The organism is Bacteroides sp. MSK.20.12, assembly GCF_019052435.1.
In the GTDB taxonomy this organism is placed as follows: domain Bacteria; phylum Bacteroidota; class Bacteroidia; order Bacteroidales; family Bacteroidaceae; genus Bacteroides; species Bacteroides xylanisolvens.
Genome location: NZ_JAHQVH010000014.1, coordinates 1 through 57,671, shown reverse-complemented (window position 1 = coordinate 57,671; position 57,671 = coordinate 1). Strand labels below are relative to the sequence as shown.

Here is a 57,671-nt window from a genome sequence, read left to right as displayed (position 1 = left end):
CAGGCTTAAACTTGCGGTCAGTACCAGTGCAGGGAGTATATGATTGTTTTTTTTCTTCATCTCTCGTATATTTTTTTAGGTTGATTCTCTGATTCTTTACTTATAGTCCCAGGCGCAGGGTGAGGGTGAACTGGCGGGGTACGGGCGATGCTACACCGCCGGTATTCACAAATTCCGGGTCCTGCCCGTTTAGTTTCTTGTCGGCATAAATCAGGAAGAGGTTGGTGGCCTGCAACTTGAGCGACAAGTTGGAGATTTTGGCAGGAGCAATCCAGCTTTTCGGGAACTCATACATCAGTGATATTTCCTTCATACGGATGAAATCGCCTTTGGCAATACGCTCCGTAGAGTAGTTGTAAGCATTGTAAGCAAGATAGAGCGAGGTATTCGCCTGATATTGCGGGTCGCTTATAATCACTGGTATATTGGTTTTCGCCTCATCGCCGGAGACCGTCCAACGATTCTTAAACTCACGCGGCATGGCGGTGAGGTCGGAGTATTTATAGTTGAACACAGGGTCCAGTCGAACTACGTTGCCGAAAGAATAGGTCATAAAGACATTCAGTTTGAAGCCTTTGTAAGTGAATACGTTACCGAAACTTCCTGTGACAGTAGGGTCGGTAGGACCTTCATATTTCAGATAATCAAGTTTCTCCCGTTCCTGAAAGTTGACACCGGTAGTGGTCAGTTTTCCGTCAATCAGATACTGTGGAATACCGTCCGCGTCGAGCCCTGCAAAAGGGATGGAAAACAGTCCGCGCACGGGATAGCCTTCACGGGCGAAACCGTTGCCGGATACCAGTTCCATCATGCTGGTGAGTCCTTTCAGTTGGGTCACTTCATTTTTGGCGTAGGAGAAGATAAAGTCCGTATTCCACGAAAAATCTTTCGTGCGAATGTTGCGGGTGGAAAGGGTGAACTCCACACCGTGGGATTTCATCGTGGCTACGTTGGCGTATTTGTTGATGAAACCGCCTACTCCCTGCGTGGGAACTACACCGATCAGGTCATAGTTGTTGCGCTGATACCAGTCGGCAGAGAAGTTGATCCGGTTTTCGAGCAGACCGAGGTCGATGCCGATGTTCAGTTCATGCTTTTTCTCGTAGGTGAGTTCGCTGTTCTCGATGTCCTCGATGTAAAGTCCCGTTTCCTGGATATCGGTAAAAGGACGATAGGGAGAGAAACTGCGGATGATGGCTTGCGAATTGGTTACTTCCGCCGGACCGCGATCGGCGGTAAGAGAGTAAGAAGCTTTCAGAGTCAGGTTGGAAAGAGTGGGTTGGAGCACTTTGAAAAAAGCTTCCTCATGCACGTTCCACGCACCGGACAAGTTCCACGTGGGCAGCCAGCGTGACGAACGGCTGCGCCCCATGCGGTTGGTTCCTTCATAACGAAAAGTTCCGTTGAGCGTGTAACGGCCGTCATAAGAATAGGTGGCGTTGAGAAAGCTCGCAATGCTACGGGTTTCGGAGTGCCCCAGACTGTAATAACGCGAACCGGACTCTATTCCGTTCTTGAAAAACTGATAGACGTAGGAAGGAATTTCCCCCATCGAATATTGCATTCCCCAGCCCTGAAAGGAAGAATATGCCTTTTTAAGACTGTTCACTTCCATACCGGCAAAGAAGTTAGTGATGTGTTTTTCGGCAAAAAGGTGATTCCATGAGAGGGTTCCGCGGAAATCGAGCCCCAACATACGGCGGTCCTGGCGCTGGTAGATTCCCCCCTCGGGCAGCAGGGTGATAGGCAGGGCGTATGGATTGTCGGGGTCTTTATAAAGCAATCCGTTTTGTTCGCGGATGGTGGCGTCGTCCATACCGGTACGGTAGGCAACGGCTTGGTTGGCATCGTCGAGCACGTTGTGTTCCTGCGACGAGGTCTGGTATCTCACAGCTCCGAGGGCACTTAATTCAAGTCCTTGAATCACTTTCCATTTCAGCTCGCCTTGAAATTTCACATCTACCATGTTGATTTCGATGTAGTTATTATCCAGTTCGTGAAGAATGTTGAATGGAGCGTAGTTGCTGATATAATCCGCAGACGGGTCGAGCGTACGGCTCGTATTGAGCGCGTAAGAATAAGGGTTGATATCGAATCCGCGTGACATCTTTCCGGAAGCGATGTCGAGGGTAGAGCTCATCGTTCCCGGTGCGTTTTGCTGACGGTAGGAAGCGTTAGAAATCAGGTTGATCGACAGGTTTTTATAAAGATTATAGGTGGTGTTTACATTGGCTGTGTAACGCTTCACTTTGCTCTGCTTGTACCAGCCCGGATCGAGCATAGCGCTCAACGAGGCATAGAAGGATGATTTTTCCGTTCCGGCGGTGACGCTGACGGAATGATTCTGCGAAATGGCATTGGTGAAAAGCACGTCGAACCAGTCGGTGTTACGCATTTCCGCTTCACGGAGATAAGCATTGCGGGATTCGGGGGTGTTGAGAAGTCCGCGCTGGCCGTTGCTGTTATTATACTCGTCGATGAGACGATACATACGACCGTACACTCCCGTGTCTTTGGTACGGAAAAGGTCGGCACTGTTCAGCCAGCCTTTCTGCTCCATCTCTTTATAGATACCCATCTGTTCCTGCGAATTCATGATATTGAATTCTTTGTAACTGGGTATGGCACGGGTGGTAAACTCACCGGTATAACTGATTTTGCTGACTCCGGCACGGCCTTTTTTGGTGGTGACCACAATCACGCCTGCCATCGCACGTGCACCGTAAATGGAAGTCGCCGATCCGTCTTTCAATATCTGAAAGCTCTCGATGTCGTCGGAATTCAGCCCGGCTATGGCGGAACTGATTAATGTCTCCGCATCACCGGAGGAAAGATCGTCGGGACCTACGTCGATGGCATCTTCAAGAATCACTCCGTCTACTACCCAAAGGGGCTTGGAACTTCCGTAAATGGAAGTAGCACCGCGCACACGAATCTTAGGAGCGGTACCGAAAGTACCCGAAACGTTCTGAACGGAAACTCCTGCCGCACGACCTTCCAAGCCGCGACTGATGTCGGGCAGACCGTCCAGTTTCACATTATCGGCATCCAATTGTTTGGTGGCTCCCGTAAACAGGCGTTTGTCCATCTTTTGCATACCGGTCACCACCACTTCCTGCAATACTTCGGAGTCGGATTTCATCATCACCTTGATTGTCCCCGGCTTAATAGGAACATCCTGCGGCTTCATGCCGACATAGGTGATTCGCAAAGTTCTTGATGAACTTATACGTTTCATAGCCCATTCCTCCGCAAATATCTAAATATAAAGTCTTTAATAAACATAAAAAAGAAGATACCTAAAGAGAATACAAGCAAACAAATGCGGAACTATAAGATAAAAATAATCTTCTTTTTTTGCCTTTAATCTACTTTTTTCGTCTTTTACCGGTTTACTGAAGAGGTAGAAAATATCTTTTATATAATGACCTTTCCAGTTCCCAAATAGCTTTTATCCTGAACTCCAAGTGACAATATAAAAGATAACGGTCACGAAATTCATAATCTTCCCGAAAACTATCCTTTTTCTACCGATAGATGCTAATTAATGATTTTTCATGTGTTATTAAACATCTTATCAGGCTATTTTATCACATTTAAATATCAAAAAGAAACTTCTTTTGAATTATCAACCATCACAAAGGCATAGAAATTCACTTTTACACACTCGTTTCATCTGCATTTCTTTTTCATCAATAGTATTTTGTCTATACAGTTCAATTTCGCATTTTTTTTCATATTTTTCTTTGTTTTTCTAAAAATGTGCTTACTTTTGCAAATAATTAAATAACAAAACAGACTATTCTACTATATAAAAACTATATGAAAAGAAAACTAACGCTGTTATTAACTTGCTTATTAGCAAGCATTAGCCTGACAATTGCCCAAACCTCTAAAAAGGTAACAGGCGTTGTCTTCTCCGAGGAAGACAATCAACCTGTCATAGGGGCATCTGTTGTAATTAAAGGTACATCTATCGGAACTACCACTGACCTTGATGGAAAGTTCGTGATTAGTAATGTACCAAGTTCATCAAGAACTTGGTAATCATTAGTCCATTCCTTCTATTTTCGTCTTTAATTCTACTTTTTATTGTTCCTCTTTCTCCCTATCTCCTTCCTTTTCCATAGGATCCTTAACCAGTTTTTTGGAGGTATGAAATCGAATTTCAATGTCTATATGGCAGTCATTATCCACCGTGCAGTCTATATCTGCCGAATCGTCAACAATTAGATTTAAAACATGACACAACACTTCGGGAAATCCGGGAATAAATTCAGACTTTCCAATGATACAAGCAGAATAATTATGAATAGTTGTCCAATCGGGGATAGGACTCTGACCGTCAAATTTACATTTACACATACGTCCTATTGAAGAGCGCGAACAATTCGAATGGTTCGCCACATATCTTTCCGGAATATTATTCAACTGTTCTATCTTAAAAATACGATCCACCACCGCTTTCTTCACATCGTCGTCACTATGACGGACACCGGTTGTTTTACTCTGTTTATCTCTACTTTTTACTTTAAATTTCTTGCTTTCCTTTTTCATAATTTATTTTTATATTATTCCACAAAAGTCCGATATTTCTTTTAACATTTGTGTTCAAGCATGACACATTCGTTCTTATTCCATGAATAAATTTAAATATGGATAGATTTGGAGGTACCCATTTTCTACCCAACTGCCATAATCAAAAAAAAAAGGTCGAATCTTTTAATGCATCGACTCATTCAAGCATGACACATTCGTATCCATTCTTTTTTTATGCGTCAAGCTTGGACAACCTTTACGCAACTCATCTTCTACCTTTGCCACCGTAATCAAAAATAAACCGAATAAAAAAAATGACTGAAATCAAAAAGAATCATTCACTTCAACGGATACGGCTTATGAAGCAGGCCGCTGTCATCCGGCAAAGTAATGGCATGAGCCGACACGATGCACTCGTCACGGCTCACCGGATAGGAAAGCTTATCCGACAAATGCATCACGGAAACGTCTGTTTCCGATATACCAAGCAGGATGGAACCATCCGTCGTGCCACCGGCACACTCATCGGCTACGAACATAGTTTCCGCCGCCCGTACACACCGAAACCGGAGAACACATTTGTCGTCTATTACGACATCGATGCCAAAGGCTGGCGCACCTTTCATGCTGAAAATTTTCTGGATATCGAAGTGGAATGAACCTACAAGAAAAAGGAATGAATCAGCAAGAACGAAAAGAGTGGGAAGCTCTTTGCAGACAGTATAATGTAGACTCCCTGCAAGAAGCGATTCAAGGCTGCCGGGAAGAATTAGAATTTCTCATTCACTGTGCCGAACGGCTCGAACCTCCTACAGAGCAAGATGAAGACAGCAAGAAACGCCGTTTAACACATACAAGAAACGCCGCTTTTCCACACTAGGAAGCGCCGTTTAACAGATGCAGGAAACGCCGTTTCTCCTTGCTAAATTCAGAGAAGCGACTATTTTTTAACAGAGTATAATTTTATTAACATTTATCAGTATCAAGTATGGAAAATTGGAGATTTATTGAAGAAAACCCCGACTATATGATTTCAGATCATGGGCGGGTATTGAGTTTCAAGGGCAAATCGAAGTTAATTCTTTGCACTAAAATCATCGGAACCGGTTATGAAACGGTATCACTCCTGAATAAAGGAATTTGTACCGATTACAACGTCCACCGCTTAATTGCCAAAGCATTTATTCCGAACCCGAAACATCTGCCGCAAATAAACCACCTTGACGGAAACACAATGAACAACCACGTGTCAAACCTTGAATGGTGCGATGCATACACCAACACGATGCACGCCATCCGCACAGGATTACGCCCCACCGGAACAGGTTCCCGCAAAACTCCCTGCGCCGTAACGGATGCGAAAGGAATCATTTTACGTGCCTATCCGTCTATGAAAGAAATGGGCAGAGAGGAACGCCTGAAACCGTCACACCAACACTGGCTCATCCTGCAACTGAAACATCCGGATCGTGTATGGCTACATAACCTACGTGCAAGGCAACATCGGGGAAACGATTTCATGAAGGTTCCCTTTGCCAATTCATCGGCTTTATCCAAACTGCCTGTCTTTTTAAACTCATTGGCAATAACGGATACGGCTGTACCACCGATTCACGCTCCCTTCACTCCGGTGCACCACTCGGTGACAAAGCAATATTACCGTCAACTGTCTGCAGAGGAGGCTGCCGCCTTCGGATTCACCTCCCCTACTATACGCAAACAAGAAAGGAGGATTTCACAATGAGAGACACCATCATCATCCATTGTTCCGCCACTCGTGCGGGACAGGATTTTACCGCTGCCGACATCGACCGCTGGCATCGTCAACGCGGCTTCCGTTCTATCGGTTATCACTTCGTCGTCCGTCTCGACGGCACGGTTGAACCGGGAAGGGATGTTGCCCTCGACGGAGCACATTGCACGGGATGGAATCATCGGTCTATCGGTATCTGCTACATTGGCGGACTGGACAGGAACGGTCGGCCTGCCGACACACGAACGGAAGCGCAGCGTGAAGCACTTGTCCGGCTGGTAGAAGATTTGCGCCTTGTCTTCCCTTCTCTGCAACAGGTGATAGGACATCGGGACACCAGTCCCGACCTTAATGGAGACGGTATTATCTCACCGAACGAGTATATAAAATCCTGCCCCTGCTTCGATGTAAAAGCGGAGTTTATTCAATAATTATCAGTTATTTATTATCAATTATTTACAATCAGTAATTTATCATCATGGCCCGCATTTCCAAACCCGGATTAGATTATTTTCCCCTCGATGTCAATTTTCTGCAAGACAGAAAAGTACGCCGCATCTCCTGTCGCCACCATGCGGCAGGGATTGCTGCGCTCACTTCACTGCTTTGCCTCATTTATAAAGAGAAAGGTTATTATATTTCGTGGAACAAAGACACGCTCTTCGACATCGCCCAGGAAGCGTGTTGCGAGGAGGAGGAAATGCAGGCCATTATTGATGATTGCCTGGCGGTGGGGCTGTTCGACGATCTTATATATAAGGAGTACGGTGTATTGACTTCACAGGCCATTCAGGAACAATATCATAAAATCATCACCGACAGCCGGAGAAAATACAAATTACCTCTGGAACATTTCTGGCTTATCAAGGAAGATTTTAAAGATGTAACAGAATCCCATGATTTTGCTACAACAATGCCACAAACAAAAGAGGAAACGGATACAGATATCAAAGGTAAACAGGAAATGGATATGGAAAATGAGATCAAATCTGAAATCAAAAAAGACAAAGAGACAGAGAGACAAGGAAAATGCGAAAAAAAGAATGAGAGGATAATGCCGCCCGTTCCGTCAAACAGCGTTTTTCAGGCTTCGCCTGTCGTTGTAGAGGGTTTGTCTTTGGATAAATCGATTGGAAGAGAAAAAACGGAATCTATTGCGGAGACGGTTTCTGAAACAATTTCTGAAACAGCTCCGGGAACAGTCTTAGAAACAGCTCCGAAAACGATTTCGGAAGGGATGCAAACGGGAGGGGGATCGGAAGCTATACTTCTACTAAATATGCAAACAATCGGTATCCGGAACGAACAGACAGTGAAAGCGATTGCCGCCCTTGCCCGACGTAAAGAACTGGGAGGTCCCGGCGGGATTTTATGGAAAATCCTTAGTTCCCAATACCGCCCTACCCTACTCAAAAAGAACGAACCGGGTGATTACATTCTTTGGGCGCTCAATCATCCGACGGAATTTGAAAACACATACAACGGGACACTGAAAAAGCTAATCAGGGGAAGATAAACCGGGAAAAAGTCTGAATATAAAAACGAAACATGCCATCATCATTCGTTTATATCATAAATTCAGGCAAAGAAAGATAGAAAACCAAGAACTATCGCTTCTTATCATACAAGGAAAAGGCCTCGACTTGTAGAGCCAGTATTTGTAACTCGAGAAACCAAAGAATAAAGTAAATCATAAAAAAGGAAGAAAAAGAACCTATCAATTTGTTATTCTAAAAAAGATTTGTACCTTTGTGGTACAAATTACCCCCCTTAGTTGAGAAATACTAAGGCTGACCCATCAATTAAAGATGGGTTTTTTTTATATATAACGCTATGGAAGACAAAAAGAAAGTAATAGTCTATGTAGACGGTTTTAATTTCTATTACGGGCTGAAGTCTAAAAAATGGAAAATGTGTTATTGGCTGGATTTAGTCAGCTTCTTTAATAGTTTTCTAAAGTCCTATCAAGAATTGGTAGAAGTCAATTATTTTTCAGCTCGTCCAACAGATGCAGGCAAACACGATAGGCAAGATAAACTATTTCAAGCAAACAAATGTAACCCTAAATTTAACTTGATATTGGGTAAATACCTCAAAAAAGAGATTAAATGCCGTTATTGTGGTGGTATCATTCATTCTTTTGAAGAAAAAGAGACAGATGTACGAATAGCTACAAAGATTCTGTCGGACGCCTATAAAAAGCGCTGTGACATTGCTATCATTGTATCAGCAGACAGCGATTTAATACCACCTGTAGAGCTGATAAGAGAATTTAACCCGTTACAAAAGGTCTATGTATATTTTCCTCCTAACAGATATTCATCTAATTTATCGAACCTAAGTGATGGCACACGTAAACTTGATGGCGCTTTTAATATATTCAAGAAACATATATTGCCCCAAAAAGTGCAGCTACCAAACGGATATGTAATAGAACGCCCGGATGAGTGGAAATAAGATTTTAGATCGACCTATCTTGCCGTTGAAGGCACGAAAAGCTGTCTTCGAGAAATTGGAAGATATCGCCGATGTGGCTTCCATGTCTCCGGAAGACAGGGAGCGATACGACAATAGCGTCAAGGTGTACCGCGATTATTTGGTGACAATGGATGCAGCTGAACAAAAAGGGATGAAAGAAGGCGCCCAAAAAGCCCAACTACAAATAGCCCGGAACATGAAAGCCAAAGGGATAGACAACCAATCTATTGCCGAATGTACTGATTTACCTTTAAGCATGATCGAAGAGTTATAGAGTAATTAGACAAAAGAAGTTAAAAGCACTCATCAATCCACAATCAGCCACCCTCTCTTGCAAATATATTTGTTATTTTTGCGGAGTAATAACATTATTACGTTCCAAAACAGATATTTGGGGCATAGCTCTAAAGGAGACATTAATTATGGGAAACAGTTTAAAAAAACAGAAAGAAGCTTCATTGGCTGCTAACAACACCAAAAAGAGCAAAGGTGAGAGACTTGGATGGAAATCAATAAGCGAATATAAAACTGTGTCTCTCAAAGAAATTGTCGGAAACGGGAATCGTGTAAACGAAACAAATATTCCTGTAAATACAAGTATAAGACTTGTACCGTAATGCTGGATAATATAAGGCCTTATAAGATGATATTTATTCAAAAAGCGTCACCAAATGTTGGTGACGCTTTTGATTTTGCATATATTTATAAATTCTACTCAAACAGAAAAGATATCTGTCAAAGACTAAAATACATTGTCAGGGTTGAAGTTACCAATGATATTTTTGCCATCAAGTTTTATGCTGCCAGAGACAAAAAGCTCGATAATAAATATAACCGAATTCTCAAAATGCACAACTATACAGAAACTCTACGTATATTTATGACTTGTGCCAGCATTGTCCCTCTCATTTTACAAAAATTCCCACTAGCTTCATTTGTGATAAATGGTGCTCAAAGTTTAGATTTAGAATCTAACAAAATAGAAGGAAGAGCCAACAATCAAAGGTTCAGATTATACAAAAACATGGCTACCCAATTATTTGGTAAAGAACGTTTTGAACATTACGAATTTATAGAAATCAGTTCTTACCTGATGGTAAACAAAAAAGAGTGTTCTGATATAGAGAGAAAAAAAGACAGAATTAAAGAAACCCTTCTTAACCTATATGACATAGACAGCTAAAACAAAAGAGGTGAGTTCCCCTTCACAGGGTAGCCCACCTCTTTCTCTTCATACACAAACATTCAAATGATCAGGTACCAGATGTTAGTCAATGTAACGGATGCCATCCATTTTAAACATACCTCCCTACATACGGCCACCACCCAAAGCCTGATACAACGTAATCACACCCTGAATTTCGGTAAAGCGGTTCGCCACTTGTGACAGTTGCGCGTTGAGCAACGTCTGTTGTGCCGTCAGCACTTCCAGATAAGTGGTGTTGCCATGCTTCATCAACAGGCTTGTGCTCTTGGCGGCTGTTTGCAAAGAGGCTACCTGCTTGTCATAGTAGTCGGCTTTCTCGCGGGCAGTCTGATACTGTACCAGTGCCTCGTTCACTTCCACACCTGCATTCAGCAAGGTTTGCTCAAAGCTAAGGCGGGCTTCCTCCTGTTGGGCTTTCGCTATTTTCAGTTGGGCGATGTTGGCGCCTTTATTAAATAGAGGCTGCGTCAGAGAAGCTACGGCGGAAGCCAGAAACTTACCCGGATTGACAATCATGCTACCCGCACTGTTGGTCCAGCCTGCGCTGCCACTCAACGTGATGGAAGGATAGAAAGCGGCACGGGTGGCATTTGTGGTGTAGAAAGCCTGCGCCAACGAGAATTCTGCGCTACGCACATCGGGACGGTTGGAAAGCATCTGCAAGGGAACACCTACGGAGAAGTTTTCCGGCAACTGCTGGTTTCCCAGTTTGCCACGCTGTATCTCATGGGGAGTTTCAGCCAGCAACAACGCCAGTGAATTCTCCGTCTGGTTGATTTGCTCTTTCAGGTCGAGCACGGTGGTACATATATTATAATAAGTGGCCTCCGTCTGCGCCAGTCCCGCCTCGTTCACCATACCGGCTTTTTTCATGGCACGGGTGGCGTTCACGCTTTCCTTCCACGCAGCTTCGGTGGCAACAGCTATCTCATATTGCGAATCGAGCATCAACAAAGTGTAATAGGTGTTGGCAACGGATGCCACCAATTGTGTCTTTACGGCTTGTTCATATTCCTTGCTCTGCTCGTAAGCGGCTTTCGCACGACGTTTTGCGGTGGTCACTTTTCCGAAAATATCCAGTTCCCACGAAGCGGTCACGGGCAGAGAGTAAGTCTGCGTCGCCTTTCCACGGTCGAAGCTGCTGGCAGCTCCTTCCGGCGCAAGGAATAAAGAAGGCAGATAAGACAGTTTGGACGTCAACAAGGTAGCTTCCGCTTCTTTCACACGCAAGTGGGCAGTCTGCATATCGGTGTTGCGCACGAGTGCCGAATCAATCAGGTTTTGCAAAGACGGATCGGTAAAGACCTCCCGCCACGAGAGGTTGCCGAAGTTTGCCGTATCGGCGGCGGCAACTGATTCGCTACCGTAAAGTCCTTCGGGGACTTCCGATACCGGTTTGTATTTATTATAGATACCGCAACTGCTCAAAACGAGTGTTGCTGCGGACAGAATTATTATTTTTCTCATTCAACTATAAATTTATGATATAAACTAATGAGGAGGACAGATTCACTGTATCCTAATTAAATGCTTATTTTATCTTTCAGACAGAAGAACAAAAGAACAAATATTGAAGTCATTGTCAACGTTCTATTACAATGATTGTATTCATTATATCAACTAAGTATTCTTGCATACTCATCTTATATTATCAGGCACGGATTACGCGGATTACATGGTTCCTCGAATGATGGCTGTTATTAAGCAACTGTCTAATCTGTACCTGAATTTATGATATAAACTAATGATGGTGATATACTTACATTAATTACATCGATTATATGATTACATTAATTATATGACTACACCGACTTTATCTTTTGTACTTATGTTCTTCTGTCTAAAAATCAGAATTACTCTTTTCCAGCCCTGGACTTTTCTTCCTCGCTCACTTTGATTTCCTCTTCAATCTGCCAATCATGCGTAGGGGCACTCTGTACGGGACGGAGACGTTCCTGCAACCATTGAAAAGCAATGAACAAAGTCGGCACGATAAAGAGCAGTGCCAGCGTACCGATAGTCATACCGCCAACTACTCCCGTGCCCAATGAGCGGTTACCGTTAGCTCCTACTCCACTGGACATCATCAGTGGGAACAGACCGAAAATCATCGTCAAAGCCGTCATCAGAATCGGGCGCAAACGGGCTTTGGCCGCACTGACAGCAGAAGCAATCAGTCCCATACCGGCCTTACGGCGTTCGGCAGCATATTCCGTCAGCAAGATAGCCGTTTTTGCCAGCAGACCGATCAACATAATCAGCCCCGTTTGCAGGTAAATATTATTCTCCAGTCCGAACATCCGGGCGAAAAGGAAGCTACCCATCAATCCGCAAGGCACACTCAAAAGAACGGCGAACGGAATAATGAAGCTTTCGTAGAGCGCACTTAGAATGAGGTAAATCATCAGGAAGCAAATACCGAAAATAATCATCGTCGTGCCGCTTTGCTGGTTTTCCTCACGGGTGATACCTCCGTAGTCATAGCCGTAACCTTTCGGAAGAGACTGTTCCGCCGTTTCCTGCACAGCTTTGATCGCGTCTCCCGTACTGTATCCATCGGCCGGCATCGCGTTCACCGCAATGGAGTTATACATATTGAAACGGCTCAACGACTCCGCACCATAGCTGCGGGTCAGCGTAACGAACTGGCTTAACGGAGCCATCTCACCATTGGACATACGCACAAAAGCGTTGTCGAGCGAAGTCTCGTCCAGACGGAACATCGGATCGGCCTGAATCATAACGCGGTACACTTTAGAGAAACGGTTGAAGTTGGACACATACTGACCACCGTAGTAGCCGGACAGCGTACTCAACACAGCGTCGGGCGTGATACCTGCACGCTTGCATTTAGCCGCATCCACCTCTACCGTCCATTGCGGATAGCGCACGTCGAACGTCGAATAAGCCATTGCTATTTCAGGCCGTTGGTTCAACGCTCCCAAATATTGCTGGGTAGTGGTGAAGAACTCATTGATATCACCGCCCATCTTGTCCTGCATGTGAAGCTCAAGCGCATTACCCATACCGTAGCCCGGAATCATACCCGGTGAGATGGCGAACACACTGGCATCTTTAATATCGGCCGTAAGGGCATACACCTGTCCGATCACCGACTGCACATTATCCGCGTCATCCGGTCGTTCGTCCCACGGCTTCAACTTGAGAATCAACATACCGAACGAACTTCCCTGTCCGGCCAGCAAACTGTAACCGGCCACTTTCTGCACGTGCTTCAGTTGGGGGATTTCCATCAGGCGTTTTTCGATACGTTCCATCACCTCATCCGTCGTAGTGAGCGAACTGCCTGCCGCCGTACTTACATTGACGAAAATCACCCCCTGATCCTCATCGGGCACCAGACTGGTCTTTGTCGTATTCATCAGGAACACAAGCAACACTACGGAACAAGCCAGCAACGACCATGTGAGCCATCTGCGCTTGATAAAGAGCAATACAATCGTCTTATATTTATCCACCATCACATCGAAAGCCGAATTGAAAGACTTACGGAAACGTGCTGCAAAGTTGTTTTTCTGCGTTCCGTCTTCATTGATGTAAGGCTTGAGCAGCAATGCGCACAAAGCCGGACTCAAGGTCAACGCATTGATGGCCGAGATACCTACTGCCACCGCCATCGTCAACCCGAACTGTGTATAAAACGTACCGGAAGTGCCGCCCATAAAGGACACCGGAATAAATACCGCCATAAACACCAGTGAAGAAGTGATAACGGCATTACTGATACCTTTCATCGCGTCGATACTTGCCATATAGGACGACCTGTACCCCACATCGAACCGCGCCTGCACCGCCTCGACGACAATAATGGCATCATCCACCACCGTACCGATCACCAGCACGAGCGCAAACAGTGTCAACAGATTGATACTGAATCCCGCTATCGCCATAAAAGCGAACGTACCTACCAGAGACACAACGATTCCGACCAAAGGAATCAATGTGGAACGGAAGTCCTGCAAGAAAACGTACACCACAAGGATCACGAGGATAATTGCCTCGATCAACGTCTTCACCACCTCATGAATGGAAGCAAACAGGAAGTCGTTAGAGCTCATCATCTGTGTCAGCTCCACTCCTTTCGGAAGATCCTTGCGTGCCTCATCGAGAAATTTGTCGATGTTCTGGTTTACTTCCGTCGCATTGGAACCTGCCGTCTGAAACACCATACAAGACACACCCGGATGGCCGTCCATACCACCGTGGTAAGCGTAGCTGTCCTGTCCCAGTTGTATGTCGGCAATATCTTTCAGTTTCAACACCTCGCCAGTATCGCTAGAACGGATGACGATGTCGCCAAATTCTTCGGGAGTAATCAGACGTCCCTTATACTTCATCGTATATTGGTACGTTTCATTCGAGTTCTCGCCAAACGAACCGGTTGCCGATTCGATATTCTGCTCGGCAAGCACGCCGGTGATGTCGGACGGAATCAGTTTGTACTGTGCCATCACATCCGGCTTCATCCATACACGCATACTATATTCACCACCCATAATCATCATATCGCCCACACCGGAGATGCGGAGAATCTGTGGTTTCAGGTTGATACTGATATAGTTGGACAGGAAGTTCTCGTCATAACTCTCGTCCGGACTGGACAAGGAGAACATCTGCAAGATACTCGTCTGCCGCTTGGAAGTGGTCACACCGACTTGGGTTACTTCCGCCGGAAGCTGTCCCGTAGCACGCGACACACGGTTTTGCACGTTGACAGCCGCCATATCAGGATCAGTGCCCTGCTTAAAATAGACGGTGATGCTCACCGAACCGGCATTGGTGGCGGAAGATGTCATGTAGGTCATGTCCTCCACCCCATTGATCGCCTCTTCCAAAGGCGCGATTACACTCTTCTGCAACGTTTCCGCACTGGCGCCATAATAGGTAGTACTCACCATAATGGTAGGCGGAGCAATATCGGGGTACTGCTCAACAGGCAGACTGAACAGCCCGATGATACCCACTACAACAATCGTAATAGAAATGACTGCCGATAATACGGGGCGTTCTATAAAGGTTCTTAAATTCATGAATGATTCCTCCTTGGTTTAATTTTCAGTAGTTGTTGCCGGAGACGTCGTGGCTGTCTCTGCCGACAGAGATTGAGCGGTCGTCTCCGCTAATGAGGATTGGTTGATTGCCTCTGTCACTCCTGCCACTGGAGTTTGAGCAGCCTTCGCCTTGACCGGAGTACCTTCACGAAGCAATCCTACGCCTTCGGCCACAATCACATCTCCCGGTACCAGCCCTTCATCTACAATAAATTCCCGACCGCCGTTGACGCGAGTCACCTGTACCGGGTTTGATTGAGCTTTACCGTCCACTACTTTATATACATATCTCTTATCCTGTATTTCGAAAGTGGCAGCCTGTGGAATGGTCAATGCTCCCGTTTTCTGCACAGGAACAATCACGTTGCCCGCACCACCGCTATGCAACAATCCTTCCTTATTCGGAAAAACAGCACGCAGACTGACCGTACCCGTCGAACGATCGATCACTCCACTAATCGACTCGATCTGTCCTTGTTCGGAATAAGCCGATTTATCGTTCAGTTGCAGATTGATGGCAGGCATATTTTTCAGCGCCTCTTCTTTGGAACCGTATTGGCGGATGAGTCCCAGCAACTGGTTTTCCGTCATGGAGAAGTAAACATACATATCCGAATTGTCGGAAACCGTTGTCAGCGGTTGGGCAAGAGCGGAACTTACCAAAGCACCTACGCGGTAAGGCAATGTACCCACCACACCGTCTGCCGGACTTTTCACAACCGTATAAGAAAGATTGTTGCGGGCACTCACTTCCTGTGCTTTTGCCTGCGCCAACTGTGCCTTGGCAGCCAGTAGGGAGTTTTTCGCGGTACTCAAATCGAAAGAGGAAACTACGTTCGCTTTATACAGTTCCTCTTTACTGTCATACGTCAGTTGTGCCGTAGCCAGAGAGGCTTTTGCCGATTCAACGTTTGCCACTGCCGTTTGCAAAGCAGCTTCATACGGCACCTGATCGATGATGAACAACGTCTGTCCGTTCTTCACGCGTTGACCTTCCGTCACACAGACTTTAGTCAGGGTACCACTCACCTGGGGATAAATATCAATATCTTGGCGTCCGCGGATGGTTGCCGAGTAGGCGCTTGAAATCATCCGGTCGACCGGAACAACGGTCATCACTTCGTATTCTGTTTCCATTTGTGCCGGGGGAGCCTGTTTACAGCCTGTCGCAGCAATCATACAGCAGAGCAACAATAATCCCTGCTTCATTTTACATACCTTTCTACTCATTTTCTGTTACCTATTAAATATTTTTGAACGCGGCAAAGGTAGACTGTTTTCTTCATTGAAAACTGAACTTAGCATCTTCAGTTTTGTTCATTTTAGGAACATTAAAACCGATATTTAGTGAAAAAGTGCTATTTTTGTACCCAAAATAAGAATAACAATGGAATCAAAAAACTCTAGCCTGGCCATATTTCGTGAACCGTTCGTAGCCGGAATGGACGAAAACCTGTCTCCAATTATGCAACGCCTATGGAAACTGGAAGGGGGTGCCATCTATTTTTGCCGTAGCGGATGGGCACACGTCACGATCGACTTGAAAGACTATGAAATTGTCGAAAATACTCAAATCGTGCTCTTGCCGGGAACGATTATCCGCGTCAACGGCAGCAGCAGTGATTTCACAGCTTCTTTCTTCGGATTCCCCAAAGAAATGTTTCGTGAAGCCTGCCTGCGTTTCGAGCCGATCTTCTTCCGGTTCATCAAAGAAAAGCCGTGTTACGTACTTCCGGAAGAAAATACCGGAGCTATCAATGGGTTAATACGTGCCACGACCGCTATATACAACGACCGCGAAAATCGTTTCCGCAACCAAATTGCTAAAAATCACCTCCAGTCGTTTATGTTGGATATCTATGACAAGTGTTACCGCTACTTCGACCGGCAGGAAATAGAAGGAGGAAGTCGGCAGGATGAAATCTTCAAGAAATTCATCGCACTGGTGCACGAAAACTGCATCGCTGAAAGGGAAGTAACCTTCTACGCCAACAAGCTCTGTATCTCCACCAAATACCTGACAGGTATCTGCAAAAGCGTGACGGGTGAAGCTGCCAAAAAGCTTATTGACGACTTCTCCATCCTGGAGATAAAAGTGCTGCTTCAATCCACCGAACTGACGATTCAGGAAATAGCCGACCGGCTCGGTTTTCCCGATCAGTCGTATCTAGGCAGGTATTTCAAACGGCATGAGGGAATGTCGCCGAAGGAGTATCAGAGCAAATATTCTATCTAATAACCAAAATAGCAAGCTTTCAGGTCTTTTACCCATTGTATTAAAGCGATGTTCTATGACCAACTTTGCTGTTTTACCGGCAATACTATGGAAGCTTCCTGCAAATGCGCAACCGCTGGTTGCACATTTGTAAGTTGCTGATTATATTCATTATAGAAATGAACCATTACGGATGCACTATCCGATAAATTTGCCTGCCTTTTCCGTCATACCACCACTTTGTCACGAGTGCAAACTGATTCTTTAATTAGTGTTTACAATATAACACAATTTGTTAACAGATCTGTAATACTATCTTAATCTGCCTTGTCTTCCTTTGCACCGTGAAACAAAAACACTGGTGTTAACGACTTTATTGCATTTAATAAATTAAAAGAAGCAAGGTAAAAAGATTATGAAAAGTAACAAATGGCTGCTTTCTCTGGCAGTTGGATTTCTGTGTTGTGGTTCTGCATACGCACAGACAACAGTGAAAGGGAAAATAACGAGTGAAAGCGGAGAACCGTTAATCGGGGCTACCATCGCTGTAAAAAACTCGACAGACGGTACGGTGACCGACATTGACGGTAACTACTCCCTGAAAACTAAGAAAACATTAAGTTCCAAAGATTTGCTCCTATTTAGTTATGTAGGATATAAAACGCTACAAAAAAACTATACGGGCAATACGATGAACGTAAAACTGGCGGAAGAGTCGCAACAACTGAATGATGTGGTAGTGACCGCCCTGGGCATCAAACGTGAAGAAAAAGGGCTGGGATACGCCACGGAAACCGTGAAAGGAGACAAAATTACCAGCGCTCTGCCTTCCAACTGGTCGACGGCACTCAACGGTAAGGTAGCCGGATTGAGCGTTATCTCTTCCGGCGGTCCGCTCAATTCGAGCCGCATCTCCCTGCGGGGCGACGTCTCGCTGAATCAGAACGGGAACGATGCATTAGTGGTAGTGGACGGTGTACCGATGAGTAGCCCGATGACCAATCCGGGAGTCGCCTACGGTGCAGGTTCCAACAGTGAGCTTTCCGTGGACTACGGTAACGGATTTTCCGACATCAATCCGGATGATATCGAAAGCATACAAGTATTGAAAGGAGCCAGCGCGACGGCTCTGTACGGTACGCGTGCAGCCAACGGCGTGATTATGGTGACTACGAAATCGGGAGCCGGCGCACCCAAAGGTATCGGCGTATCTTATAGCGGTAACTTCAGCATAGACGATGTGATGAGGTGGCCGGATTATCAGTATGAATTCGGACAAGGACTGCCGAGTAACATCGGTCCGGCAGGGTCCATCTATGAGGGCGAACCATACTACTCCTACGGAAAAGCGGAAGACGGCAGCTACGCAAGCACCAGCGGAACGAGTAGCGCATACGGAGCACGTTTCGATGCCAACAGGAAATTCTACCAATATGATCCGGTGACACAGGGACGTGCCTCCGAAGCGACTCCCTGGGTAGCGTATAAAAACAACCGCAAGGATTTGTTCCAGACGGGCTACACAATTACCAACTCCGTAGCCCTGACCGGAAAATCCGACCGGGGCAGCGTGCGGGCTTCCATCACCCACACCAAAAACGAATGGATTCTTCCCAATACAGGTTTCCAGCGCATCACTGCCATGATTTCCGCCCAACAACAGATTTCGCGGGCGTTGCGCATCAATTTTAAATCGAGCTATACCTACCGCAAACTCAACAATACGCCTGCCCTGGGGTATAACAGCAACTCCATCTCTTACTTCCTCATCTTCCAGAATCCGAATGTCAACCTCGACTGGCTGCGCCCGATGTGGCGTACCGGACAGGAAAATGTGAAACAGCTCCAGCCTTACAGTTCCTTCATCGGAAACCCGTATGTCATTCTATACGAATCTGAAAATCCGTCAGAGAAACATAGTAACGTCTCCTCCGTTTCCGCCAACCTGCGTATCAACAGCAAGTTCGATTTCATGATCCGGTCCGGTATCCAACTGTCCACCGACCAGCGCGAACAACACCGTCCTATCAGCGATGTGGTATTTGGCAACGGATTCTTCAAAAAACAGAATGTGTTCGATTATGAATTAAACAGCGACGCTTTATTTACGTACCATGATTCCTTCGCTAACGGATTGCACGTCAATGCTTCGGCGGGAGGAAACATGATGCAACAAAGCTATGATATGCTCGCCGCCTCGGTGGTGGGACTAATTACGCCGGGAGTCTACAAACTGGCAAACGGTGTCTCCAACCCGAACGTGCAGACTGTCATCAAAAAGAAAGCATTGAACAGTCTCTATTTCACAGCCAACTTCGCATATAAGGATAAACTGTTTCTCGACGTCACCGGACGTAACGACTGGTCGTCTACCCTACCGAAGAGCAACCGTTCCTTCTTCTATCCGTCGGTCAGCGTCAGCGCAGTGATGAACGAACTGTTCCTAATGCCGGAACCAATCAATTTGTTGAAAGTAAGAGGTTCTTTCGCCCAGGTGGGTAACGACACAGACCCTTACAAAACATCGCCCTACTACGGCACGAGCGATTTCCCCGGATCGGCTGTCGTTGCTTCCACACTGTACAATCAGGACTTCAAACCGGAAATTTCAACCAACTACGAAGCCGGTTTCGACCTGCGTATGTTCCAAAACCGCATCGGACTCGATTTCACATTCTATTACAACCGCACCAAAAACCAAATTCTGGATGCTCCGATGGACCCGACTACAGGTTACAGCAAAGCGACTATCAATTCGGGATGTGTCCGCAACCGTGGTTATGAAATCCAATTGGACGTTACCCCGGTAGTCAGCAGAGATTTCCGCTGGAACGCCACTTTTACCTGGTCTAAAAACGAAAACAAGATTATTTCGCTGGCGGAAGGAGCAGACGAGAATCAGTTAATCAGCAGTATCGGCAACGTCTCCATCATCGGACGCGTGGGAGGTACGACAGGCGACCTCTGGGGCTACAAACTGGTGCGCGACCCGGAAGGAAACGTTGTCATCAATGACAACGGACTGCCCGAACGTTCGGGAGAGATTGAATACATAGCCACAGCCTATCCGAAATGGAAAGCCGGACTGTATAACGAATTTTCCTACAAAAACTTTACTCTTAGCGTCCTGCTCGACGGACAGGTGGGAGGAAAAATGTATTCGCACTCTCACCACAAAATGACGGAACAGGGAAAACTGGCACATACCCTGAACGGACGTCTGCCGGGAACGGAATTTTATATGTCGAAAGATGATCCGCGCATTGCCACCGCCGGACTTTCACCGCAGGACGGAATGTATATGATTGCCCCGGGTGTAGTGAAAAACGACGACGGTAGCTTCTCGAAAAACACTAAAGTGGTGACCGTGGAAAGCTATTATAAAGAGTACTATCGGATGGCAAACGTGGAGACGAACACTTTCAGCACCGATTTCCTCAAACTGCGTGAAATGAGACTGGAATATAAATTACCGGGCAGCACACTGAAGAAAACTCCTTTCAGCAAAGCATCGATAGCGTTTTATGCACGCAACTTGTTCTGCATCACGGATTATCCTTTATTTGACCCCGAATCTGCCGCCCTCAACGGAAGTTCGATGGTAACGGGTGTAGAAACGGGGTCACTGCCTACGGCACGTACTTTCGGATTGAATATTAACTTATCTTTTTAAACACTGACTCATGAAAACCTGTAATTTTTTAAAGAATATAGCAGGAGGAATAATAGTGTGCGGAACACTCTGTACAACCTCCTGTACCAGCTTCGACGAACTGAATACGGACCCCACCCGCATGGACGAGGTGAATCCCGGCACGCTGCTCAACCCGATTCTCTACGAAACGTCTGTCTACAACTGGAAACTCTACAACAACTACACCTACGACCTGATGCAATGCGCTGTATCTACTTCCAGCACTAACGGTGTCGGATGGTGGTATATGACGGACAGCCAGGGAGACGGCACATGGACTACCTTTTATAAATGGATCAATAACGCCAAAGAGATGACGCGTCTCACCGAAAAACTCCCGGAGGCTTCCAAACAACCCAATTATGACGCCATCTCACTCACACTGCAAAGTTGGCTGTACCAGATTCTAACCGATGCTTTCGGTGACGTCCCGATGAGTGAAGCCTGCTCTGCCGATGAAGGAATACTCGCGCCGAAGTTCGACACCCAACAACAAGTGTACCGACAAATTATCGACAACCTGAAAACGGCAAACGAACTGTTTGACGAAGCTAACGGACTGATCTACAACCAATCGGGCGAAATGTTATACAACACGTCTAAAGGAGATGCAACCGGTATAAAGAAATGGAAGAAGTTCTGCAACTCGCTCCGCCTGCGTGCATTACTCCGCGTGATCGACGTTCCGGAGTTCAACGCGAAACAGGAATTGCGCACGATGCTAACCGATCCCGCCACCTATCCGGTATTCGAATCGAACGATGACGCCGCCCTGCTTGCCATCAGCGGAACTTATCCGCAGGAAGCTCCGCTCACCCGGCCGCAGGATTTCACTTCATACGTTCAGATTTCCGAGTTCTTTGTCGACCTGCTAAAAGGATGGAACGACCCTCGTCTGCAAGTGTATGCAACGCAGGTCACTCTGCCCGACCAGACAAAGGATTATGTAGGCTTGCCCAGCGGTTATCAGACGTTGCCCTCCATCACGGCTTCGGGACTGAATCAAGAAATGGCGAAAGCTCCCATGAAACTTGCCATGATGCCTTATGCCGAAGTTGAATTTATCAAAGCGGAACTACTGAAGAAAGGGGTGATCGACGGAGGAAGCAACGCTGCCAAAGAAGCGTATCAGAAAGGAGTGCAGGCAGCTATCGAACAGTGGGGACAGGTATTGCCCGACAATTACTTTGAGAATCCGGAAGCAGCTTATGACGATACTTTGGAACGTATCATGAACCAGAAATTCGTCGCACTGTTCTTCTGCGACTATCAGCAGTGGTTCGAATATAACCGTACCGGCTTTCCTGTGTTGCCCGTAGGACCCGGCATCGCGAATGCCAACAACCAAATGCCCAAACGTTTCAAATATCCGGCTGCCCTGCAACGCACCAACCTGAAAAACTATCAGGCTGCCAAGCAGAATATGGGAGGTGATGATTTTAATATTCGATTAATGTGGCAACAATAACGGAATATGGCAAATAAAGAAATGTATCAACCATAAATTTAAAATTCAATGTGTATGAAGAAAATTATCAGTATGGCTGTCATGTTATATATAACAATGACAGCAATGGCACAGAAAGGAGAACTTGCCATGAACGAAAATATCCGCGGAAAGGAAAATGTTTCAAGAAACATTGCGGAGAATACGGTAGGAAATACAGCAGGAAATAGAGCAGAGAAAGAAGCGACTCCCGTAGGGAAGAAACCCAAAGCTACATTTATATTCGATGTATATGGAGAGATTCCGACAACTAAACCGGTGTTTGAAACGGAACATTATCTAGGTAGTGACATTACCGGAAAATGGAATACTTTCATCCAGAATTACACGCACGAGTATGATGTAACGATCGGATTCACTGATTCTTCCGTTGAGATTTTGAAGCCTTCCATTTACAAGGCAGTCAACAAGGTGAACAAATATTATAAAAAGGCACTGAAAAAGGAAGAAGTGAGCCGGGAAGTTGCTACATCCAACATGGCACACATTCTGGATTGTGCCAATGTGATGTGTTTCGACGATAACAGCAAGTCTTTCGAAGAGGCTGTAAAGTCGGCAGACGAACCGGAAGAGATTATCGCATTATTCAATCAAGTCACTCTAAGAAAGTTATAAGCAATGAAAAAAGTATATAATAGAAATATGCTGTTTGTGGCAATCTTATGTCTCCAGCTAAATGTTGTTGCCGCTTTTGGTCAGACTGTTGTGAAAGGCAGTGTGAAAGATAACACAGGTAAGCCTGTCAGCGGTGTAGTAGTAACTGACGGTGCGCATTTTAAAACGACCGACGCGCAAGGAAACTATGTTTTAAACACCGATCCGGCACGTTATCCGATGGTTTACATCTCTACTCCGGCAGACTATGAGCTTCCTTCCAAAGAGGGTGTAGCCGACGGCTTCTATCAATATTTGGATGCGAAGAAAAGCGAGAATCAGTGCAACTTCGTTCTGACCAAGCGGCAGAAGCCGGCGGATGAATTTGTATATATCGCCATTTCCGATCCGCAAGTGAGGAACGAGAAACAACTGAACCGCTTCCGCACAGAGACAGTGCCCGACCTGAAACAGACTGCCGACTCGCTAAAGAACTTCGAAATCGTTGGTATGGGACTGGGCGACCTTGTGTGGGATGCCATGAACTTATATGCTCCTTACCGGCAAGCCGTCTCTAATTTAGGTATCACAATGTTCCAACTAATGGGAAACCATGATTTCAACCTGCTCTACAAATCCATGGCACAGACGGACCATCCGGCAGACGGATATGGGGAACAGAATTATTACCAGTCGTTCGGTCCGGCCAACTATTCATTCAACATTGGAAAAATCCATGTAATCGCAATGAAAGACATCGACTACGATGGTAATAAGAAATACACGGAACGATTCACGCCGGAAGATCTGGACTGGTTGAGAAAAGATTTAAGTTATGTGCCCGAAGGAAGCACCGTATTCCTGAACGTACACGCTCCGGTAGCCAACAACACGGTGTCTGCCGGTGGAAATGCACGCAACGCCAACGCGCTTTTCCAACTATTAAGACCGTATCAGGTTCATATTTTTTCGGGACACACACATTTCTATGAGAATCAGCAACCTGCGCCTACTATTTATGAACATAATATCGGAGCTGCCTGCGGTGCATGGTGGGCAGGACACGTGAACCGTTGCGGAGCGCCGAACGGTTACCTGGTGGTAGAAGTGAAAGGTGACGATGTGAAGTGGCGTTACAAAGCGACAGGCTGTTCTCCCGATTATCAGTTCCGGCTCTACAAGCCGGGAGAATTTGAAAGCCAGAAAGACTATGTGGTAGCCAACATCTGGGATTGGGACAGAACGTATACGGTAAACTGGTACGAAGACGGAGTATTGAAAGGGGCCATGCAGGCTTTTGATGATGAAGATCAGGACTACATCAACATGGTGAAAGGGAAGAAAACCGGCTATCATACACGGCATCTTTTCCGGGCACAGCCTGCTAAAGGTACGAAGTCTGTCAAAGTGGTGGTTAAGAATCGTTTCGGAGAAGTATTCACGAAAGAGGTAAGATTGTAGGTTTTTCCGGAGAAACATAAATAAGCATTCTTTGGCAGAAACTATTTGGAACTAAGGAAGAAATGGACTATCTTTGCAAGAGTATTCACGTAAAAAAGGAAAAAGTAATATGGCAAGACCAATTAAAGAAACCCCGATACTCTTTGGTGAAGATGCCAAACGTTTCCTGGCATCAATGCAGAATGTTAAACCTGCTTCCCAACAAGAAAAGCAGCGGGTCAAAGCTGCATATGAGAAATTAAAGAAAATAGCAACGTTTATGATGTGACTTCCTTGATGAGACTGATTAAGATTGAAGACACAGAGAATATAAAGCCATTCAATTGCGGAAACGACGATTTGAATGGCTTTTTGTTGGAAGACGCCCGCTTTTACCGAGAGAAGTTAATTGCCAATACCTTTATTATGGAAGATGATGATGAGACAATTGCTTTCTTCAGTTTGCTGAATGATAAAATATCCCAGACAACTATAGATAAAAACTATTGGAGAAAACTTCGCAAGGCATTTCCGCACAGAAAGCACCTTGGAAGTTATCCCGCTGTGAAAATCGGTAGATTAGGTGTAGCAACTTCCCATCGTGGTGAAGGAATTGGTACCGATATTATTTCTGCAGTAAAACAGATGCTTATCAATCGCCAGTCTGTATCAGCAACTCGTTTTCTTACAGTAGATGCATATCTGTCAGCTGTTTCTTTTTATGAGAAAAACGGCTTTCATCCCCTTATAAATCAACCTTGTGAGGACACTCTTCCTATGTATTTCGACCTTATACAACTTATCGAATAACCTCATATTCTCTCCAAGTTTCTCCTATCAGAAACACCTAACCGGAGCATTGGTAGACCTTCAAAACTACTCCGGTAGATATGAGGGTATTTACTATACATTTATAATCAATCATTTAAATTCGGGGGCAAAGGTACACGTTTTCTATGGCTTACCAGTAGACTTAATCAGAACAAAACCGGCTCTTTTCAGAACAACCCTCTCTTTTCTTTGTATTAAAGTTCCATAACCTTGACAATCATGAATAGCAGGGCATGCATATATGAACTTACGTCCATGGGATGAGGCTACTTTCCTCTACCCAACATACCATTCGATAATCGTTAAAAAACATTATATTTAGACATCTATAAGGTTACAACTTACCTGTTTTTTTTCATAATTTCGCAAATCCAAAATAGAAAACAGGTATTAAGATGAAACTAAGATATTATCAAATCGACATTCGTTACAAGAACAAAATGCATGACTTTCACGGTTGGGGTGTGGCAGTGCAAATTTGATAATTCGGTCTTCACTACAGAGAATTTACCATAGAAAATTCAAACTTCTACTATTAATTAAATTTCATTTCACTTTATGAGCAAAAAAAGATGGCTCATAGTGCTGCTATACGCCGTGCTATGTAGCCAAAGACTGTTTGCCCAGACGCTTGACAGGAGAGTTTTGGGCATTAACGAAATGTTCCGTCTGGCAGACGAGAACAGTCAGAGTATTCAAACGTATAAAACGGGGGAAGAGGCAGCCAAAGAAGCTTTGAAAGCTGCCAAGTCACAACGTTTACCGGACATAGGGGCTTCACTCTCATTCAGTTACCTGGGTGACGGATATTTGTGGGACCGTGATTTCAAAAACGGGCAAAACATTCCTATGCCGCACTTCGGCAATAACTTTGCTTTGGAGGCGCAGCAAGTGATTTATGCCGGTGGAGCCATCAACAGCAGCATTACTTTGGCAGAACTCGGGCAACAAATGGCTGCATTAGACTGGCAAAAGAACCGTCAGGAGATCCGCTTTCTTCTGACCGGTTATTATCTGGATTTATATAAATTGAATAACCAGTTGCAAGTGTTACAAAAAAATCTGGACCTGACGGAACAGGTTATCCGCAATATGGAATCACGCCGTACGCAGGGAACAGCTTTAAAGAATGATATCACCCGTTATGAACTGCAGAAAGAGACGCTTAAACTGCAACTGGCAAAGGTGCAGGATGCCTGCAAAATTATGAATCACCAACTGGTGACTACGCTACACCTGCCCGCCGGAACAGAAATCGTCCCTGATTCTACCTTGTTGGATGAGGAAGTGAAAGCACTGGCAGAAAACGACTGGCAAATGATGGCGACCCAAAGTAATGTCGGCCTGCAACAAGCCCAACTGTCTGTACAAATGAGCGAGCAAAAAGTAAAACTGGAACGTTCGGAACTGCTTCCCAAAATTGCTCTTGTAGCCGGAGAGCATTTGGACGGTCCTATCACGATTGAAGTCCCGGTACTAGACAACAACTTCAATTACTGGTATGTGGGTGTCGGCATAAAATACAACCTTTCTTCTTTATTCAAAAATAACAAGAAAGTACGTCAGGCAAAATTGAACGCACGCAGGGCACAGGAAGAATATTCATTGGCACAGGAACAAATAGAAAACGGAGTTCAGGCAAATTATGTCAACTTCCTCACTTCTTTTACCGACTTACGTACGCAGGAGAAAAGTGTGGAACTCGCCGACCAAAACTATAACGTAATCAGCAACCGCTATAAAAATGATCTCGCTCTGCTCACCGATATGCTCGACGCCAGCAACATGAAACTAAGCGCCGACCTCGGTCTGGTCAATGCACGCATCAACTTGATATACAGTTACTATAAAATGAAATATATCACACATACCCTATAGATTTTACGATTAGACAATTTGGATTGTAAATTAAGAGAATGAAATTACTTACTGTTTAAAATATAAATGATTATGATAGCTAGAAAAACCCAGAAGATTATATATAATATTGTGATAATCTGTCTTCTTATCGGTGGTGTCACCTATGTTTGTTCCCGGTTCATTCACCTTGGAAACATTGAATATACTGATAATGCGCAGGTGAGACAACATATCACGCCAATCAACACTCGTGTTCCGGGGTTCATCAAAAAAATCTGTTTCGACGAGTATCAACAAGTACACAAAGGCGACACGCTCCTTATCATCGAAGATACCGAATTCCGCCTCCGTGTGGCACAGGCAGAAGCTGATTTAGCTAATGCTACCGCAGGAAGACAGGCCACTACCATTGGCATCGCCACTACTCAAAACAACTTGAGCGTGAGCGACGCAAGCATTGAGGAAGTACGTGTACAAATGGAAAATGCAAGACGCGAACTGAACCGTTTCGAAAAGTTATTGCAGGAAGATGCAGTGACTAAACAACAATATGACAACGTACATACAGCTTACGAAGCAGCCAAAGCCCGTTATGAACAGGTGTCACGAGCTAAATTGTCTACCTCTTTAGTGAAAAGCGAGCAAACCCATCGTTTAGGACAGAATGAGGCAGGTGTCCGCCTGGCAGAAGCTGCATTAGAGCTTGCCCGTCTGAATCTTTCTTATACAGTTATCATTGCTCCATGTGACGGTACCACAGGAAAGAAAGAAATTTTGGAAGGCCAGCTGGTACAGCCGGGACAAACCATGGTCGACATCGTAGACAGCAGCGACCTGTGGGTAATCGCCAATTATCGCGAAACCCAGCTTCCGAATATCAAGGAAGGCGCAGAAGTGGAAATAACCGCAGACGCCGTGCCAAACATAACATTCAAAGGAGTAGTAGAGTCTATTTCCGACGCAACAGGAGCGGCATTTTCAATGATTCCACAAGATAACGCCACCGGTAATTTCGTCAAAGTGGAGCAACGTATTCCCGTACGCATCAGTCTGAAAGGAAACAAACCGGAAGATTTGAAACGTATGCGTGCAGGCTTCAACGTAGAATGTGAGGTGAAGTACTAACCGCTTCAACCCTTTATCGTTTTAATTATTGCTTTAATTATAAATTGCTTAATTATTGCTTTAATTATCGTTTTAATTTTTAATCTTTAATTTCTAATCTTTAATTTTTATGAGTGCTCCTGTTCTGAATGTTCCTTTCGTTATGCCAATATTCCGCAGCTTCGTGCCGCGGAAGATGCAGCCGTGGATTTATCTTTTCATTGCCGTCACTTTCCAATTATCGGGCGGCGTCTATCTGGGTGCATTGAATCAGATGATCGGCAGCATGGCACTGATGCGTGAGGATATTTTAATGTGCATGTACGCTAATCTGGCAGGTATGGCAATCTATTTCCCGTTATTGTTTCGCATGAAGTTTCGTTTTACCAATAAAACCCTACTCACATCGGCAGCACTGGGAGTCTTACTCTGTAACTTGATAGCTCCACATATCACCTTCCTCCCACTGTTGTGGCTGATCTGTTTCATCGAAGGAATGTGCAAAATACAGGGAACTTTTGAATGTATGTCCAATATTCAGTTATGGATGACTCCCAAACGGGATTTCACGGTTTTCTTTCCCTGGCTTCATATTGTAATTCTGGGAAGTATTCAGCTGTCCGACCTGATTACGACTTATTTAATGTATCACTACCACTGGACATATATGAATCTGTTCATCGCCAGATTAATGCTAATCGTCCTGCTGATTCAGTTTACTTGTGTGAAACATTTCAGGTTCATGCGCAAATTTCCCCTGTTCGGTATCGACTGGCTGGGTGGAGTGCTCTGGGCCTCCTTATTAGCGGAAATCGCCTTCCTCTTCAACTACGGAGACTGGTACAACTGGTGGAACAGCCCGGTAATCCGCCAACTGACTATCGTGATTTTCATCACTCTGGCTATTTGTATTTGGCGTATGATGACAATCCGCCATCCTTTTCTCGAACCGAAGATGTGGACTTATCGCCACTTTTGGTCCTTATTAGGACTAGTCACATTAGTGGAAGCGTTTCTTGCAACCGAGCATGTATTAGAAGAAGTCTTTTACGAAGAAGTGATGAAATATGAAGAACTGGTCAGTTCACAACTCGACTGGTTTGCCATTATCGGTATCGTTTGTGGTTGTGTATTCTCTTATTGGTGGATGCACATCAAACAATACAACTATGTGCGCTTGATTATTGTCGGCTTCGTTGGGCTGATCGGCTATCTGATCGGTTTTTACCTGACTCTATCTACTGATATACATATTTCACAGCTCTACCTGCCAACGGTGTGCAGGGGATTTGCCTATGCCGTCTTGAGTGCCACCTTCATGGTGTGTCTGGAAGAAACCATGACGTTCCAGCATTTCTTCCAGGGATTAAGTGTATTCAATATGCTGCACATGGTAGTTGGCGGTGTATTAGGCTGTGCGGTCTATGCGCAGGGATTGGCTTATTATGTTCCCGACAATCTGGCACGTTACGGTTCGGCCATCGACCATGTGTCTTTCAGCAGCAGCCCGTTCAACATAGGTCATTATATGGAAGAATTTATCAATCAGATGATGGAAATAAGCATCAAGCAAATTTATGGATGGGTGGCTTATGCCTGCATCTTCCTTTTCCTATTATTATTGCTTTATGATTTTCCGGTTCGCCGTTCATTAAAAAGCATGCCAAGTTGGAGAGAGGTAGCCCGCGAAGTAAAGAATACATTTTGGCGGACAACGCATACACCGTCAGAAAAAGAATAAGCAACAGGATCAGAATGGGTCAAAAGTAAAATCATCTATTAGATTGATATTATTTAGGCACGAATTACACAGTTTTAGTTTAATGGAACCGTATTAATCCGTGTAATCCGTGCCTAAATGAAAGTGATAAGAGTATTTTAACACACCTTCCTTTCACAAATGAGACACAATTACAGCTAAATTACATATATACCCATTATTTTAGTCATTTTGCTATAAAATTAATAGAAATTATCTCCGAAATACTACAATTTCTAACTTTTATTCCTACATTTGCAGCCAATTGATAACTTATTAACAAATTACATATATACCATGGCTAAAATAACGAAAGAAGCCGCTTTGCTCTATCACTCACAGGGCAAACCCGGCAAGATTGAGGTAGTGCCTACCAAACCTTATAGTACACAAACCGACTTATCACTCGCATATTCCCCCGGTGTAGCAGAACCTTGTCTCGAAATTGAGAAGAACCCGCAGGATGCATACAAGTATACAGCTAAAGGAAATCTTGTAGCTGTTATTTCTAACGGTACAGCCGTACTCGGACTGGGCGATATAGGCGCATTAAGCGGCAAACCTGTAATGGAAGGTAAAGGGCTGCTTTTCAAAATCTATGCCGGTATCGACGTTTTCGACATCGAAGTAGACGAGAAAGATCCGGAGAAATTCATTGCGGCAGTGAAAGCAATCGCTCCTACCTTTGGAGGTATCAATCTGGAAGACATCAAGGCGCCCGAATGTTTTGAAATCGAACGTCGCCTGAAAGAAGAATTAGACATTCCTGTAATGCACGACGACCAGCACGGTACTGCTATTATCTCCAGCGCCGGTTTGGTAAATGCCTTGCAGGTGGCAGGAAAGAAAATCGAGGATGTGAAAATCGTCGTGAACGGTGCCGGTGCATCCGCAGTATCTTGTACTAAATTATATGTATCTTTGGGCGCTCGCCTCGAAAATATTGTCATGCTGGATAGTAAAGGCGTTATCAGCAAGACACGTACCGATCTGAACGAGCAGAAAAGATATTTTGCAACCGACCGCACAGATATCCATACACTGGAAGAAGCAATCAAGGGCGCGGATGTATTCCTCGGCCTGTCAAAAGGAAATGTGTTGAGTCAAGATATGGTACGCAGCATGGCTCCGATGCCCATCGTATTCGCATTGGCCAACCCGACACCGGAAATCTCTTACGAAGATGCCATGGCAGCACGTCCTGACGTACTGATGGCTACCGGACGTTCCGACTATCCGAACCAGATTAATAATGTAATCGGTTTCCCATATATCTTCCGCGGTGCTTTGGACACTCAAGCTAAAGCAATCAACGAAGAAATGAAAATTGCGGCCGTACACGCCATTGCCAACCTGGCAAAACAGCCGGTGCCTGATGTAGTCAACGCAGCCTACCACGTAAACAACCTTTCTTTCGGTGCGGAATACTTTATCCCGAAACCGGTAGATCCACGCCTCATCACCGAAGTTTCCTGCGCAGTGGCAAAAGCTGCTATGGAAAGCGGAGTGGCTCGCACAGAAATCAAAGACTGGGACGCTTACTGTGTTCACCTGCGCGAATTGATGGGCTACGAATCCAAACTGACCCGCCAACTGTATGATACTGCCCGCCGCTCACCGCAACGTGTCGTATTTGCCGAAGGTATCCACCCGAATATGCTGAAAGCTGCCGTTGAAGCAAAAGCCGAAGGTATCTGTCATCCTATCTTATTAGGAAACGACGAAGCTATCGGAAAACTGGCAGAAGAAATGGAGCTTAGTCTGGAAGGTATTGAAATCGTCAATCTTCGTCACCCGGACGAATCAGACCGTCGCGAGCGTTACTCCCGCATCCTTGCAGAAAAACGTGCACGCGAAGGATTTACCTACGAAGAAGCCAACGACAAGATGTTCGAACGCAACTACTTCGGTATGATGATGGTGGAAACAGGAGATGCAGACGCATTCATCACCGGACTTTATACAAGATATAGCAATACGATCAAAGTGGCAAAAGAAGTGATCGGCATCCAACCGGGCTTCAAACACTTCGGTACCATGCATATCCTGAACTCCAAGAAAGGTACTTACTTCCTGGCAGACACATTGATTAACCGCCACCCCGATACGGAAACATTGATTGATATCGCCAAACTGTCCGATAAAACAGTTCGTTTCTTCAATCACACACCGGTTATCTCTATGTTGTCATACTCTAACTTCGGCGCTGATACCGCAGGTAGCCCAGTGAAAGTGCACGAAGCAGTTGCTCACATGCAGGACGAATATCCGGAATTGGCTATCGACGGCGAAATGCAGGTAAATTTTGCCATGAACCGCGAATTGCGTGATACCAAATATCCGTTTACCCGCTTGAAAGGTAAAGATGTAAATACTCTGATTTTCCCGAACCTAAGTTCAGCAAACGCCGGCTACAAACTGTTGCAGGCAATGGACCCGGATACAGAATTCATCGGCCCTATCCAGATGGGATTGAACAAACCTATCCACTTCACCGATTTCGAAAGTTCTGTCCGTGACATTGTGAATATCACAGCCGTAGCCGTGATCGACGCCATTGTTGACAAAAAGAAAAGAGGAGTGAAATGAAACGCCCGTTATCCAAATCACAAATAGTTTGCATCAGCCTGCTTTGGTTGGCGCTTTGCTATTTAGTTCTAACAAAAGCCGAACGAATTGACGGGATGACGATAGTAATGCTTGTCATTTCGGCAGCATTAGTATTTATTCCTGTTTATAAGTCGATCAAAAAGAACAAATAAATATCTTTTTTCCTATTTTTAATGCGATAAAATATCAAATTTGATGTTTTATCGCATTTTTCTTTATAAAATGTTTGCCAGTTCAATTTTTATCTTTACTTTTGCAACCGGAAATAAAAATCCGATGTACCCATATACAAGTGTGCAAATTGCTATACGGCAGAAAAGCACATAGTCGAGCGGCACATGAGCAAATTGTCAAATTAGCACATTATTTTTATATCAACCAATTAAAGAAAAAAAGATTATGAATGCAGCAAAGGTATTAGACGATCTGAAAAGAAGATTTCCCAATGAACCGGAGTATCATCAAGCAGTAGAAGAAGTACTTTCTACTATTGAAGAAGAATACAACAAACACCCGGAGTTTGATAAAGTAAACTTGATCGAACGTTTGTGTATTCCTGATAGAGTATATCAGTTCCGCGTGACTTGGATGGATGATAAAGGTAATATTCAGACCAACATGGGTTACCGTGTTCAGCACAACAACGCGATCGGTCCTTACAAAGGCGGTATCCGTTTCCATGCATCTGTAAACCTTTCTATCTTGAAGTTCCTTGCCTTTGAACAAACATTCAAAAACTCACTGACTACGCTGCCGATGGGTGGTGGTAAAGGTGGTTCCGACTTCTCTCCTCGTGGAAAGTCAAATGCCGAAGTAATGCGCTTCGTACAAGCATTCATGCTGGAACTGTGGCGTCACATCGGTCCTGAAACTGACGTTCCTGCCGGTGACATCGGTGTTGGTGGCCGTGAAGTAGGTTTCATGTTCGGTATGTATAAAAAACTGGCTCATGAATTTACCGGAACATTCACAGGTAAAGGCCGCGAATTCGGTGGTTCACTGATTCGTCCGGAAGCTACCGGTTATGGTAACATCTACTTCCTGATGGAAATGCTGAAAACAAAAGGCACTGACCTGAAAGGTAAAGTTTGTCTGGTTTCCGGTTCCGGTAACGTTGCTCAATATACAATCGAAAAAGTAATCGAACTGGGTGGTAAAGTAGTTACTTGCTCTGACTCTGACGGTTATATCTACGATCCGGATGGTATCGACCGCGAAAAACTGGACTACATCATGGAACTAAAGAATCTGTACCGTGGCCGTATCCGTGAATACGCAGAAAAATATGGTTGCAAATATGTAGAAGGAGCTAAACCTTGGGGTGAAAAATGTGATATCGCTCTTCCTTCTGCAACTCAAAACGAATTGAATGGCGACCACGCTCGTCAGCTGGTAGCAAACGGTTGTATCGCTGTATCTGAAGGAGCTAACATGCCTTCTACTCCGGAAGCTATCAAAGTATTCCAGGACGCTAAGATCCTTTACGCTCCGGGTAAAGCTGCTAATGCCGGTGGTGTATCAGTATCAGGTCTTGAAATGACTCAGAACTCTATCAAATTGAGCTGGAGTGCTGAAGAAGTAGACGAAAAACTGAAGAGCATCATGAAGAATATCCACGAAGCTTGCGTTCAGTACGGTACAGAAGCCGACGGATACGTAAACTATGTGAAGGGTGCTAACGTAGCCGGATTCATGAAGGTTGCTAAAGCAATGATGGCACAAGGTATCGTATAATCAGCGAAAGATATATAAGCTATAGTTTATTTAAAGGCTCCCGCCTTCCGAAAGGAAGTGCGGGAGTTTTTTATACCCCATAAGGTATAATTCATAAAACCACAACTAAATTTATACCCTAAAGGGTGTAAATCAGAGAAATTACATTATCTTTGTACCCAAAAGGGTATAATATGAACGATAAATCATTATCAGAATACGTAAAGCTAATGCGTAAAGAACATAACTTGACCCAAGTAGAACTCTCCGAAAAATCAGGAGTTGGGTTGCGCTTTGTGCGCGAACTTGAGCAGGGAAAACAAACTTTGCGTCTTGATAAAGTAAATCAAGTGCTTAGTCTCTTTGGAATGGAAGTGGGGGTTGTACCAATAAGTAAACTCAACAAGCTATGAGACAAGCACACATATACAACCAAGACCAGTTGGCAGGACTGCTTACAGAAGATGAAAATGGTTACACCTTTCAATATGATGCAGCCTACATTAAATCCAGCGATGCTGAACCTGTCAGCCTCACGCTTCCAATCTCTGAAAAGCCATATACAAGTCTAATATTATTCCCATTCTTTGACGGTCTCATTCCCGAAGGCTGGCTCTTGGATATTGCCGAGAAAAGTTGGAAGATAAATCGTCGTGACCGCATGTCACTACTCCTTGCCTGTTGCAAAGATTGCATCGGTGCAGTTAGTGTGATTCCCATCTTAAATAAAGAATAATGATGAACAGATGCCTATATTGTTATCAGGAACTTGGCGAGGGAGAAACTGATTTTCACCCTCAATGTGGAAAGAAAATATTTGGGAGCAAAACTGTTCCTCTCCTACCTTATACAAAAGCGGATATTAAGCAACTTGCCGAACAAGTCATACGTTCACAAACCACACTTACAGGAGTGCAAGCTAAATTGTCTCTCGATATATCATCGTCCCCTAACCAACCACAACGCTTTACTATCGTAGGTTTATGGGGGCGTTATATTCTCAAACCGCAAACGGAACAATTTAAATACATGCCTGAAGTTGAGGACTTAACAATGCATCTTGCCGAATTAGCTAAAGTAAACGTTGTTCCTCATTCACTGATTCGTTTTGCTGACGGTGAATTAGCTTATATCACTAAACGCATAGATAGAACCTCGAAGGGTGAAAAGCTGCCAATGGAAGATATGTGTCAGCTCTCGGAGCGTCTCACAGAATATAAATATAAGGGTTCTTATGAAAAGATAGCAAAAATAATTATGCAATATTCCTCTGTACCTAAACTTGACGTAATAAACTTCTGGGAACAAGTCGTTTTCTCATGGTTGACCGGCAACGCGGATATGCATCTGAAAAACTTTTCACTTTATAGTCAGCGTAAAGGCTATTATTCGCTGACTCCGGGATATGACATGCTCTCTACGGCACTCCTCATGCCGGAGGACACCGAAGAATTGGCTTTGACACTAAACGGTAAAAGACGCAAAATCAAGCGTTCTGATTTTGAAGTTGCAATGAATGGTTGTAGCTTGGAGGAAAAAATCATAGACAATCTATTTTCTAAATTCATAAAGGTTACCGACAAGTGGCTGGAGTTTATAGATATTTCTTTCTTGCCCCAAGAAATGAAACAACAGTACAAGCTGATTATAACAAGGAAGTTAGATTTGTTATAAAACAGCCCAGGAATGCAAAGAGGGAATAACTTATTTATAATATCAATAAAAAAAGGTTCAGTCATTATTCTTGGGGATTTAACACATCTTTAGCTACTTAGTTGAAGTAGAGTCTTATTTCTTCATTGTGTTCTTCCGCGTTATGAGCAAAATTCGGAATGAATAAAAGAAGATATATTTATATTTTGTCCATAGGCTAAAACCGGGTCACCGTTCCTTTTAAAGGAACGCCCCGATGCACAATCGAGTAGGAGGAAAACGAAAGCTTTCTTCCTACTTTCATTTTCCGACCTCTCACACCACCGTACGTGCCGTTCGGCATACGGCGGTTCCTATTTTGGATGCCATTCGAGATAACTATCCGTCAGCGTGATATACCCTGCCTTTTTCAGATTCTCATTTGATAGGGCTCGTGTCAAAATCGGGCTGTCGGCTATACGCCAATTACCAAGACGTGTGTTCCCCCATTGATAGGCTTGCCGGGCGGCTATGCCACATCGTTTGAGGTTGATTATCCTCGTCTTGGGTTTCTTCCATGCTTTCCATATACACATTCGTATCCGTCGCCTTAACCATTCATCGGTTTCAAGGCAAAGCCGTTTTATCTGAGCAAGATGATAGTACCCTATCCAACCCCGTATGTACTCTTTCAGCTTCTGTTTCCTGCGTTCATAGCCCCAACCATTACTGCGACTCGTCAACTCTTTGAGCTTGGCTTTCATCTTGGTTTTGGTTTTGGGGTGTACAGCAAGCAGACATTTGCCTTTGTTTACATAAAAGGAGTAGCCGAGGAATTTAACTCCTCGTACATAGGACACTACGGTTTTCTCCCGATTTACTTTCAGAAAGAGTTTCCCCTCGATAAATCGTGTGATACTTGACTTTACACGCTGTGCGGCTCGTTTGGATTTACAGAATATCAGGGCATCATCGGCATATCGGACAAACGGGTGTCCTCGGAGTTCGAGTTCCTTATCCAATTCGTTGAGCATTATGTTACTCAACAGCGGACTTAGAGGTCCACCTTGCGGTGTGCCCTCTTCGCTCGCTTCAAAAAGTCCTCGGGTAATTACTCCGCTGCTTAGATATCTGTGTATTAGACTGACTACTCTGCCGTCTGTTATCGTGCGGCTGAGGATTTCTATGAGCTTGCTGTGATTTACGGTATCGAAGAAGCGTTCAAGGTCAAGGTCGACCACATATCGGTAGCCGCTCTCAACTATCTCTTGCGCCTTTCGTAGCGCACTATGGCAGCTCCGATTGGGACGGAAGCCGTAACTCGTCCGAGAGAACTGTCGCTCATAGATTGGGGTCAGTGCTTGGTTGATGGCTTGCTGAACTAATCGGTCTACTACAGTGGGTATTCCCAATAGCCGCATCTTTCCGTTGTCTTTGGGTATCTCTACCCTGCGGACAGGATTGGGACGGTATGTCCCTTGTTGCAAGGAACTTGTCAACTCATTCTTGTTGGCCAAGAGCCACGGTAGCAACTGCTCACACGACATCTTGTCAATACCGCCACTGCCCTTATTGCCTACCACTGCCTTGTACGCGCGGTTAAGATTGTCGGGACTGAGAATGAGTTCCAATAAATGTGCCTTGTCGAATGGTACTTCCGCGAAGTTGTCTGCACATATCCACATGAAAGTCTGCACTCCCTCATACCTTTCGGTTGCAGACCTATCTCTTTGAGGGCAGTCATTAGCTTGGGCTGATGTTTTCTGCATTCTTACCTTCATACAGTACGTTTCAATTACTTTCGCTTAATTATTAGGTTCTGCCCTTCGTAGGTTGTATTGACTTTTTTCCCCACTACTATGGCGTCTGCTGACTTCTCACGGCAAGCTTTACTCCACAACTTTCGTAAAAAAAAAACTATTTGCTGTGTCCGTGAGACCTCCCCGATTAAGAACATAATCTTTCTCACTTATACTTGCTTGATTTACACCACTCGTTCCGAATAGCTATAGGGCTTTAGTCCGTCGTGCGACCTTACCCACGAGCATGTGCCTTAATATCAAGTTTCTGTTCGTCAAGTCAGTGATTTGCCTACGGCTTCCTTCAGATTCCGCATCGCTACGGACACCCTTGCCTTTGGCTGTACGCTTGCCGCTATTAAGCTGCGTTAGGGACTTGCACCCGTTAGACTATGCCCATATCGGGCGAACCCGAGAAACGTCCCGTTCCTTTAAATGAAACGGGGCGTTTGTTTTAAAGGAAAAAACAGGTGGCACATCTTGTTGTATAACAGCGCTTTATCTTTTCACACTTATACAGTAAAATAATTAAGAACTTTGTTTACAATATCAGTTAAATTCGCTATTCTTACAAATGAATTATCTATGATTTGAATGTCTTTAAAATAAACAATAAATATTTCGGTTTCAGCTTTCAGTTTTCTCGTATAAGTGCTTATCCATCGGACTTTCGACTGAAAGCGCCCCTGAAATCACTCCATTTTGCTTTCAGCCTCTGTGCTTATGCAAAATTAGAGAGTCTATTACAGGAAAATACAGCCTCTATTATTGCTGATCAGAGGCTCTGCTTCCTTAGAATAGAGCCTCTATTTCCAAGTGTTATGTCCGACGTATGGGAGATATATGCCATGGGGTCAGCGGATATATGCCGTGGGGCTAGTGAATATATGGTGTGGGCACACGGGACGTATGGCGTGGGTATGAAAGAATGTATGTGTCACATGTGTAAGGGCTGAAAACAAAATATGGTACTTTCAGGAGGCGCTTTCAGCCGAAAGCCCGATAGATAAGCACTTATACGAGAAAACTGAATGCTGAAACCGGAGTAGTTATTGTTTTTTTAGTGGAGCGTTTTAGTACTGAAAAAGCAGATTTTAAGTACTTCTTTCATCTGTTCCATGTACTTATTACAGCAGTACAAGTACCTCTTTTGTTCAACTCTTGTACTTCTCCAGCTGATTCTTCTACTTCAAAAGCCCAAATACAAGCCAAATACTATGAAAAGATACGAAACTTGAGCCTATTAATTGGATATTTAATCATTCCTTTCCTCTCCTTCCGAAAGGAAGTGCGGGAGTTTTTTCCGCAAAAATCACCTGAAGTTCATTCAAAATCCGTATCTTTGCTCCACATAATTTACTAATTCATAATATATAAGATGAAATTTACAAATGTATTAGCCACAACACTGTTATCTTTGTTGAGTACTGCATGCATACAAAACGAAGAACCGAATACCGAAGCAGACATTTTAAAATGTATTCTACCCAAAGAAATATTCGAATATGACAATACAAACTATTACGAACCTTACGATGAATCCATAAATGCTTATCCCCTTTATATCAGTGTAAATAGCAAAGCTACCCTTACACAATTGGCTCCAGAATTTGTATTAACAGAAGGTGCCACTATCGAACCTGCAAGTGGAAGTATCCAAGACTTCACTCATCCCGTACGTTATACCGTTACCTCAGCCGATGGTAAATGGCATCGCACCTATTCCGTCAGTATTTCAGATGATTTGCAAATTATCCCCGAGCAGTTTCATTTTGATAAACTGAGTTCCAAAAGCAGCAAATACCACATTTTCTATGAAGAGAACAAAGCAAAAGGTGAATTTATGGAATGGGCAAGTGCCAATCAAGGATATATGCTAGTATCCGGAAATAGTCCTGCTACAGAATACCCCACATCACAAGCCGACGGAGGAATTGAGAACAGTAAATGTGCCAAACTGGTAACTAAATCAACCGGAGGATTAGGAAGCCTTGTTGGCGCTCCCTTGGCAGCAGGAAATCTTTTCATCGGAACATTCAATTTCAATTCTTCTGTCAGCGATCCTTTAAAATCAACCGCTTTCGGAAGAATATTCCACAAAAAACCGCTCCGTCTAAAAGGATATTACAAATACAAGGCAGGTAGCACATATATGGATGGTACAAACGAAATACCAGAACAAAAAGACAATTTCATTGTGTATGGCATCTTTTACAAAACTGATGAAACACTTCGTACCATGGACGGATATCTAGCCATCAATGAATTCAAAGATCCACGCATGATAGCATTGGCACTTCTTCCAGAAAAAGAAAGAAAAGAAACTGATCAATGGACCGAGTTCAACATACCATTCGATTACAACAAATATGGAAAAGAAGTAGACATGGAAGCTTTATCACGCGGAGAGTATAAGATAAGCATCGTACTTTCTGCCAGTAAAGACGGAGATCGTTTCAAAGGGGCAATAGGGAGCACTCTTTATGTAGATGACCTAGAATTAGTTTGTGAAGAATAACCTAAAAACAGAAAAATATGACACAAAGAAACCTATATATAGCTTTTATATTTACAATTATTAGCGTGTATTCTGTCTCTGCACAGACCAACCGGACCAAAACCTTAATTAATGCAGCACTTCACGGTTGGGAGTATGAAGTTAGAGCCGGATTCAGTATCGGCGGAACTTCTCCTATTCCTTTGCCAGCAGAAATACGATCTATCAACTCTTATAATCCTTCATTAGCCATCAGTTTGGAAGGAAATATGACTAAATGGATAGAGCCAACGAAGAAGTGGGGTATCGTTACCGGAATTCGCTTGGAAAGCCGCAAGATGAAGACAGATGCTACAGTAAAGAATTATAATATGGAAATCATTGCTAGCGATGGCGGACGTTTAAAAGGGAATTGGACAGGAAAAGTTAGTACGAATGTAAATAATTCATATCTCACATTGCCAGTATTAGCCGCTTACAAAATAAACGACCGTTGGCACATGAAAGCTGGTGTATATGCATCATACATATTGGAAAGAGAATTTTCAGGAAATGTGTACGACGGATATCTGCGTGAAGAAAATCCCACTGGTGACAAAGTATCAATTGAGGGCGATAAAAGCGCAAAGTATGATTTCTCGGAAGAGCTTCGCCACTTTCAATGGGGAGTTCAGGCAGGAGCGGATTGGTTGGCTTTCAAGCATCTAAAAGTGTATGCCGATCTCACGTGGGGATTGAATGACATTTTCAAAAAAGACTTCACAACGATAAGCTTCGCTATGTATCCTATTTATCTGAATATAGGATTTGCGTATGCATTCTAACGAAAAATATCATCCTGTTTTATAGCACCATGAGAAAGGGCAGTCCATTTTTGAGGACTGCCCTTTTTATGATGCTATTTTTGCACAAAGGAAATTATTATTATATCTTTATTTCAAGATATTTGTTTCTGCTGATGGTTGCAGAGCGGTAAACATTATTCCAAACTTAACTTCTGTTGTACCATCTATTACCTTCGGAAGACTTTTTAATACTGGCTTCAAAGCTTTAACTAAAGATGCCATATCACCAGCTTGAGCCTCTAGCATTTCCAATAGTCCGTTTACAAACTCTTCATCCTCAAACAACGGTTTTACAGCTTTCAATAGAGGCAATAACACGTCTTCTCCAACATAGACTTTCATACCTCCATTTCCATCTTGCTCATAATAAAGAGGAATTCCTTCACTCAACATCGGAATCAATTTCAGTAACTCTTTAATGTCTACAGAAGATATTCCCGATGCTCGACTTAAAGTTGTAACTGACATAGTCGTATCCATTATTTGCGACAGATTTAAAAAGAGTTTAATCTGATTCTCCTGTTCTCCCATTCTATACATAGCCAAATTCAAATCTGAATCATTCCATTCCGCATCAGCAATACCATTTTTATAAACTGCCTGTATATTTCCATCGGGCAGGAAACGTACTTCCTTCAATATAGCTGATAACAATTGGGGGATTGATTTATTATCAACCACTTTAGCGGTAAAAATAGCTCTAACCAAAATACTCCCCCATATCGGATTTGCTGAAGTCTTCCAAACATAATATACAGGTTCGACACTCTTCTGTGGCACCAAATTCCATGAAGTATCAGCAAAGCCATTTTCAGGCAATGCCACGTTCAAGTCCAATTTCAAAAAGCTCTTTGTCGCTGAACCGTTATACCGAATAATACCTCCGTTCTGCTCCTCTTCTCCGGAAAAAGTCACCATGTCACCATCTATATTCAGAGTAACATGAAGTTCAGTTGTCTTTTCTCCCGGGATAACTCCCGGACTCGCAAACTTCAACAGATCTGTTATACCGGCTCTGCTATTCATAGCCACTGAACCTAAAATATCAGATAAATCCACCAAGGCTCCTGACAATATCAATCGGGCTTTGGTTGCATCTGCTGCATCCGGAATAAATTCTACCTTCTTCCCTAACATAGGCTTCCCACTATAAGTCAAAGCCAAACCACTTACATCTGTAAATGTGAAATTCTTTATTGGACACACTATAGTTTCGTCTTTATCGCTACAAGATACAAAACATATTGCCACGCATAAAAGAAAAGTCAAATAGCAAAATAATTCTTTTTCATTTATTTCTATCTTACTAAAGGATTAATAATAAACAATTTTCCTCACCAAACATTCATTTTACAAAGTAACTAATTTTAATTTACCTACACAAATCTTATTTTTATCAATAGTTGTCAATACATTCCATAATATACCTAAAAACGAAAAAGGTTGGAAGACTAATGACGTTTCCAACCTTTTTAATTATCGCATAAATCCTGCTATTATTGTTTCATCAAATCCAAACCAATATCAAAGGTCTTTGTCTCACTCCAGTAACCTGAAATTATTTGTATCAGCGCAACTGCTCCAGCAGCCTCTGCTGGAATCAAATTAGCACTAACCAACGCCTCCCATACATAAAGCAAATCGTTTTTTATAATTGGTTCTCCATAATCATCTTTTTCTCCTGTGTCACGGAGTGTCATAAAAGTATCAAAAGCCGATTTATCCAAATACAAATAAGTTTTTCCATTTTCTTCTTTCTTATTCATCGGAATACCATTTAATGCCCATCCCTGCAACTGACGAATAGAAGCATCAGTTACATTCGCCAAATCAATCTGAAACAAACTTTTCAATAATTCTTTCAACACAGCAGGTTCTCCTGTCAGTACCTGATTGATGATGGTTTCCAAACTGCTTGCATCCTGACCTCCAAGAGCAGCACCCAAAATATTAGTAATATTTAGTTTTACTACTACTTTACCATTACTTTCAGACCATGTAGCAAGTCCGGCAGGTGAATTCACAAATCCCGAAGTGGCAGCCAATGAAGTAATCTCAGATTTTTCTGGAAACATTCCACCCATTAGTCCCGCCATGGCCCAATTCATCAATTTATCTGTACCCTGCAAAGTCGGTTTATCCACATAGGAAGCAATAATATTTCCGTCCTCACTCATCTCAATCGTATTCAACACCTGAGGAAGCATAGTCGCCCCCATCATACGAAACATTCCACTTGCTGCTACTGTAAACGGATCTTCTTTCTTTGCATCCCATTTTGCATACAAAGGACCTGCCTTCGGAAAATTTTTAATAGGGTCATCTCCTTCTGCCACCACAAAATCTGCTGTTTCATAATCACTCAAGCTATACACACCTACCAAAGGATTTACAGGATTGGGAGTGTCCTCATCATCACTACAAGAAATAAACAAAGTTGCTGTACACAATACGGTAAATAAGTAATAAAATAAATTCTTTCTCATTTCTATTCTGCTTTTAATTAATAAACACATCTGTGTGATATTCCCATCACACAGATAATAATATTTAAACGGTTGCAAAATAACTATTATTTTCAGATATCCACAAGGTCTATATTTCATGTTTCTGTTCTATTTTTAAGGAAATACATCTAACATCAACCATGAAAAACAAAACTTTCCGCTGATTATATTCTGTTTTTAATAATCAGCGGAAAGTTACCATTCAAATTTCACATATAAATATATCAATAGAGTCTATTCGTAAGCAATAGTTAGTTTTTCTTAATAGGTAGGAACATGTAAGGATATCACTTTCATTCTAACACCATATATTATAAAATTGTTATCAAGGGAAATGCAGTTGCTACACCCCAAATCTCTCTCACGATTTACAACTGGCCCCTATTCCACCTTAAGCCTCCGGCATCAAAACCACACCCTGCTTCTTCTTTCCATCCATCTTGACCACCATCGGTTTCTCAAAGCGGACATGACGAAGATATTTCGTTTCTTCCACCGCAGGTTGCGCATTGAGGAAGTCCTGATTATACACACCATCATTCATAAAGGCATTGATAGTGAAATATCCAACCCCGAACGAAGTCAGATTCTGAAAGAAATGTGTTCCTTGACTGGGATCTACCCGATAGTTGGTCAGTCCGGCTTCCACAATCACACGGGCAGCCGAGATATGAGGCCACTTCACAGGAATACCGAGCCATGTATCACTGCTTCCCCAACGTCCCGGACCGACAAGCACATAATTCTTTCCTTCATTCAAGAACTGTTGGTTGATCTTTTCTATCTCCCAAGCAATTGCCTGATTGTTAGAGGCACTATAATTATCGGTTTTTACATAGACCACATCATAAATATCATTCATGATACCGTGTCCCAACGAATTATATGAGCGGAGAATCACATCTTCATCCGGTATCTCGTTCAAATCTTCGTCCAGCATTTCTTTACTGTCTACGATAGGACGTATCTGTAACAGATAGAAGGTTCCAGATTTATCATGTTCGCGACTTAACGTTGCTGCAAATTCAATTTCAACCGGACGGCGCATCTCCTGTTCACCATATTTCAAGACCAACTGCAGAATACGAGCCAACGGGAAAACATCATGTTGCAGGATATTGGCAAAAGTAATCACCTTGCGCCCCCCAGGATACAGACCATCTCGGATAATCTGATCGTACGGATCATACGTAGAGGCAATATAACGCAGGGCACCATCGTTTTCCGCCTCTTTGACATGGAGTTTCAGTAAATTGAAACCATCGTCAATAGAAAAATCATGTCCGGCATTTTTTAAATCCAAAGCATAGAAACGGGTCTGGGTCTCTTTCAGAGCGATTTCCATTTCACTGGTTTGCAACACCTGATTGGGATGATAGGGAGAAAAACGAAGGGTCATACCACCGTCTACAATATATTTCCCTAATCCCAAAGCCAGATTAACCGTTCCTTCTTCGGCTTTTTCATCTCCTAAAGGATAATAATTCAGTGAACGAGCCACACCCGACATAGACGGATAATAACGGTCGCCATATTGATTGCCAACTACCTCCTGCAAGATAACAGCCATCTTTTCCTGATCGATCACATTCGAAGTAGCCTGCATATACGCTTTGCTGTCACGGAAATAGACTGATGCATACACCCCTTTGATGGCATCCGAAAGCATGCGCAACATTTCATACCGATCATCCAGATAAGGAATCATGTATGTGTTATAGATTCCTGCAAACGGCTGATAATGAGAATCTTCAAGCAAAGATGAGGAACGGATGGCAATCGGAGATTTCACTACATCGAAGAAAGTAAAGAAGTCCTCCACCAAGCGGTCAGGCAACTTTGCCTTCAGAAAGTATTTCAGAATCGTAGCATCATCCGCATCTGACAGCGCAATCTGATACAGATTATTAGTGTCCATAAATTCATCAAACACATCCGTACAAAGCACCACCGTTTTAGGAATAGCAATACGTGCGTTCTCAAACTCTTCAAACTCCGGATGACGCTTCACCATATTATCAATAAACGCCAGTCCACGCCCTTTTCCGCCCAAAGAACCATCCCCGATACGGGCAAAGTTAGAATAACGGTCGAAACGGTCTCGCTTAAACACAGCCACGACTCCCTGGTTCTTCATCTTACGATACTTCACAATCGCCTCAAAGATGATTTTCCGGTGAGCATCCACATCTTGAAGACTATTCCAGGTAATCGGTTTTAAAAACTCGGCTACCGGGAACATGGCACGAGAATAGAACCAACGCGACACATGATTCCGGCTGATATGATATAAGAAAGACTCCGCAGGTACGGCAAAAAGAATGTTTTGCAGTTCTTTCAGATTCCGGACACGGGCAATCTCTTCCCCGGTAGCCGGGTTACGGAATATAAAATCACCAAAACCAAAATCATCGGAAACGATACGACGCAAATCGACATCCATCTTTTTTGAGTTCTTATCAATAAAGCTAGCGCCGTACTTAGCGGCATAAGACGAATTTTCCGATTCGGACGACTGGATAATCAACGGAACAAACGGATCGTTCTTGCGTATCTCGGCACACAGCTTGATACCTGCCAGACCGTCTTTCTCCCCCCGCTCCACTTTCGGGAAACGGACGTCGGTGATTACTCCTAATATATTATTTTGATACTTATGATAAATTTCCATTGCCTCCTGATACGTACGTGCCAGTACAATCTTAGGCCGCCCGCGCATACGAAGTGTACGCTGGTGCGCATTCAAGGCTTCAGTAGAGAACTCCTGACTCTGCTTCAACACGAACTTATACAGATTCGGCAAAATAGAAGAATAGAAACGAATACCATCCTCCACCAAAAGAATCAACTGCACACCGACTTCCTGCACATCGTGTTCCAAATTCATCTTATCCTCTATCAATTTGATAATAGACACCAACAGGTCGGTATTGCCCAACCAACAGAACACATATTCAAACGCACTTAAATCTTCATTGATAATCCGTTTGGTAATACCATGGCTGAAAGGAGTCAGGATGACGATAGGAATATGCTCGTATTTCTCTTTGATATGACGACCGATATCAAAACTGTCATTGTCCCCCGTGCTCGGCATACAAATCACCAGGTCGAACGACATATTTTCCAACTGCGCCAATGCTTCCTCCTCTGTGGATACCTGCGAGAAACGAGGTGGATAACGCAAAGATAAAGAGGTGTATTCATTGAAAATCTTCTCATCAATGCGCCCGTCATCTTCCAACATAAAAGCGTCATAAGGGTTGGCGATTAACAACACGTTAAAAATTCGCCTTGTCATCAGGTTGGCGAACTGTGTATCTTTGAAGTAAAGCTGGTTTAATTTATATTTACTAAGCATAAAGTCATTCTCCTTTCTTATTCCAAATCGTCATATCTCCAAAATCATGTTTCAGCAAATCGTTACTATGAATAATTGCATATTTAAATCCCAAATATTCACTACGAATATCCAACTGTTCTTTTATAACCGGATAATAATATTCTTTCTTACCTGACATATATTCATCAACAACATAAGAAAAGAAATTCATTTTTTGAATAAATTCATCATAAAATCGTTGCTCACGACAATTCCTATAAGATAGTTTTCCATTAAATAATAAATTCAATAACTTTATCGTTGAAAGTACTTCAGAAGTTCTATTATCACTATCAAATATTGCTTTCTGATTAACAAAATCATTTGAATGTTCTATTATAGTTTCGATATCATATTGAGTCGGATCTAAGATATCATCATACTTATTCGACTTTTTATTGTTACAGTATCCACAAGCTACAAATAAGTTTTCCCATGTTTGCTTCAAGTCTCCATTATTGGCTTGCGATTTAAAATGCTCTACTTGATAATCAGTTGTCAAACGCCGTTCGCATAGATAACATTTATCATTCTGATCCATCAGTAATTGTTTGCAGACCTCGTCCGTATTATAACTCTTATCTAAAGTTTGTGGCTTATCTGCATTTTTACAAATTCTAATCATCTTAATTAATTCTTATTTTGCCACTCTCTTTTCAGATCATAATATTTAGCTTTAATAGCAGGAGCAACTGCTTCCGGAATCTTATCAAAATCCTGCAGATACATTTCCAACTCACTTTTATCCGAAATAGAAAGCCGATCAGAACGAATCAATTCTTCCATCCGTTGTAAACGCATTTGAATCTCACTGGAGTCTGTACGAACACCAAAGTAACCTTCTGCTAATGCTTCATAAGAATAATCCGTTAAGTCTTCAATTGGTTCACGATGCTCCAAATCAAAAGCAACAGCATTCTCTAAAGAATTAAGAATAAAAGGGGAATGAGTAGTGACAACAAACTGTATGTTAGGAAAAATAGTAGTCAATATCGGCAAAATCACTCTTTGTAGTTCCAAATGAAGATGCGTTTCTATTTCATCAATCAACACAATTCCTCCTTTCTCGTATGCACGGACCACATTATTCTGTGATTGCATTTTTAAAATTAAATCAGCTACAATGTCTAATGCAGCCGAATATCCTGCTGATAGTTCGGTGAATTTAAACGACTTTCCGCGTGTTTGAATGAGGAAAGAGTAATCTTTATAATTGAAATCAAGTTCTAAGGTTGTATCATCAAATATCTGACGAAGAATATTTCGGAAGCCGACAAACCATTGACGAATATAATCAGCATCCTCTGTTTTTCCTTCATTACGAGCTAAAGCCTCTTGCACTTTACAGTCAACCATAAAATTCAAGAACTGATCTACTTTATTATGTTTCAGATCAGTCTTCATCTTCAAATCCGGCTTAACAGGATTCTTAGGTTCTACAAAAAGAGACTTACGTTCATCAGCATAGTAGGCTATAATAAAGTTCTGACTAAAAAAATCCTTAGAGATGGAGTATATATCATGGAATGAAAGTTCTACTTTTCCATAAAATTCTTCAATTCTATTTTTATAATATTCAACATTATTCTGGCCGGAAGCAATACTTTTCGAATCACCAGTGGTCTCAGCTTGCTGCAACCATGCTTGATTAGACTCTAAATTTTTCTTTAAATCTAAGAAACTCAACATCTTATCATTACAAACCTGACTTAAATGCTCCACAATTGCATTCAACAAAATAGTCTTACCACTTCCGTTCTTTCCCGTAATAATCAGATGTTTTTTTTCATTTTCAGAGATTGGTATACAAAAGTTCTCCAAATGAAAAATATGATTAACCTTGATACTCGTAATAAAATTATCCATAGTCCTTTATACTTGATGATTACTTTTGCAAAGTTAATTCTTTAAATCTCATTTTCCATCATCTTCTTTATAAAGTTTACTTGTTTATCTCTTATTATTTTGTAGATTTGTAACTTTAAGTTTATTCAAAAAGACTTTTTATTCACATGAAAAAAGTAACTTTATTAATGAGTGGAATCATGGTGATGTCATGCGCTCCCCAACAAAAAAAGCTGGTCTACCCCGAGACGGCAAAGGTAGACACTGTAGATGTGTACTTCGGCACACAAGTTCCCGACCCTTACAGATGGTTGGAAAATGACACCAGCGCAGCCACTACTGCCTGGGTAGAAGCACAAAACAAAGTAACGAATGAGTATCTTAGCCAGATCCCGTTCCGCGAAAACCTTCTGAAACGATTGACGACACTGGCCGATTACGAGAAGATCAGTGCCCCGATCAAGAAACATGGGAAGTATTATTTCAGTAAAAATGACGGTCTGCAGAACCAGAGTGTATTCTATGTGCAGGACTCATTGGACGGCGAACCGCGTGTTTTCCTCGATCCGAACAAACTATCGGACGACGGAACAGTAGCACTGACCGGTCTTTATTTCTCAAACGACGGCAAGTACACCGCTTACAGTATTTCACGCAGCGGTTCGGACTGGTCTGAAATTTATGTAATGGATACCGAAAGCGGAAAACTGCTGGAAGACCACATCGAATGGGCCAAGTTTACCGGTGCCGCCTGGCAGGGAGACGGTTTCTATTACAGTGCCTATGATGCGCCGACCAAAGGAAAAGAGTTCTCCAACGTGAACGAGAATCACAAAATCTATTATCACAAAATCGGTGAGCCACAGTCAAAAGATAAACTGATTTATCAGAATCCTGCTTATCCGAAACGTTTCTATACATCGAGCACCAGTGAAGACGAACGGATTCTCTTCCTGACGGAATCCGGTGCCGGAAGAGGTAACAACCTGTTTATACGGGATTTGAAAAAGCCGAATTCACCCTTCATCCAGCTGACTACAGACCTCGACTACCAATATTACCCAATCGAAGTTATCGGCGACCAAATTTATATTTATACCAACTACGGTGCACCGAAAAACCGGATCATGGTAGCCGACATCAACCGTCCGAAGCTGGAGGACTGGAAAGAGCTCGTACCCGAATCGGAAGCTGTTCTTTCAAATGCGGAAGTGATCGGTGGCAAACTGTTCCTTACTTATGACAAAGATGCCTCAAACCACGCATACGTTTACGGTCTCGACGGTAAACAAATTCAGGAAATCCAACTGCCGTCACTCGGTTCCGTAGGCTTTAGCGGCAACAAAGACGACAAAGAATGTTTCTTCGGATTCACTTCATTCACCATTCCGGGTGCTACCTACAAATACGACATGGATCAGAACACCTACGAACTATATCGTGCCCCGAAAGTACAGTTCAACTCGGACGATTTTGTGACCGAACAAGTATTCTTCGCCAGCAAAGACGGCGTAAAAATTCCGATGTTCCTTACTTATAAGAAAGATTTGAAGAAAGACGGCAAAAACCCTGTATTCCTCTACGGATACGGTGGCTTCGGTATCAGCCTCAACCCGGGCTTCAGTGCCACACGCATTCCATTCCTCGAAAATGGGGGTATCTACGCACAAGTAAACCTGCGCGGTGGTAGTGAATACGGCGAAGACTGGCACGTAGCCGGAACTAAAATGCAGAAACAGAACGTATTCGATGATTTCATCTCTGCTGCCGAATATCTGATCGACCAGAAATATACAAATAAAGATAAAATCGCCATTGTAGGAGGTTCCAACGGTGGTCTGTTGGTAGGTGCCTGCATGACACAGCGTCCCGACCTGTTCCGTGTAGCGATTCCGCAGGTAGGTGTGATGGATATGCTCCGCTACCATAAATTTACTATCGGCTGGAACTGGGCAAGCGATTACGGCACAAGCGAAGACAGCAAAGAGATGTTTGAATACCTCAAAGGCTACTCTCCACTGCACAACCTGAAACCGGGCACGAAATATCCGGCAACACTGGTCACTACCGCCGACCATGACGACCGTGTAGTCCCTGCCCACTCATTCAAGTTTGCCGCTACCCTGCAAGCCGACAACGACGGTACCAATCCGACACTGATCCGTATTGACAGCAAAGCCGGGCATGGCGCAGGCAAACCAATGGCTAAAGTACTGGAAGAACAAGCTGATATTTATGGATTCATCATGTATAATCTAGGAATGAAACCAAAATTCTAAAGCGGCACTTCCTATTTATAAACACATACAAGCCCCGTAACCTGTATTTTACATTACAGGCTGCGGGGCTTTGTGTTTTTCAACAGAAGAAATTGACATTTTATCATTATTTAATCAAAATATCCGCATTAAAACAAGCAACTTTGAAAAATTTTCCTATATTTGCAGTGAGTTAGTTGACATTTTATCAGAATTAACCTTTTAAAATATAGTATCATGAACATCCAGAAAATCATGTCCTCTTTGGAGGCTAAGCATCCCGGTGAATCTGAATATCTTCAAGCAGTGAAGGAAGTTCTTCTTTCTATCGAAGATATATACAATCAACATCCTGAATTTGAAAAAGCTAAAATCATAGAAAGATTGGTAGAACCCGACCGTATCTTCACTTTCCGTGTAACGTGGGTGGATGACAAAGGCGAGGTGCAGACCAACCTCGGTTATCGTGTACAATTCAATAATGCGATCGGTCCTTATAAAGGCGGTATTCGTTTCCATGCTTCCGTCAATCTTTCCATTCTGAAATTCCTCGGTTTCGAACAGACATTCAAAAATGCACTGACCACGCTGCCTATGGGTGGTGGAAAAGGTGGTTCCGATTTCTCTCCGCGCGGTAAGAGTGATGCTGAAATTATGCGTTTCTGCCAAGCCTTTATGTTGGAGTTATGGCGTCACCTCGGACCGGATATGGATGTACCAGCCGGTGATATCGGCGTAGGCGGACGTGAAGTAGGTTATATGTTCGGTATGTATAAGAAACTGACTCGCGAATTTACAGGCACATTCACCGGCAAGGGATTAGAATTCGGAGGCTCGTTGATTCGCCCGGAAGCTACCGGTTTCGGTGGTCTGTATTTTGTAAATCAGATGCTACAAGCGAAAGGCATTGATATAAAAGGTAAGACAGTCGCTATTTCCGGTTTCGGCAACGTTGCATGGGGAGCAGCTACCAAAGCTACCGAACTGGGTGCCAAAGTGATTACAATTTCCGGTCCGGACGGATATATCTACGATCCGGATGGTATCAGCGGCGAAAAGATAGACTATATGCTCGAACTTCGTTCGTCGGGTAATGACATTGTTGCACCTTATGCAGAACAGTATCCGAATGCTACCTTTGTAGAAGGCAAGCGCCCATGGGAAGTGAAAGCAGACATCGCGCTTCCTTGTGCTACCCAGAATGAATTAAATGGAGAAGATGCTCAAAATCTCATAAAAAATGACGTACTTTGCGTCGGAGAAATTTCCAACATGGGATGTACTCCCGAAGCAATCGACCTCTTTATTGAACATAAGATAATGTATGCTCCGGGTAAAGCGGTCAACGCAGGCGGTGTTGCCACTTCCGGTTTGGAAATGTCTCAAAACGCAATGCACCTAAGCTGGAGTGCTGCCGAAGTGGACGAAAAGCTCCATGCAATCATGCACGGCATCCATGCACAATGCGTGAAGTACGGTACGGAACCCGACGGATACATTAATTATGTGAAGGGTGCCAACATTGCCGGATTTATGAAAGTAGCTCACGCAATGATGGGACAAGGCGTTATTTAGAAGACTTTGTTTAGTTGTATTTGTATTTGTGGTTTGCGCTGCTCGCCTCCTGTGACAGGACGCGGGTAGCGCTATTTTTTTGAGATTAACATTATTTTCGCTGGAATTAATTATCTTTGTGGCATGATAGGTTAAATAATAGTTTGTGAATTTGTTATATCAGATAAACAACTCACAACTAATAATTTACCATTGATAGTTTTGTAATTAATAATCATGTAATAAATAAAAAATGCTACAACCCGAATTGAAATTTCGCCGTGACAAGATTCGCAGTCTGATGGTGTCACAGGGCATTGACGCCGCACTTATCACTTGTAATGCAAATTTAATTTACACGTATGGCTGTGTAGTCAGTGGCTATCTTTACCTCCCCCTTCATTCGCCTGCACTATTATTTTTCAAACGCCCTAATAATATCACAGGAGAACATTCGTTCTCGATTCGCAAACCGGAACAAATCGTTGACCTGTTGAAAGAACAAGGATTGCCGATGCCAACCAAACTGATGTTAGAAGGTGACGAGCTCCCTTATACGGAATATTGTCGTCTGGCCAGCCTGTTTCCGGAAGCAGAAGTTGTAAATGGCACCCCGGTGATTCGTCAGGCACGCAGTGTGAAAACACCTGTAGAAATCGAGATGTTCCGCCGTTCGGGCATTGCCCACGCCAAGGCATACGAGCAGATTCCAAGCGTATATCGCTCCGGTATGACAGACATCGAATTTTCCATTGAAATAGAACGCCTGATGCGTCTGCAAGGTTGCCTCGGAATTTTCCGGGTATTCGGACGCAGCATGGAAATATTCATGGGTAGCGTACTGACCGGAGACAATGCCGGATACCCCTCGCCCTATGATTTTGCTTTAGGTGGACAGGGACTTGATCCTGCTTTGCCGGGAGGAGCAAATAAAACTCCGCTAAAGGAAGGTCAGAGCGTTATGGTGGACTTGGGAGGCAACTTCAACGGTTACATGAACGACATGAGCCGTGTATTCTCAATAGGAAAGCTGCCCGAAGAGGCTTACACCGCCCATCAGGTTTGTTTGGATATTCAGGAAAAGATTGCTTCCATCGCCAAACCGGGCATTGCTTGTGAAGTGCTTTACGACACAGCTGCCGAAATAGCCAAAGAAGCCGGATTTGCCGACAAATTTATGGGAACAGGGCAACAAGCCAAGTTTATCGGCCACGGTATCGGACTCGAAATTAATGAAGCTCCGGTATTGGCTCCCCGCATGAAACAACAATTAGAACCGGGCATGGTCTTTGCCCTCGAACCGAAAATCGTTATTCCGGGTGTAGGCCCCGTAGGCATTGAAAACTCTTGGGTAGTAACCAACGAAGGAATAGAAAAGCTGACGAACTGCAATGAAGAAATCATTGAATTAAGTTAAACAGACGATGAAAAAGATGTGTCCGGCAAAGAACAGACACATCTTTTTCTACTAATAATAACACACTTAACCCCCAAAAACAATGAAACAACCTTTCATTCTAACCCTTATGTCCACTGTTGCCTGCACTGCAACAGCCACTAACAAAGCACCGGAAAACACTACACCGACAAAGTCAAAAACACCCAACGTCGTATTTATCTACGCTGATGATCTCGGTTATGGCGATTTGGAATGTTACGGAGCTAAAAACGTGCAAACCCCTAATGTCAACCGGCTGGCAAAATCCGGAATTCTTTTCACCAACGCTCATGCAACAGCCGCCACCAGTACCCCTTCCCGCTATTCCATGCTGACAGGAGAATATGCCTGGCGCAAAGAAGGAACGGATGTAGCGGCAGGAAATGCCGGGATGATTATCCGCCCCGAGCAATATACCATGGCAGATATGTTCAAAAGTGTCGGTTATGCTACTGCCGCAGTAGGCAAATGGCATTTAGGACTCGGAGATAAAACCGCTACTCAAGACTGGAATGCTCCGTTGCCTTGCGCATTAGGTGATTTAGGATTCGACTATCATTTTATCATGGCAGCTACAGCCGACCGCGTGCCTTGTGTCTATATCGAAAACGGAAAAGTTGCCAACTACGATCCGAGTGCTCCTATCGAAGTAAGTTATCAAAAGAACTTCGAGGGCGAACCTACCGGAAAAAGTAATCCTGAATTACTTTACAACCTCAAGCCAAGTCACGGTCACGACATGTCTATCGTCAACGGAATTTCCCGCATCGGTTTCATGAAAGGCGGAGGAAAAGCACTCTGGAAAGACGAAAACATTGCTGATTCATTAACGACACATGCCATTCAGTTTATTGAGGAGAACAAAAACAAACCTTTCTTCCTCTACTTTGCCACTAACGACGTACATGTTCCCCGCTTTCCTCACGACCGTTTCAGAGGTAAAAACCCGATGGGATTAAGAGGCGACGCTATCGTACAGTTCGATTATTGTGTCGGTGAAATTCTGAATACATTAGAGAAATTGGGTTTAAGAGAAAATACGCTCATCATTCTTTCAAGTGACAACGGCCCGGTGGTAGACGACGGATACGACGACAAAGCAGAAGAACTGCTCAACGGTCATAGCCCTGCGGGACCGTTACGGGGCAACAAATATAGTGCTTTCGAAGGAGGCACGCGTATTCCCGCCATTGTCAGCTGGCCTGCGGGAGCAGAAAAAGGCATGACTTCAGACCTGTTGGTTTCGCAAGTAGACTGGTTGGCTTCTCTGGCTTCCCTCACCGGAGCTACAATGCCTAAAAGCACTGCACCGGATAGCTACAACTATCTGGGAAGTTGGCTAGGTAAAGAAAAGACAGACCGCCCGTGGGTAATAGAGCAGGCTTCCAACCACACGCTGTCCGTCCGCACCAAAGACTGGAAGTACATCGAACCGAATGACGGACCGAAAATGATCCAGTGGGGACCGAAGATAGAAACCGGAAACTCTAAAGAACCGCAGCTTTATAAAATGAAAGAAGTGAAAGAGGTGACCAACTACGCAAAGAATATGCCGGAGAAAGTGGCCGAACTGCAAAATATCCTTCAAAGCGTACGTGAAGGAAAAGATTTAATCGGAAAATAGATTCAGGATATAGAATGATGAAATGCCTCATAAAGACAGCCACAAAGCCTTAGAGAGGCATTTCATTCTAACCAGCTTAACCTTATTTAATTGCATAATATGATGAATTATAAATCAATCTCGTTGATAGGCGGCACGCTGCTTCTATCTACCTTAACTGCCAACGGACAGAAAAAGAACACCCAACCCAATATTCTTTTCATTCTTTGTGACGACATGGGATATGGAGATTTAGGCTGTTACGGTCAACCATTTATCCGCACCCCTCATATAGACACGATGGCGAATGAAGGTATGCGTTTTACACAGGCATACGCCGGCAGTCCCGTCAGCGCACCTTCCAGAGCTTCATTTATGACAGGGCAACATTCAGGTCACTGCGAGGTGCGAGGCAACAAAGAATACTGGAAAAATGTACCGATCGTGTTGTATGGGCAAAACCAAGAATATTCGATAGTGGGGCAACACCCTTATGATTCCGACCATGTAATCTTACCGGAAATAATGAAAGACAATGGCTATACCACGGGTATGTTCGGCAAATGGGCGGGAGGATATGAAGGCTCGCGTTCTACTCCCGACAAACGGGGAATAGATGAATACTACGGTTACATCTGCCAATTTCAGGCTCATCTTTACTACCCCAATTTCCTGAACCGTTATAGTAAAGCGTTGGGCGACACCGGAGTGGTGCGGGTGGTGATGGATGAAAACATCAAATATCCGATGTATGGTCCCGACTACCAGAAACGTCCGCAATACTCGGCCGACATGATTCATCAGAAAGCATTGGAGTGGCTGGACCAACAAGACGACCAACAACCGTTTTTCGGCATATTGACTTACACCTTGCCTCATGCGGAACTCGTTCAACCGGAAGATTCCATCCTGAATGAATACAAAGCCAAATTCAACCCGGACAAAGAGTTTAAAGGAAGCGAAGGCTCACGATACAATGCTATTACGCACACCCATGCTCAATTTGCAGGAATGATTACCCGGCTGGATTATTACGTGGGTGAAGTCCTGAAAAAGCTGAAAGAGAAAGGGCTGGACGAAAACACATTGGTTATTTTCTCCAGTGACAACGGCCCTCACGAAGAAGGCGGAGCCGACCCTACTTTCTTCGGCAGAGACGGAAAGCTGCGCGGATTAAAACGCCAGTGTCATGAAGGAGGAATACGTATTCCGTTTATCGCGCGTTGGCCGGGGCACATACCAGCAGGTAAAGTGAACGATCATATCTGTGCTTTTTATGATTTAATGCCTACATTCTGCGAAGTGATCGGCATCAAGGACTACGAAAAGAAATATCGCAATAAAGAAAAAGAAGTCGATTATTTCGATGGGATTTCTTTTGCTCCCACACTGCTGGGTAAGAAAAAGCAAAAGAAACATGATTTCCTGTATTGGGAATTTGATGAAACAGACCAGATTGCCGTACGCATGGACGATTGGAAGATGGTGGTAAAAAAAGGAACACCGTTCCTCTACAACTTAAAAACGGATATTCACGAAGATACTGACATAGCACTCCAACATCCGGACGTTGTAGAAAAGATGAAAGCTATCATCTTCGAACAACATACGCCCAATCCATATTTCTCGGTGACGCTACCCAAACAGTAAACGTACGGATAAAGAAATAATGAGTAATCAGCAGTTAGAAAGCAAGGTTTCATTCATTTCGGTACCGTTTTGAATAAAATAATGGAGTATTCTGGAAACGTTGTGGTAAATCTGAAAAAGATGATTGAGTTTTTAAGATTCTCCGTTATCTTTTTATTATAAGATATGGGTCAAGGGTGAGGGTTGGTGAGGGTAGATTTATAACTTTTTATTTTATTATTTTCTATACTATCTCCTTTTTTATCTATAAAAAAAAATACGAAAGTTATAAATCTACCCTCACCA

44 protein-coding genes and 1 pseudogene (1 of these 45 running past the window's edge) are annotated in these 57,671 nt (G+C 43.6%); 33 read left to right on the top strand and 12 right to left on the bottom strand.

All coding sequences use genetic code 11. The features are described from left to right. Positions 1-60 carry the 5' portion of a RagB/SusD family nutrient uptake outer membrane protein gene (locus KTR06_RS09590; RefSeq protein WP_217290287.1) on the bottom strand. The gene continues 1,494 nt to the left of window position 1, outside the view, so the window shows 60 of its 1,554 coding nt (coding positions 1-60); it begins with the start codon at positions 58-60; the stop codon falls past the left edge of the window. A 40-nt stretch (positions 61-100) separates the two neighbouring features. Next, positions 101-3,238, bottom strand: a complete 3,138-nt coding sequence (locus tag KTR06_RS09585) for a SusC/RagA family TonB-linked outer membrane protein (protein WP_217290286.1) — start codon at positions 3,236-3,238, stop codon at positions 101-103. Between the two features lie 584 nt (positions 3,239-3,822). Between KTR06_RS09585 and KTR06_RS09580 the strand changes: the two genes are divergently transcribed. After that, positions 3,823-4,047, top strand: coding sequence for a carboxypeptidase-like regulatory domain-containing protein (locus tag KTR06_RS09580; RefSeq protein WP_004314034.1), 225 nt, complete (start codon positions 3,823-3,825; stop codon positions 4,045-4,047). 42 nt (positions 4,048-4,089) lie between these two features. Here KTR06_RS09580 and KTR06_RS09575 read toward each other — a convergent pair whose 3' ends face one another. Beyond that, entirely contained in the window at positions 4,090-4,557 is a 468-nt protein-coding gene (locus tag KTR06_RS09575) for a hypothetical protein (protein WP_008770760.1), read from the bottom strand. Between the two features lie 296 nt (positions 4,558-4,853). Between KTR06_RS09575 and KTR06_RS09570 the strand changes: the two genes are divergently transcribed. The 9 genes and pseudogenes from KTR06_RS09570 (at position 4,854) to KTR06_RS09530 (ending at position 9,953) form a co-directional block, all read left to right on the top strand. Beyond that, positions 4,854-5,198, top strand: a complete 345-nt coding sequence (locus tag KTR06_RS09570; RefSeq protein WP_008770759.1) for an SH3 beta-barrel fold-containing protein — start codon at positions 4,854-4,856, stop codon at positions 5,196-5,198. Beyond that, positions 5,195-5,419 carry a hypothetical protein gene (locus tag KTR06_RS09565; RefSeq protein WP_009038700.1) on the top strand — a complete coding sequence of 75 codons (225 nt, stop codon included), beginning with the start codon at positions 5,195-5,197 and terminating at the stop codon, positions 5,417-5,419. Before KTR06_RS09570 ends, KTR06_RS09565 begins: the two co-directional genes overlap by 4 nt. 108 nt (positions 5,420-5,527) lie before the next feature. Beyond that, entirely contained in the window at positions 5,528-6,283 is a 756-nt protein-coding gene (locus KTR06_RS09560; RefSeq protein ID WP_217290285.1) for an HNH endonuclease, read from the top strand. Then, the gene (locus KTR06_RS09555) at positions 6,280-6,723 is read left to right on the top strand and encodes an N-acetylmuramoyl-L-alanine amidase (RefSeq protein ID WP_009038703.1); all 444 of its coding nucleotides are present in this window, start codon (positions 6,280-6,282) and stop codon (positions 6,721-6,723) included. Before KTR06_RS09560 ends, KTR06_RS09555 begins: the two co-directional genes overlap by 4 nt. 47 nt (positions 6,724-6,770) lie before the next feature. Continuing rightward, a complete protein-coding gene (locus tag KTR06_RS09550; RefSeq protein ID WP_217290284.1) occupies positions 6,771-7,808 on the top strand; it encodes a DUF4373 domain-containing protein in 1,038 nt (345 codons plus the stop codon). 317 nt (positions 7,809-8,125) lie between these two features. Beyond that, positions 8,126-8,749 carry an NYN domain-containing protein gene (locus tag KTR06_RS09545; RefSeq protein WP_015531486.1) on the top strand — a complete coding sequence of 208 codons (624 nt, stop codon included), beginning with the start codon at positions 8,126-8,128 and terminating at the stop codon, positions 8,747-8,749. Between the two features lie 19 nt (positions 8,750-8,768). After that, positions 8,769-9,044: pseudogene (locus tag KTR06_RS09540) on the top strand (hypothetical protein); the annotation flags it as partial. 148 nt (positions 9,045-9,192) lie between these two features. Next, on the top strand, positions 9,193-9,387 hold the full coding sequence (locus tag KTR06_RS09535) for a hypothetical protein (protein WP_117684039.1): 195 nt from the start codon (positions 9,193-9,195) through the stop codon (positions 9,385-9,387). Positions 9,388-9,413: 26 nt separating this feature from the next. Next, positions 9,414-9,953, top strand: a complete 540-nt coding sequence (locus KTR06_RS09530; protein ID WP_249225896.1) for a hypothetical protein — start codon at positions 9,414-9,416, stop codon at positions 9,951-9,953. 126 nt (positions 9,954-10,079) lie between these two features. On the opposite strand, the gene KTR06_RS09525 is transcribed toward KTR06_RS09530, so the two are convergent. From KTR06_RS09525 to KTR06_RS09515, 3 genes are all read right to left on the bottom strand, one after another. After that, entirely contained in the window at positions 10,080-11,444 is a 1,365-nt protein-coding gene (locus tag KTR06_RS09525; RefSeq protein WP_217290282.1) for a TolC family protein, read from the bottom strand. A 386-nt stretch (positions 11,445-11,830) separates the two neighbouring features. Next, complete coding sequence (locus tag KTR06_RS09520; protein WP_217290281.1) at positions 11,831-15,028, bottom strand: efflux RND transporter permease subunit; 3,198 nt, start codon at positions 15,026-15,028, stop codon at positions 11,831-11,833. An 18-nt stretch (positions 15,029-15,046) separates the two neighbouring features. Beyond that, a complete protein-coding gene (locus KTR06_RS09515) occupies positions 15,047-16,279 on the bottom strand; it encodes an efflux RND transporter periplasmic adaptor subunit (protein ID WP_217290280.1) in 1,233 nt (410 codons plus the stop codon). Between the two features lie 157 nt (positions 16,280-16,436). Between KTR06_RS09515 and KTR06_RS09510 the strand changes: the two genes are divergently transcribed. The 16 genes from KTR06_RS09510 to KTR06_RS09435 all read left to right on the top strand — a co-directional run bounded on the left by KTR06_RS09510 (position 16,437) and on the right by KTR06_RS09435 (position 36,050). After that, entirely contained in the window at positions 16,437-17,285 is an 849-nt protein-coding gene (locus tag KTR06_RS09510; protein ID WP_009038711.1) for an AraC family transcriptional regulator, read from the top strand. 394 nt (positions 17,286-17,679) lie between these two features. Then, positions 17,680-20,937: a SusC/RagA family TonB-linked outer membrane protein gene (locus KTR06_RS09505; RefSeq protein WP_217290279.1), complete on the top strand. Its 3,258-nt coding sequence runs from the start codon at positions 17,680-17,682 to the stop codon at positions 20,935-20,937. A 10-nt stretch (positions 20,938-20,947) separates the two neighbouring features. After that, positions 20,948-22,426 (top strand): SusD/RagB family nutrient-binding outer membrane lipoprotein, encoded by a 1,479-nt coding sequence (locus KTR06_RS09500; protein WP_217290278.1) that lies wholly within the window; start codon positions 20,948-20,950, stop codon positions 22,424-22,426. Between the two features lie 54 nt (positions 22,427-22,480). Next, complete coding sequence (locus tag KTR06_RS09495; protein ID WP_217290277.1) at positions 22,481-23,080, top strand: hypothetical protein; 600 nt, start codon at positions 22,481-22,483, stop codon at positions 23,078-23,080. A 3-nt stretch (positions 23,081-23,083) separates the two neighbouring features. Continuing rightward, the gene (locus tag KTR06_RS09490) at positions 23,084-24,520 is read left to right on the top strand and encodes a calcineurin-like phosphoesterase family protein (protein WP_217290276.1); all 1,437 of its coding nucleotides are present in this window, start codon (positions 23,084-23,086) and stop codon (positions 24,518-24,520) included. Between the two features lie 109 nt (positions 24,521-24,629). Continuing rightward, on the top strand, positions 24,630-24,788 hold the full coding sequence (locus KTR06_RS09485) for a hypothetical protein (RefSeq protein ID WP_008024688.1): 159 nt from the start codon (positions 24,630-24,632) through the stop codon (positions 24,786-24,788). Positions 24,789-24,796: 8 nt separating this feature from the next. Then, positions 24,797-25,309, top strand: coding sequence for a GNAT family N-acetyltransferase (locus KTR06_RS09480; protein WP_087317892.1), 513 nt, complete (start codon positions 24,797-24,799; stop codon positions 25,307-25,309). A 579-nt stretch (positions 25,310-25,888) separates the two neighbouring features. Next, entirely contained in the window at positions 25,889-27,208 is a 1,320-nt protein-coding gene (locus KTR06_RS09475) for a TolC family protein (protein WP_008024692.1), read from the top strand. A gap of 72 nt (positions 27,209-27,280) precedes the next feature. Next, the gene (locus KTR06_RS09470; protein WP_008024693.1) at positions 27,281-28,315 is read left to right on the top strand and encodes an HlyD family secretion protein; all 1,035 of its coding nucleotides are present in this window, start codon (positions 27,281-27,283) and stop codon (positions 28,313-28,315) included. 109 nt (positions 28,316-28,424) lie between these two features. Then, complete coding sequence (locus KTR06_RS09465; protein WP_217290275.1) at positions 28,425-30,035, top strand: hypothetical protein; 1,611 nt, start codon at positions 28,425-28,427, stop codon at positions 30,033-30,035. 315 nt (positions 30,036-30,350) lie between these two features. After that, positions 30,351-32,642 carry an NADP-dependent malic enzyme gene (locus KTR06_RS09460; protein WP_074910676.1) on the top strand — a complete coding sequence of 764 codons (2,292 nt, stop codon included), beginning with the start codon at positions 30,351-30,353 and terminating at the stop codon, positions 32,640-32,642. After that, positions 32,639-32,815 carry a hypothetical protein gene (locus KTR06_RS09455; RefSeq protein WP_004317275.1) on the top strand — a complete coding sequence of 59 codons (177 nt, stop codon included), beginning with the start codon at positions 32,639-32,641 and terminating at the stop codon, positions 32,813-32,815. Before KTR06_RS09460 ends, KTR06_RS09455 begins: the two co-directional genes overlap by 4 nt. Positions 32,816-33,062: 247 nt before the next feature. Continuing rightward, entirely contained in the window at positions 33,063-34,397 is a 1,335-nt protein-coding gene (locus tag KTR06_RS09450) for an NADP-specific glutamate dehydrogenase (RefSeq protein WP_004317274.1), read from the top strand. Between the two features lie 173 nt (positions 34,398-34,570). Further along, positions 34,571-34,789, top strand: a complete 219-nt coding sequence (locus KTR06_RS09445) for a helix-turn-helix transcriptional regulator (RefSeq protein ID WP_008641217.1) — start codon at positions 34,571-34,573, stop codon at positions 34,787-34,789. Continuing rightward, positions 34,786-35,112: a HipA N-terminal domain-containing protein gene (locus KTR06_RS09440; RefSeq protein ID WP_008024708.1), complete on the top strand. Its 327-nt coding sequence runs from the start codon at positions 34,786-34,788 to the stop codon at positions 35,110-35,112. Before KTR06_RS09445 ends, KTR06_RS09440 begins: the two co-directional genes overlap by 4 nt. A 2-nt stretch (positions 35,113-35,114) precedes the next feature. Then, positions 35,115-36,050 carry a HipA domain-containing protein gene (locus KTR06_RS09435; RefSeq protein WP_008024710.1) on the top strand — a complete coding sequence of 312 codons (936 nt, stop codon included), beginning with the start codon at positions 35,115-35,117 and terminating at the stop codon, positions 36,048-36,050. A gap of 332 nt (positions 36,051-36,382) precedes the next feature. Here the strand turns inward: KTR06_RS09435 and ltrA are convergent, their stop codons facing one another. Further along, positions 36,383-37,789 (bottom strand): group II intron reverse transcriptase/maturase, encoded by a 1,407-nt coding sequence (ltrA, locus tag KTR06_RS09430; protein ID WP_008024712.1) that lies wholly within the window; start codon positions 37,787-37,789, stop codon positions 36,383-36,385. 1,396 nt (positions 37,790-39,185) lie between these two features. Between ltrA and KTR06_RS09425 the strand changes: the two genes are divergently transcribed. Next, complete coding sequence (locus tag KTR06_RS09425) at positions 39,186-40,325, top strand: PCMD domain-containing protein (RefSeq protein ID WP_004317273.1); 1,140 nt, start codon at positions 39,186-39,188, stop codon at positions 40,323-40,325. Positions 40,326-40,342: 17 nt separating this feature from the next. Then, positions 40,343-41,128 (top strand): porin family protein, encoded by a 786-nt coding sequence (locus KTR06_RS09420; protein ID WP_004317272.1) that lies wholly within the window; start codon positions 40,343-40,345, stop codon positions 41,126-41,128. Positions 41,129-41,236: 108 nt separating this feature from the next. Here KTR06_RS09420 and KTR06_RS09415 read toward each other — a convergent pair whose 3' ends face one another. From KTR06_RS09415 to KTR06_RS09395, 5 genes are all read right to left on the bottom strand, one after another. After that, positions 41,237-42,286 (bottom strand): DUF4925 domain-containing protein, encoded by a 1,050-nt coding sequence (locus KTR06_RS09415; protein WP_225480474.1) that lies wholly within the window; start codon positions 42,284-42,286, stop codon positions 41,237-41,239. Positions 42,287-42,645: 359 nt separating this feature from the next. After that, the gene (locus KTR06_RS09410; protein WP_225449901.1) at positions 42,646-43,635 is read right to left on the bottom strand and encodes a DUF4925 domain-containing protein; all 990 of its coding nucleotides are present in this window, start codon (positions 43,633-43,635) and stop codon (positions 42,646-42,648) included. Between the two features lie 412 nt (positions 43,636-44,047). Continuing rightward, the gene (locus KTR06_RS09405) at positions 44,048-47,017 is read right to left on the bottom strand and encodes a PEP/pyruvate-binding domain-containing protein (protein WP_015531471.1); all 2,970 of its coding nucleotides are present in this window, start codon (positions 47,015-47,017) and stop codon (positions 44,048-44,050) included. A 4-nt stretch (positions 47,018-47,021) separates the two neighbouring features. Further along, positions 47,022-47,663, bottom strand: coding sequence for an HNH endonuclease (locus KTR06_RS09400; RefSeq protein WP_008024719.1), 642 nt, complete (start codon positions 47,661-47,663; stop codon positions 47,022-47,024). Positions 47,664-47,668: 5 nt separating this feature from the next. Next, positions 47,669-48,904: an AAA family ATPase gene (locus tag KTR06_RS09395; RefSeq protein WP_121960516.1), complete on the bottom strand. Its 1,236-nt coding sequence runs from the start codon at positions 48,902-48,904 to the stop codon at positions 47,669-47,671. 146 nt (positions 48,905-49,050) lie between these two features. On the opposite strand from KTR06_RS09395, the gene KTR06_RS09390 reads away from it, so the two are divergent. The 5 genes from KTR06_RS09390 to KTR06_RS09370 all read left to right on the top strand — a co-directional run bounded on the left by KTR06_RS09390 (position 49,051) and on the right by KTR06_RS09370 (position 57,386). Next, complete coding sequence (locus KTR06_RS09390) at positions 49,051-51,162, top strand: prolyl oligopeptidase family protein (RefSeq protein WP_009038722.1); 2,112 nt, start codon at positions 49,051-49,053, stop codon at positions 51,160-51,162. A 216-nt stretch (positions 51,163-51,378) separates the two neighbouring features. After that, positions 51,379-52,716, top strand: a complete 1,338-nt coding sequence (gene gdhA / locus KTR06_RS09385; protein WP_008024724.1) for an NADP-specific glutamate dehydrogenase — start codon at positions 51,379-51,381, stop codon at positions 52,714-52,716. Positions 52,717-52,948: 232 nt separating this feature from the next. After that, on the top strand, positions 52,949-54,112 hold the full coding sequence (locus tag KTR06_RS09380) for a Xaa-Pro peptidase family protein (protein WP_217290274.1): 1,164 nt from the start codon (positions 52,949-52,951) through the stop codon (positions 54,110-54,112). Positions 54,113-54,194: 82 nt separating this feature from the next. Then, positions 54,195-55,757 carry an arylsulfatase gene (locus KTR06_RS09375; protein ID WP_120069284.1) on the top strand — a complete coding sequence of 521 codons (1,563 nt, stop codon included), beginning with the start codon at positions 54,195-54,197 and terminating at the stop codon, positions 55,755-55,757. 102 nt (positions 55,758-55,859) lie between these two features. After that, on the top strand, positions 55,860-57,386 hold the full coding sequence (locus KTR06_RS09370; protein WP_120069370.1) for an arylsulfatase: 1,527 nt from the start codon (positions 55,860-55,862) through the stop codon (positions 57,384-57,386). Positions 57,387-57,671: the final 285 nt, after the last annotated feature.

Coding starts and splice junctions, on each gene's coding strand:
- KTR06_RS09585 (WP_217290286.1), bottom strand. CDS start 3,238: ATGAAACGTATAAGTTCATCAAGAACTTTGCGAATCACCTATGTCGGC.
- KTR06_RS09580 (WP_004314034.1), top strand. CDS start 3,823: ATGAAAAGAAAACTAACGCTGTTATTAACTTGCTTATTAGCAAGCATT.
- KTR06_RS09575 (WP_008770760.1), bottom strand. CDS start 4,557: ATGAAAAAGGAAAGCAAGAAATTTAAAGTAAAAAGTAGAGATAAACAG.
- KTR06_RS09570 (WP_008770759.1), top strand. CDS start 4,854: ATGACTGAAATCAAAAAGAATCATTCACTTCAACGGATACGGCTTATG.
- KTR06_RS09565 (WP_009038700.1), top strand. CDS start 5,195: ATGAACCTACAAGAAAAAGGAATGAATCAGCAAGAACGAAAAGAGTGG.
- KTR06_RS09560 (WP_217290285.1), top strand. CDS start 5,528: ATGGAAAATTGGAGATTTATTGAAGAAAACCCCGACTATATGATTTCA.
- KTR06_RS09555 (WP_009038703.1), top strand. CDS start 6,280: ATGAGAGACACCATCATCATCCATTGTTCCGCCACTCGTGCGGGACAG.
- KTR06_RS09550 (WP_217290284.1), top strand. CDS start 6,771: ATGGCCCGCATTTCCAAACCCGGATTAGATTATTTTCCCCTCGATGTC.
- KTR06_RS09545 (WP_015531486.1), top strand. CDS start 8,126: ATGGAAGACAAAAAGAAAGTAATAGTCTATGTAGACGGTTTTAATTTC.
- KTR06_RS09535 (WP_117684039.1), top strand. CDS start 9,193: ATGGGAAACAGTTTAAAAAAACAGAAAGAAGCTTCATTGGCTGCTAAC.
- KTR06_RS09530 (WP_249225896.1), top strand. CDS start 9,414: ATGATATTTATTCAAAAAGCGTCACCAAATGTTGGTGACGCTTTTGAT.
- KTR06_RS09525 (WP_217290282.1), bottom strand. CDS start 11,444: ATGAGAAAAATAATAATTCTGTCCGCAGCAACACTCGTTTTGAGCAGT.
- KTR06_RS09520 (WP_217290281.1), bottom strand. CDS start 15,028: ATGAATTTAAGAACCTTTATAGAACGCCCCGTATTATCGGCAGTCATT.
- KTR06_RS09515 (WP_217290280.1), bottom strand. CDS start 16,279: ATGAGTAGAAAGGTATGTAAAATGAAGCAGGGATTATTGTTGCTCTGC.
- KTR06_RS09510 (WP_009038711.1), top strand. CDS start 16,437: ATGGAATCAAAAAACTCTAGCCTGGCCATATTTCGTGAACCGTTCGTA.
- KTR06_RS09505 (WP_217290279.1), top strand. CDS start 17,680: ATGAAAAGTAACAAATGGCTGCTTTCTCTGGCAGTTGGATTTCTGTGT.
- KTR06_RS09500 (WP_217290278.1), top strand. CDS start 20,948: ATGAAAACCTGTAATTTTTTAAAGAATATAGCAGGAGGAATAATAGTG.
- KTR06_RS09495 (WP_217290277.1), top strand. CDS start 22,481: ATGAAGAAAATTATCAGTATGGCTGTCATGTTATATATAACAATGACA.
- KTR06_RS09490 (WP_217290276.1), top strand. CDS start 23,084: ATGAAAAAAGTATATAATAGAAATATGCTGTTTGTGGCAATCTTATGT.
- KTR06_RS09485 (WP_008024688.1), top strand. CDS start 24,630: ATGGCAAGACCAATTAAAGAAACCCCGATACTCTTTGGTGAAGATGCC.
- KTR06_RS09480 (WP_087317892.1), top strand. CDS start 24,797: ATGAGACTGATTAAGATTGAAGACACAGAGAATATAAAGCCATTCAAT.
- KTR06_RS09475 (WP_008024692.1), top strand. CDS start 25,889: ATGAGCAAAAAAAGATGGCTCATAGTGCTGCTATACGCCGTGCTATGT.
- KTR06_RS09470 (WP_008024693.1), top strand. CDS start 27,281: ATGATAGCTAGAAAAACCCAGAAGATTATATATAATATTGTGATAATC.
- KTR06_RS09465 (WP_217290275.1), top strand. CDS start 28,425: ATGAGTGCTCCTGTTCTGAATGTTCCTTTCGTTATGCCAATATTCCGC.
- KTR06_RS09460 (WP_074910676.1), top strand. CDS start 30,351: ATGGCTAAAATAACGAAAGAAGCCGCTTTGCTCTATCACTCACAGGGC.
- KTR06_RS09455 (WP_004317275.1), top strand. CDS start 32,639: ATGAAACGCCCGTTATCCAAATCACAAATAGTTTGCATCAGCCTGCTT.
- KTR06_RS09450 (WP_004317274.1), top strand. CDS start 33,063: ATGAATGCAGCAAAGGTATTAGACGATCTGAAAAGAAGATTTCCCAAT.
- KTR06_RS09445 (WP_008641217.1), top strand. CDS start 34,571: ATGAACGATAAATCATTATCAGAATACGTAAAGCTAATGCGTAAAGAA.
- KTR06_RS09440 (WP_008024708.1), top strand. CDS start 34,786: ATGAGACAAGCACACATATACAACCAAGACCAGTTGGCAGGACTGCTT.
- KTR06_RS09435 (WP_008024710.1), top strand. CDS start 35,115: ATGAACAGATGCCTATATTGTTATCAGGAACTTGGCGAGGGAGAAACT.
- ltrA (WP_008024712.1), bottom strand. CDS start 37,789: ATGAAGGTAAGAATGCAGAAAACATCAGCCCAAGCTAATGACTGCCCT.
- KTR06_RS09425 (WP_004317273.1), top strand. CDS start 39,186: ATGAAATTTACAAATGTATTAGCCACAACACTGTTATCTTTGTTGAGT.
- KTR06_RS09420 (WP_004317272.1), top strand. CDS start 40,343: ATGACACAAAGAAACCTATATATAGCTTTTATATTTACAATTATTAGC.
- KTR06_RS09415 (WP_225480474.1), bottom strand. CDS start 42,286: ATGTTAGGGAAGAAGGTAGAATTTATTCCGGATGCAGCAGATGCAACC.
- KTR06_RS09410 (WP_225449901.1), bottom strand. CDS start 43,635: ATGAGAAAGAATTTATTTTATTACTTATTTACCGTATTGTGTACAGCA.
- KTR06_RS09405 (WP_015531471.1), bottom strand. CDS start 47,017: ATGCTTAGTAAATATAAATTAAACCAGCTTTACTTCAAAGATACACAG.
- KTR06_RS09400 (WP_008024719.1), bottom strand. CDS start 47,663: ATGATTAGAATTTGTAAAAATGCAGATAAGCCACAAACTTTAGATAAG.
- KTR06_RS09395 (WP_121960516.1), bottom strand. CDS start 48,904: ATGGATAATTTTATTACGAGTATCAAGGTTAATCATATTTTTCATTTG.
- KTR06_RS09390 (WP_009038722.1), top strand. CDS start 49,051: ATGAAAAAAGTAACTTTATTAATGAGTGGAATCATGGTGATGTCATGC.
- gdhA (WP_008024724.1), top strand. CDS start 51,379: ATGAACATCCAGAAAATCATGTCCTCTTTGGAGGCTAAGCATCCCGGT.
- KTR06_RS09380 (WP_217290274.1), top strand. CDS start 52,949: ATGCTACAACCCGAATTGAAATTTCGCCGTGACAAGATTCGCAGTCTG.
- KTR06_RS09375 (WP_120069284.1), top strand. CDS start 54,195: ATGAAACAACCTTTCATTCTAACCCTTATGTCCACTGTTGCCTGCACT.
- KTR06_RS09370 (WP_120069370.1), top strand. CDS start 55,860: ATGAATTATAAATCAATCTCGTTGATAGGCGGCACGCTGCTTCTATCT.